The sequence below is a fragment of the Pseudomonas sp. GW821-FHT09E12 genome (assembly GCF_059416085.1).
Genome location: NZ_JBWKOM010000001.1, coordinates 332123 through 388344 on the forward strand (window position 1 = coordinate 332123; position 56222 = coordinate 388344).

At 65.6% G+C, this 56222-nt stretch carries 50 protein-coding genes (2 of these 50 running past the window's edge); 12 read left to right on the plus strand and 38 right to left on the minus strand.

Annotated elements, in window-relative coordinates; all coding sequences use genetic code 11:
* The 3 genes from AC07PQ_RS01675 to AC07PQ_RS01685 all read left to right on the plus strand — a co-directional run.
* A protein-coding gene (locus AC07PQ_RS01675; RefSeq protein ID WP_493184647.1) for an acyl-CoA thioesterase crosses the window boundary here: on the plus strand, positions 1 to 102 show its 3' end. Its footprint begins 342 nt before the window's first position; the window shows 102 of its 444 coding nt (coding positions 343-444); its start codon lies beyond the left edge, outside the window; its stop codon occupies positions 100 to 102.
* Positions 103 to 114: 12 nt separating this feature from the next.
* Positions 115 to 1401, plus strand: coding sequence for a cation:proton antiporter (locus tag AC07PQ_RS01680; protein ID WP_493184646.1), 1287 nt, complete (start codon positions 115 to 117; stop codon positions 1399 to 1401).
* Between the two features lie 124 nt (positions 1402 to 1525).
* Entirely contained in the window at positions 1526 to 2338 is an 813-nt protein-coding gene (locus AC07PQ_RS01685) for an enoyl-CoA hydratase/isomerase family protein (RefSeq protein WP_007923602.1), read from the plus strand.
* A gap of 127 nt (positions 2339 to 2465) precedes the next feature.
* On the opposite strand, the gene AC07PQ_RS01690 is transcribed toward AC07PQ_RS01685, so the two are convergent.
* Positions 2466 to 4061: a protein kinase domain-containing protein gene (locus tag AC07PQ_RS01690; RefSeq protein WP_493184645.1), complete on the minus strand. Its 1596-nt coding sequence runs from the start codon at positions 4059 to 4061 to the stop codon at positions 2466 to 2468.
* A gap of 343 nt (positions 4062 to 4404) precedes the next feature.
* Here AC07PQ_RS01690 and AC07PQ_RS01695 point away from each other — a divergent pair, with 343 nt between their 5' ends.
* Entirely contained in the window at positions 4405 to 5166 is a 762-nt protein-coding gene (locus AC07PQ_RS01695) for an alpha/beta hydrolase (RefSeq protein WP_493184644.1), read from the plus strand.
* A 29-nt stretch (positions 5167 to 5195) separates the two neighbouring features.
* On the opposite strand, the gene AC07PQ_RS01700 is transcribed toward AC07PQ_RS01695, so the two are convergent.
* The 3 genes from AC07PQ_RS01700 to AC07PQ_RS01710 all read right to left on the minus strand — a co-directional run bounded on the left by AC07PQ_RS01700 (position 5196) and on the right by AC07PQ_RS01710 (position 9896).
* Positions 5196 to 5411 (minus strand): DUF3079 domain-containing protein, encoded by a 216-nt coding sequence (locus AC07PQ_RS01700; protein ID WP_493184643.1) that lies wholly within the window; start codon positions 5409 to 5411, stop codon positions 5196 to 5198.
* Between the two features lie 132 nt (positions 5412 to 5543).
* Positions 5544 to 8687 carry an efflux RND transporter permease subunit gene (locus AC07PQ_RS01705; protein ID WP_493184642.1) on the minus strand — a complete coding sequence of 1048 codons (3144 nt, stop codon included), beginning with the start codon at positions 8685 to 8687 and terminating at the stop codon, positions 5544 to 5546.
* A gap of 12 nt (positions 8688 to 8699) precedes the next feature.
* Positions 8700 to 9896: an efflux RND transporter periplasmic adaptor subunit gene (locus AC07PQ_RS01710; protein ID WP_493184641.1), complete on the minus strand. Its 1197-nt coding sequence runs from the start codon at positions 9894 to 9896 to the stop codon at positions 8700 to 8702.
* Between the two features lie 96 nt (positions 9897 to 9992).
* Between AC07PQ_RS01710 and soxR the strand changes: the two genes are divergently transcribed.
* On the plus strand, positions 9993 to 10478 hold the full coding sequence (gene soxR, locus AC07PQ_RS01715; RefSeq protein WP_007923596.1) for a redox-sensitive transcriptional activator SoxR: 486 nt from the start codon (positions 9993 to 9995) through the stop codon (positions 10476 to 10478).
* 54 nt (positions 10479 to 10532) lie between these two features.
* On the opposite strand, the gene AC07PQ_RS01720 is transcribed toward soxR, so the two are convergent.
* The 11 genes from AC07PQ_RS01720 to AC07PQ_RS01770 all read right to left on the minus strand — a co-directional run bounded on the left by AC07PQ_RS01720 (position 10533) and on the right by AC07PQ_RS01770 (position 26163).
* Entirely contained in the window at positions 10533 to 11228 is a 696-nt protein-coding gene (locus tag AC07PQ_RS01720; protein ID WP_172963005.1) for an anaerobic ribonucleoside-triphosphate reductase activating protein, read from the minus strand.
* Positions 11225 to 11392: an anaerobic ribonucleoside-triphosphate reductase gene (gene nrdD, locus AC07PQ_RS01725; RefSeq protein ID WP_493184640.1), complete on the minus strand. Its 168-nt coding sequence runs from the start codon at positions 11390 to 11392 to the stop codon at positions 11225 to 11227. Before nrdD ends, AC07PQ_RS01720 begins: the two co-directional genes overlap by 4 nt.
* Before the next feature lie 32 nt (positions 11393 to 11424).
* Entirely contained in the window at positions 11425 to 13443 is a 2019-nt protein-coding gene (locus AC07PQ_RS01730; protein WP_493184639.1) for a ribonucleoside triphosphate reductase, read from the minus strand.
* Positions 13444 to 14688: 1245 nt separating this feature from the next.
* Complete coding sequence (gene moaA, locus AC07PQ_RS01735; RefSeq protein ID WP_493184638.1) at positions 14689 to 15681, minus strand: GTP 3',8-cyclase MoaA; 993 nt, start codon at positions 15679 to 15681, stop codon at positions 14689 to 14691.
* A 10-nt stretch (positions 15682 to 15691) separates the two neighbouring features.
* Positions 15692 to 16657 (minus strand): peptidylprolyl isomerase, encoded by a 966-nt coding sequence (locus AC07PQ_RS01740; protein ID WP_493184637.1) that lies wholly within the window; start codon positions 16655 to 16657, stop codon positions 15692 to 15694.
* Positions 16658 to 16667: 10 nt separating this feature from the next.
* Positions 16668 to 17348, minus strand: coding sequence for a respiratory nitrate reductase subunit gamma (gene narI / locus AC07PQ_RS01745; protein WP_493184636.1), 681 nt, complete (start codon positions 17346 to 17348; stop codon positions 16668 to 16670).
* Positions 17341 to 18096, minus strand: coding sequence for a nitrate reductase molybdenum cofactor assembly chaperone (gene narJ / locus AC07PQ_RS01750; protein WP_493184635.1), 756 nt, complete (start codon positions 18094 to 18096; stop codon positions 17341 to 17343). Before narJ ends, narI begins: the two co-directional genes overlap by 8 nt.
* 2 nt (positions 18097 to 18098) lie before the next feature.
* Positions 18099 to 19637 carry a nitrate reductase subunit beta gene (narH, locus tag AC07PQ_RS01755; protein ID WP_493184634.1) on the minus strand — a complete coding sequence of 513 codons (1539 nt, stop codon included), beginning with the start codon at positions 19635 to 19637 and terminating at the stop codon, positions 18099 to 18101.
* Between the two features lie 9 nt (positions 19638 to 19646).
* Positions 19647 to 23414: a nitrate reductase subunit alpha gene (locus AC07PQ_RS01760; protein ID WP_457276601.1), complete on the minus strand. Its 3768-nt coding sequence runs from the start codon at positions 23412 to 23414 to the stop codon at positions 19647 to 19649.
* A 69-nt stretch (positions 23415 to 23483) separates the two neighbouring features.
* Positions 23484 to 24881: a NarK family nitrate/nitrite MFS transporter gene (locus AC07PQ_RS01765; RefSeq protein ID WP_101338267.1), complete on the minus strand. Its 1398-nt coding sequence runs from the start codon at positions 24879 to 24881 to the stop codon at positions 23484 to 23486.
* Positions 24868 to 26163 carry an MFS transporter gene (locus tag AC07PQ_RS01770; protein WP_007928740.1) on the minus strand — a complete coding sequence of 432 codons (1296 nt, stop codon included), beginning with the start codon at positions 26161 to 26163 and terminating at the stop codon, positions 24868 to 24870. The genes AC07PQ_RS01765 and AC07PQ_RS01770 overlap by 14 nt, the downstream gene beginning before the upstream one ends.
* A gap of 313 nt (positions 26164 to 26476) precedes the next feature.
* Between AC07PQ_RS01770 and AC07PQ_RS01775 the strand changes: the two genes are divergently transcribed.
* The 3 genes from AC07PQ_RS01775 to AC07PQ_RS01785 all read left to right on the plus strand — a co-directional run bounded on the left by AC07PQ_RS01775 (position 26477) and on the right by AC07PQ_RS01785 (position 29726).
* The gene (locus tag AC07PQ_RS01775) at positions 26477 to 28291 is read left to right on the plus strand and encodes a HAMP domain-containing protein (protein ID WP_493184633.1); all 1815 of its coding nucleotides are present in this window, start codon (positions 26477 to 26479) and stop codon (positions 28289 to 28291) included.
* Positions 28288 to 28935 (plus strand): two-component system response regulator NarL, encoded by a 648-nt coding sequence (gene narL / locus AC07PQ_RS01780; RefSeq protein ID WP_007928738.1) that lies wholly within the window; start codon positions 28288 to 28290, stop codon positions 28933 to 28935. The genes AC07PQ_RS01775 and narL overlap by 4 nt, the downstream gene beginning before the upstream one ends.
* 113 nt (positions 28936 to 29048) lie before the next feature.
* Positions 29049 to 29726, plus strand: a complete 678-nt coding sequence (locus AC07PQ_RS01785; protein ID WP_493184632.1) for a Crp/Fnr family transcriptional regulator — start codon at positions 29049 to 29051, stop codon at positions 29724 to 29726.
* Positions 29727 to 29879: 153 nt separating this feature from the next.
* Here AC07PQ_RS01785 and ubiT read toward each other — a convergent pair whose 3' ends face one another.
* From ubiT to norR, 7 genes are all read right to left on the minus strand, one after another.
* Positions 29880 to 30362 (minus strand): ubiquinone anaerobic biosynthesis accessory factor UbiT, encoded by a 483-nt coding sequence (gene ubiT / locus AC07PQ_RS01790; RefSeq protein WP_087092108.1) that lies wholly within the window; start codon positions 30360 to 30362, stop codon positions 29880 to 29882.
* Positions 30356 to 31246, minus strand: a complete 891-nt coding sequence (locus AC07PQ_RS01795; RefSeq protein WP_053261555.1) for a U32 family peptidase — start codon at positions 31244 to 31246, stop codon at positions 30356 to 30358. Before AC07PQ_RS01795 ends, ubiT begins: the two co-directional genes overlap by 7 nt.
* A 10-nt stretch (positions 31247 to 31256) precedes the next feature.
* The gene (gene ubiU, locus AC07PQ_RS01800) at positions 31257 to 32252 is read right to left on the minus strand and encodes a ubiquinone anaerobic biosynthesis protein UbiU (protein WP_053261556.1); all 996 of its coding nucleotides are present in this window, start codon (positions 32250 to 32252) and stop codon (positions 31257 to 31259) included.
* A 110-nt stretch (positions 32253 to 32362) separates the two neighbouring features.
* Positions 32363 to 33598 carry a molybdopterin molybdotransferase MoeA gene (locus tag AC07PQ_RS01805; RefSeq protein ID WP_493184631.1) on the minus strand — a complete coding sequence of 412 codons (1236 nt, stop codon included), beginning with the start codon at positions 33596 to 33598 and terminating at the stop codon, positions 32363 to 32365.
* Positions 33595 to 34161: a molybdenum cofactor biosynthesis protein B gene (gene moaB / locus AC07PQ_RS01810; RefSeq protein WP_007927485.1), complete on the minus strand. Its 567-nt coding sequence runs from the start codon at positions 34159 to 34161 to the stop codon at positions 33595 to 33597. Before moaB ends, AC07PQ_RS01805 begins: the two co-directional genes overlap by 4 nt.
* 98 nt (positions 34162 to 34259) lie before the next feature.
* Positions 34260 to 34907 (minus strand): pyridoxamine 5'-phosphate oxidase, encoded by a 648-nt coding sequence (gene pdxH, locus AC07PQ_RS01815; RefSeq protein WP_493184630.1) that lies wholly within the window; start codon positions 34905 to 34907, stop codon positions 34260 to 34262.
* 307 nt (positions 34908 to 35214) lie between these two features.
* Entirely contained in the window at positions 35215 to 36741 is a 1527-nt protein-coding gene (norR, locus tag AC07PQ_RS01820) for a nitric oxide reductase transcriptional regulator NorR (RefSeq protein ID WP_053261607.1), read from the minus strand.
* Between the two features lie 152 nt (positions 36742 to 36893).
* On the opposite strand from norR, the gene ytfE reads away from it, so the two are divergent.
* Positions 36894 to 37610 (plus strand): iron-sulfur cluster repair protein YtfE, encoded by a 717-nt coding sequence (ytfE, locus tag AC07PQ_RS01825; protein ID WP_493184629.1) that lies wholly within the window; start codon positions 36894 to 36896, stop codon positions 37608 to 37610.
* Between the two features lie 41 nt (positions 37611 to 37651).
* On the opposite strand, the gene AC07PQ_RS01830 is transcribed toward ytfE, so the two are convergent.
* Positions 37652 to 38092: a hypothetical protein gene (locus tag AC07PQ_RS01830; protein WP_150051843.1), complete on the minus strand. Its 441-nt coding sequence runs from the start codon at positions 38090 to 38092 to the stop codon at positions 37652 to 37654.
* Positions 38093 to 38121: 29 nt separating this feature from the next.
* On the minus strand, positions 38122 to 39312 hold the full coding sequence (locus tag AC07PQ_RS01835; RefSeq protein WP_493184628.1) for an NnrS family protein: 1191 nt from the start codon (positions 39310 to 39312) through the stop codon (positions 38122 to 38124).
* A 572-nt stretch (positions 39313 to 39884) separates the two neighbouring features.
* Here AC07PQ_RS01835 and AC07PQ_RS01840 point away from each other — a divergent pair.
* Together AC07PQ_RS01840 and AC07PQ_RS01845 are read left to right on the plus strand one after the other, a co-directional pair.
* A complete protein-coding gene (locus tag AC07PQ_RS01840) occupies positions 39885 to 40568 on the plus strand; it encodes a Crp/Fnr family transcriptional regulator (protein ID WP_493184627.1) in 684 nt (227 codons plus the stop codon).
* Positions 40565 to 40759 carry a protein DnrP gene (locus tag AC07PQ_RS01845; RefSeq protein ID WP_493184626.1) on the plus strand — a complete coding sequence of 65 codons (195 nt, stop codon included), beginning with the start codon at positions 40565 to 40567 and terminating at the stop codon, positions 40757 to 40759. The genes AC07PQ_RS01840 and AC07PQ_RS01845 overlap by 4 nt, the downstream gene beginning before the upstream one ends.
* 319 nt (positions 40760 to 41078) lie before the next feature.
* Here the strand turns inward: AC07PQ_RS01845 and AC07PQ_RS01850 are convergent, their stop codons facing one another.
* The 11 genes from AC07PQ_RS01850 to AC07PQ_RS01900 form a co-directional block, all read right to left on the minus strand.
* Positions 41079 to 42914 carry a nitric oxide reductase activation protein NorD gene (locus AC07PQ_RS01850; RefSeq protein ID WP_493184625.1) on the minus strand — a complete coding sequence of 612 codons (1836 nt, stop codon included), beginning with the start codon at positions 42912 to 42914 and terminating at the stop codon, positions 41079 to 41081.
* A gap of 393 nt (positions 42915 to 43307) precedes the next feature.
* Positions 43308 to 44732: a cbb3-type cytochrome c oxidase subunit I gene (locus AC07PQ_RS01855; RefSeq protein ID WP_457276607.1), complete on the minus strand. Its 1425-nt coding sequence runs from the start codon at positions 44730 to 44732 to the stop codon at positions 43308 to 43310.
* A gap of 3 nt (positions 44733 to 44735) precedes the next feature.
* Complete coding sequence (locus tag AC07PQ_RS01860; protein ID WP_007929128.1) at positions 44736 to 45176, minus strand: c-type cytochrome; 441 nt, start codon at positions 45174 to 45176, stop codon at positions 44736 to 44738.
* A gap of 103 nt (positions 45177 to 45279) precedes the next feature.
* Positions 45280 to 45540, minus strand: coding sequence for a cytochrome C oxidase subunit IV family protein (locus AC07PQ_RS01865; RefSeq protein WP_493184624.1), 261 nt, complete (start codon positions 45538 to 45540; stop codon positions 45280 to 45282).
* Between the two features lie 10 nt (positions 45541 to 45550).
* The gene (locus AC07PQ_RS01870) at positions 45551 to 46150 is read right to left on the minus strand and encodes a cytochrome c oxidase subunit 3 (protein ID WP_493184623.1); all 600 of its coding nucleotides are present in this window, start codon (positions 46148 to 46150) and stop codon (positions 45551 to 45553) included.
* Positions 46134 to 46925 carry a CbbQ/NirQ/NorQ/GpvN family protein gene (locus AC07PQ_RS01875; RefSeq protein ID WP_053261570.1) on the minus strand — a complete coding sequence of 264 codons (792 nt, stop codon included), beginning with the start codon at positions 46923 to 46925 and terminating at the stop codon, positions 46134 to 46136. Before AC07PQ_RS01875 ends, AC07PQ_RS01870 begins: the two co-directional genes overlap by 17 nt.
* Before the next feature lie 142 nt (positions 46926 to 47067).
* The gene (locus AC07PQ_RS01880; RefSeq protein WP_493184622.1) at positions 47068 to 48426 is read right to left on the minus strand and encodes an oxygen-independent coproporphyrinogen III oxidase; all 1359 of its coding nucleotides are present in this window, start codon (positions 48424 to 48426) and stop codon (positions 47068 to 47070) included.
* Positions 48427 to 48518: 92 nt separating this feature from the next.
* On the minus strand, positions 48519 to 48962 hold the full coding sequence (locus tag AC07PQ_RS01885; protein WP_493184621.1) for a CopD family copper resistance protein: 444 nt from the start codon (positions 48960 to 48962) through the stop codon (positions 48519 to 48521).
* Between the two features lie 4 nt (positions 48963 to 48966).
* The gene (locus AC07PQ_RS01890) at positions 48967 to 49212 is read right to left on the minus strand and encodes a MoaD/ThiS family protein (protein WP_007929122.1); all 246 of its coding nucleotides are present in this window, start codon (positions 49210 to 49212) and stop codon (positions 48967 to 48969) included.
* Complete coding sequence (moaC, locus tag AC07PQ_RS01895) at positions 49209 to 49694, minus strand: cyclic pyranopterin monophosphate synthase MoaC (protein WP_007929119.1); 486 nt, start codon at positions 49692 to 49694, stop codon at positions 49209 to 49211. The genes AC07PQ_RS01890 and moaC overlap by 4 nt, the downstream gene beginning before the upstream one ends.
* 209 nt (positions 49695 to 49903) lie before the next feature.
* A complete protein-coding gene (locus AC07PQ_RS01900) occupies positions 49904 to 51256 on the minus strand; it encodes a hypothetical protein (protein ID WP_493184620.1) in 1353 nt (450 codons plus the stop codon).
* Positions 51257 to 51312: 56 nt separating this feature from the next.
* On the opposite strand from AC07PQ_RS01900, the gene AC07PQ_RS01905 reads away from it, so the two are divergent.
* Positions 51313 to 52965 carry a hypothetical protein gene (locus AC07PQ_RS01905; protein WP_493184619.1) on the plus strand — a complete coding sequence of 551 codons (1653 nt, stop codon included), beginning with the start codon at positions 51313 to 51315 and terminating at the stop codon, positions 52963 to 52965.
* Positions 52966 to 53432: 467 nt separating this feature from the next.
* On the opposite strand, the gene AC07PQ_RS01910 is transcribed toward AC07PQ_RS01905, so the two are convergent.
* The 3 genes from AC07PQ_RS01910 to AC07PQ_RS01920 form a co-directional block, all read right to left on the minus strand.
* On the minus strand, positions 53433 to 54098 hold the full coding sequence (locus AC07PQ_RS01910) for a DUF4225 domain-containing protein (RefSeq protein ID WP_493184618.1): 666 nt from the start codon (positions 54096 to 54098) through the stop codon (positions 53433 to 53435).
* Positions 54099 to 54133: 35 nt separating this feature from the next.
* The gene (locus tag AC07PQ_RS01915; RefSeq protein WP_007929110.1) at positions 54134 to 54628 is read right to left on the minus strand and encodes an Hcp family type VI secretion system effector; all 495 of its coding nucleotides are present in this window, start codon (positions 54626 to 54628) and stop codon (positions 54134 to 54136) included.
* A gap of 209 nt (positions 54629 to 54837) precedes the next feature.
* Positions 54838 to 56222: the 3' portion of a TonB-dependent siderophore receptor gene (locus AC07PQ_RS01920; protein ID WP_493184617.1), read on the minus strand. The gene runs 1096 nt beyond the window's last position; 1385 of the gene's 2481 nt are visible here — the last part of the coding sequence; the start codon falls outside the window, past its right edge — the gene reads right to left on this strand; the stop codon is at positions 54838 to 54840.

Sequence of the window (56222 nt, forward strand, 5' to 3'; positions counted from 1 at the left end):
CAGATCGATGCCCAGAGCCGGCGCTCGAAACCCTTTGGCGAAACGGCGCGGCGCCGCTTGGGCGCCCTGACCCCGGCCGCGGAGTCGTTCGCGGAAAAATAGGCGGAGGACGCCATGTCGACGCTACAGCAACTGTTCTCGGCCCTGCCGTTTTTCCAGCTGGCGGTGATCATCGTCGCCAGCCAGCTGTGCGGCGCGCTGCTGGCCCGCTGGGGGCAGTCGCGGGTGATCGGCGAAATCTGCGTGGGCATCCTGCTCGGTCCCTGCCTGCTGCTGGCCCTCGGCGCGCAGTGGCATGCCGCGGTCTTTCCGGCGGCCATCCGCCTGGGCATCGAGACCCTGGGCAATATCGGCCTGGTCCTGCTGATGTTCCAGATCGGCCTGCGCTTCGACAGCAATCACCTGGGCAACCAGAAGATCGGCTTCAGCGCCCTCTCGGTGGCCGCCGGCGGGGTGATCCTGGCCTTCGCCCTCGGGGCCATGGTCGGGCTGCTCTCCCACAGCGCCCTGGCGCCCGCCCAACCCCGGCTCGGCTATGTGCTGTTCTGCGGCATCGCGTTGTCGATCACCGCCCTGCCGGTGCTGGTGCGAATCATCAGCGACCTGGGGCTGGAGCACTCGCTGGCCGGAACCGTCGGCATCGCGGCCGCCGCCATCACCGACATCATTGGCTGGGTGCTGCTGACGGTCATCGTCGCCCTGTCCAGCAGCGACAGTTCGCTGTTCGGGGTGCTGCGCCAACTGAGCTTCATCGTCCTGTTCCTCGCCCTCGCCCGCTGGGGCCTGCGCCCGCTGCTGCACACCTTGTTTACCCGGCTGCTCGCGAGCCGCAGCGCGGCCCCCGCCGCCGATATGAGCATGGCGCTGATGCTGGCGACCGCCCTGCTGTGTGGCTGGATCACCACCCTGATCGGCCTGCACAGCGCCCTGGGCGGGCTGATCGCCGGCTGGCTGCTGCGCGAGCGGCGCCAGCACTGGCACCGCCACATGGAAGGCTTCGTCAACATCGCTCTGGTGCCCTTCTACTTCGCCGCCACCGGGCTGAAGATGGACCTCGGCGCCCTGGCGCCCCTCGATAGCTGGCTGTGGCTGCTGGCCTTCTTCGTCGCCGCGGTGCTGGGTAAAACCGCCGGCTGCTACCTCGCCGGACGCCTGGCCGGCCTGTCCGTGGAGGTCTCGCGCAGCGTCGCGATATTGATGAACACCCGTGGCCTGATCGAGATCATCGTGCTCTCCGTGGGCCTGGACATGGGGCTGATCTCCCAGAGCGCGTTCTTCCTGTTGCTGATGGTGGCCATCGCCACCACCCTGATGACCACCCCGCTGCTCCGGCGCCTGGCCAGGATCGAGGCCGTTCCATCCGCCCTGGCGAAAGGCGAGCTGCAGACTTCCGATCGCTAACCATCGGCCGACCGGGGAGACCGGGAAAACCCGCCGGCTACACTCGCAGGTTGTGCCTCGCCTGCGCCCGAAAGCCTGGCCGGGTACTGGATATCCCTCGCCAACCACAGGAGGTGCGGCGGCCATGGCCTTCACCGAAATCGACTACGAAACCCAGGGACCGATCAGGATCATCCGCTTCAACCGGCCGCAGAAACGCAATTGCATCGGCCCCACCACCCACCTGGAACTGATCGAGGCCTGGAGCCGTTTTCGCGACGATCCGCATGCCCTCGTGGCCATCATCACCGGTGCTGGCGACCAGGCCTTCTGTGCCGGCGGCGACCTCAAGGCGGCGCTCGACCTGGTGCCCACCACCCCGGACGAGATCGCCGCGCACAATCGCGGCGAGCGCCCCGGGATCATCGGCCCGAGCCGCTGGACGGATATCTACAAACCGGTGATCGCCGCGGTGAATGGCGTGGCCTACGCCGGCGGCCTGGAGTGGGCCTGCTTCGCCGATATGCGCATCGCCGAGGAACACGCCACCTTCGGCGTGACCTGCCGCCGCTGGAATATCGGCCTGGGCGATGGCGGCACCCAGCGCCTGCCACGCATCGTCGGCATGGGCCGGGCGCTGGAGTTGATCCTCACCGGCAAGGTGATCTGCGCCAGCGAGGCGCTGGCTATCGGCCTGGTCAACGAGGTCGTCGCCAAGGGCCGCTCGCTGGAGCGCGCGCTGGAACTGGCGCATCTTCTCTGCACCCTGCCCCAGCCCGCCATGCGCTCGGACAAGGAGGCGGTCATCCGCGGCTACGGCCAGCCCCTGGCCGAGGGCCTGCGCATCGAAGCCGAGTGCTTCAACCGCTCCATCCATGAGCCGGAAACCCAGGAAGGACTGCGCCGCTTCCGCGAGCGCGACCACCCGGACCTGCGCGACGACGCCAGCCAGTGGTGAAAGGCTTGCGTATCCATGATCGGTAGGCCTCCTAGGTGGATGCCTACCTTTCAGACGGGTTCTTGCAACAGGCTATTGAGACATAGCCTTTTTTGTCTCGGCCTCGGCTCCGCGTGCCCTGGTCACCTCAAAAGAGCCTGTTCCACAGGCGCTTGAGCGCACTCGGCTGTTCCGCCCGCTCGCCGGTCGATTGAGGTGCCGAGGGCCGCGGGGAAGGCGGCGCAGCGGACGGGCGCGGCGCTTGGCCACTGCGTTTGCGCTGCTCATGCTGGTCCCGGAGTGCGAGCAGTTCGGGGCTGTCCGGACGGGCTTCCAGGCCATGCTTGATATAGGCCCGCGCCAGGTCTTTATCGCCCTTGGCATACGCGCTTTCGCTCATCTCGGCGTAGAGCAGCGCCACCTGGTTCAACCCGGTCAGCGCCTGGGCGTTACTCGGCTCCAGGTCGAGTATCTGCCGGTAATAGAACACCGCGCTGTCATCCTCGGGCTCCAGCAGGTGTTCTTCGGCGATGCGCTGCTCGGCCAGTTGCCGGTAGCCGGCGATCCGCGCCGCGGCTACCCGTTGCAGTCCTTGCCGGGCCTGCGCGCTGGCTTCGTCGAGCTGCAAGGCCTGGTTGAAGAAATACTCGGCATTGTCCTGCGCCGGCTCGAACAGCTGGCCCGTCGCCAGGCGCTGTTCGCCACGTGCCAGCAGCTCGGCGATCTTGATCCGCTGCTGCAGGTACAGGCCAGTGCCGCTGGCAGCGCCGAGCAGCAGCAGGCTGCCGAGTGCCCACAGCGCCAGGCGCCTGTTCGGGCTGCGCCGGCGGGCGGGCTCAGGCTCGGCCTCGGCCTGGGGCGGCGCAGGATCGATCAGGGCCGGCACGAAGCGGGTAGATTCCAGCTCCACCTCGCTGGGCTCGTCCGGTTCGTCCGGTTGCTCTGGCTGGTCCAGCTCATCGAGTGCCTGCAGCAGCGCCCGGCAGTCGGCGAAGCGCTGGTTGGGGTCCTTCGCCAGCATCCGCTCGAGCAGCGCCTTGTACGGGCTGATGTGCGCCGGCAAGCTCGGCGCCGGCATCTGCACGTGGTTCATCACGGTCTGGGTATAGCTGGCACCGCGGAACGGATTGGTGCCGATGAGCATCTCCAGGAAGATCACGCCCAGGCTGTAGATGTCGGTGCGGATATCCAGCGGCTGGCACTGCGTCTGTTCCGGGCTGCTGTAGGCCGGGCTGCCGACCGCGATGCCGAGCCCGGTGAGCTCGCTGTCCATCTCCAGCGCCTTGGCGATGCCGAAATCGGTGATCACCACCGTGCCGTCGCTGCGGAAGAGGATGTTCGCCGGCTTGATATCACGGTGGATCAGGCCCTGCTCATGCACCACGGCGAGGCCGGTGGCGATCTGCCGGACGATATCCAGGGCGCGCCTCGACTCGAACACCTCGCCCTTGTGCCGGGCCAGGTCGCCGCCGCCGACAAACTCCATGGCCAGGTAGTAGCGGCCATCGGCCAGTCTGTTGATGTCGTGGATGGTGATGATCGAGGGGTGGTGCAACGAGGCGACGATATGCCCCTCGCGGATGAAACGCTTGCTGAACGCCTCGTCATTGGCGTTGAGCAGTACCTTCACCGCCACCTTGCGGTGCAGCGACTCCTGGGTTGCCAGGTAGACTTCGGCCATCCCGCCTTGGCCAAGCCGGCTATGCACGCTGTAGCCGGGTATCTCGGGTAATCGTTCGTCCATGAAAGAATCCGTGAGCAGCCACTGATTGGGGGATCGCCGATACTGTCGGGCCGGATGTCACCCGTCGGATCGGGTCTCTAATTAATATTAATAAGAGCGGGGAACTTTTCCGATAGTTCCCGGCTCGCCGTCTACCGCCGTCCTGGCGTTTTGCGCTGCGCCTGGCTGGGGACGATCCTTCTGGCGGTGAGCAATGCCACAAGCTTAGCGGAGCAGGCGCCGACGCCAACCCCGGGCGCCGGGTCGAGTGCGCAATGCCGGCATATGAGCCTATCCTGGGGCGCTGCAAACGACCGCCGGCGGTCGTTCAGCAGCGCTTCGTCGCCCAACGGAGGTGAGCCACATGTCACGAATGGTTTCGCTCCTGGCATTGCTCGGCGCCTTGTACCTGGCGCTCTGCGTCGCGGCGTGGGCGTTGCAGCGTTCGCTCATCTACTTCCCCCAGCCCCGCGCCATCGCCAGCCCCGCCACGCTGCTCAGGCTGCCGGTCACCGACGCCGAGGTGCTGGTTTCCGTGAGGCCCCACGACGGCCCGAAGGCGTTGCTCTACTTCGGTGGCAACGCCGAGGACGTGTCCCTCAACCTGCCGGAATTTACCCGGGCCTTTCCCGAGCATGCGCTCTACCTGCTGCACTACCGAGGCTATGGCGGCAGTTCCGGATCGCCCTCCGAGGCGGCCATCACGCGCGATGCCATGGCCTTGTTCGACAAGGTGCAAGCCGCCCACCCGCATATCGTGGTGGTCGGGCGCAGCCTCGGCGCGGCTGTCGCCGTGCGCCTGGCCAGCCAGCGTCCGGCATCGCGCCTGGTGCTGATCACGCCGTTCCACAGCCTGCAGGAGTTCGCCGCCAGCCAGTTTCCCTATCTTCCGGTGAGGTGGCTGCTGCGGGACAAGTTCGAATCCTGGAAATACGCACCGCGCATCGCCGTGCCGACTTTGCTGATCGCCGCCGAACACGACGAAGTCATCCCGCGTTCGAGCACCGAGACGCTCTATGCGCATTTCGCCCCCGGCGTCGCCAGGCTCGAGGTCGTCCCGGGCGCGGGGCACAATTCGATAGACGCGAGCCCGCGGTTCCTGGAACTGCTCCGCAGCGGGCTGTGAGCGCGCCGGCCTTCCGGCAAGGCGCCGGCTCAGGACCGCTCCTCGTCCAACGCCTTGTCCGACGCGATCGGCGGCTCGATGCCCCAGTCGCCGTGCAGGTACCAGTCGTCGCCGAGCATCTCGGCCGGGTGCATGGTGCGGTCCGCGCCATTGCCGCAGGCCAGGGCATTGGCCGCGCAGTAGCGGTCGCAGCCCCAGCAGATGCGTTCGGGGCGCTTGGGGCTGATGGGAAAATTCTTGGCCATGGCGTTCCCCGGGTGCGGGTGCAGGTGAGAGTGGGAATGGCTCCCAGGCTACGACGCCCACAGGGAAATGCCCTTGATCGGGGTCAAGAATGACAGGCCCGGGGCGCTCGTCTTGGCACCCCGGGCTGCCTGTTACGCCGTGACCGCCGGCGCGTAGCGCACCGCCAGCTTGCGCAAGGCGACGTAGAACACCGGGGTCAGGAACAGCCCGAACAGGGTCACCCCGAGCATGCCGGAGAACACCGCGACGCCGGTGGCGCGGCGAATCTCGCTGCCCGCGCCGCTACCGATCAGCAACGGCACGGAGCCGGCGATAAACGCCACCGAGGTCATGACGATCGGCCGCAGGCGCAAGCGGCAGGCCTCCAGCGCCGCCTCGATGATGCCCTTGCCCTGCAGCTCCAGCTCCCGGGCGAACTCGACGATCAGGATCGCGTTCTTGCAGGCCAGGCCCATCAGCACCACCAGCCCCACCTGGACGAAGACGTTGTTGTCGCCGCCGCTGAGCCACACCCCCGACAAGGCCGCGAGCATGCACACCGGCACGATCAGGATCACCGCCAGGGGCAGCGTCCAGCTCTCGTACAGGGCGGCGAGGACCAGGAACACCAGCATCACCGCCAGCGGGAACACCACCGCCGCGGCATGGCTCTGCGTGACCTGCTGGTAGCTCAGGTCGGTCCATTCCAGGGTGATGCCGCGGGGCAATACCCGAGCAGCGATCTCTTCCAGCTTGGCGATCACCTGGCCCGACGACAGCTGCTTGGGATCGGAGTCGCCGATCAGGTCGGCCGCCGGGTAGCCGTTGTAGCGCACCACCGGGTCGGGGCCATAGCTGGGCGTCACGGTGATCATCGCACCGAGCGGCACCATCTCGCCCCGGTCGTTGCGCACCCGCAGGCTGGTGATGTCCTCGGCGGTCTGCCGATAGGAACTGTCGGCCTGGGCCATGACCCGGTAGACCCGGCCGAACAGGTTGAAGTCATTGACGTAGACCGAGCCCAGGTAGGTCTGCAAGGTATTGAACACATCGCTCAACGACACCCCTTGCGCCTTGACCTTGACCCGGTCCACCTGCACCTCCAGCTGCGGGATGTTGGCCTGGTAGGAGCTGACCGGGTAAGTCATGCCCGGGGTCTGCGCCACCGCGGCCTGGAAGGCGCTCAAGGCATTCTGCAGGGCGCCGTAACCCAGGCCCGCGCGGTCTTCCAGGTACAGCGAATAGCCCGAACCGTTGCCCAGCCCCTGGATCGGCGGCGGCAACAGCGCATAGGCAAAACCTTCGTGGACCTGGGACAGCTTGGCGTTGAGTTCGGCATTGATCTCCACCGCGCCGCGCTGACGCTGGTCGAACGGCTTGAGGATCACGTAAGCGGCCATGACATTCGGCGTGTTGACCGATTGCAAGGCATTCAGGCCGCTGAAGGCCGGCACGGTCTCCACGCCCTCCACCGAGAGTGCCGTCTCGATCAGTTCGCTGGTCACCGCATCGGTGCGGGCCAGGGACGCGCCTTCCGGCAGCTTGGCGCCGGCGAACAGGTAGAGTTTGTCCTGGGTCGGGATAAACCCGCCCGGCACCAGGTTGAACAGCCAGGCCGTGCCGATCAGCAGCAAAGCGTAGAGGAAGAACACCGAGCCGCGCCGCCCCAGGGAGTAGGACACCAGGCCGTGATAACCGTCGGAGCGGCGTTTGAACATCCGATTGAAGGCGCGGAAAAAGCCCCCGAACACCTTCTGGATGCCGCGCTCCAGCCAGTCCTGCGGCGCGCCGTGGGGCCTGAACAGCTTGGCCGCCAGGGCCGGCGACAGGGTCAGGGAGTTGATCGCCGAGATCACCGTGGAAATCGCGATGGTCACCGCGAACTGCTTGTAGAACTGGCCGGTGACGCCGGAGAGAAAGGCCATGGGAATGAACACCGCGCACAGCACCAGGGCGATGGCGATGATCGGCCCGGACACCTCCTTCATCGCCCGGTGCGCGGCCTCCCGCGGGTCATAGCCCTTCTCGATGAAACGCTCGACGTTTTCCACCACCACAATCGCGTCGTCGACCACGATGCCGATGGCCAGCACCAGCCCGAACAGGGTCAGGGTGTTGATCGAATACCCCAGCAAATACAGCCAGGCGAAGGTGCCGATCACCGACACCGGCACCGCGATCAGCGGGATGATCGAGGCGCGCCAGGTCTGCAGGAACAGGATCACCACCAGCACCACCAGCACCACCGCTTCCATCAGGGTGTGCTGCACCGCGCTGATGGATTCCCGGACGAACACCGTCGGGTCCCACACCGCCTTGTAGGCCACGCCTTCGGGGAAACGCTGGGACAACTCGTCAAGCTTGCCGTAGACCGCCTCGGCGACCTGCAAGGCGTTGGCCCCCGGCGAGAGGAAAATCCCCACCGTCGCCTGGTTGCGGTCGTCCAGGCGCGCGCGCAGGGTATAGTCGCCCGCGCCGAGCTCGACCCGCGCCACGTCCGACAGCTTCACCAACTGCCCGTCCGCCCCGCTCTTGAGGACGATATCGGCAAACTCCTGCTCGCTGCGCAAGCGCCCGCGCACGCTGATCGACACCAGGAAGTCGGCGCCCTGGGGCGAAGGCTCGGCGCCCAGCTGGCCGGCCGAGACCTGCACGTTCTGCTCGCGGATCGCGTTCACCACGTCGGCCGCGATCAGTCCCCGGGCCGACAGGCTGTTGGGGTCCATCCAGATGCGCATCGCGTAGTCGCCCGAACCGTAGACCCCGACATCGCCGATCCCGGACAACCGCGACAGCTCGTCCTTGACGTGCAGGGTCAGGTAATTGCGCAGATACAGCGAGTCGTAGCTGTTGTCCGGGGACAGCAGGCTGACGTACATCAGCGGCGTCGGCGATTGCTTCTGGGTGGTCACGCCATACTGCCGCACCTCTTCCGGCAGCCGCGACAGCGCCTGGCTCACGCGGTTCTGCACGCGCACCGCGGCGGTGTCCGGATCGACGCCGGGGACGAACGTGATACTCAGCGCCAGGCTACCGTTGGAGCCGGTGACCGACTTCATGTACATGATCCCTTCGACGCCGTTGATCGCCTCTTCCAGGGGCACCGCGACCGACTCAGCGATCTCCTTGGGGTTCGCCCCCGGATAGGTGGCGCGCACCACCACGCTGGTCGGCACCACCTCGGGGTATTCCCCCGACGGCAGCACCGGGATGGCAATCAGGCCGAGGGCGAAAATGATGATCGACAGCACGATGGCGAAGATCGGTCGGTCGATGAAAAACTTGGAAAAATCCATGGCCGCTCTTCCTTATTTCGCCAAGGGTGTCTGGGGCGCGGCGGTTGAGGCCTGCTGCGTCGGCGCGGCGATTTCCCTGGGTTCCACCGCCATGCCCGGGTAGAAGATCTTCTGCGCCCCGTTCAGCACCACCCGATCACCGGCGGCCAGCCCGGCGCTGATCACCCGCAGGCCATCAAGCTGGCGGCCCAGGGTCACGTCCTTGCGCAGGGCCTGGTTTTGCGGGCCGATGACGTACACGTATTTGCGGTCCTGGTCGGTTTGCACCGCGCGGTCGTCGATCAGCACCGCCCGGGTCTCGCTGCCGCCTTCGAGACGCACCCGGGCGAACAGGCCCGCGGTCAGCCGGCGGTCGGGGTTGGGCAGCACCGCGCGCACACGGATGGTGCCGGTGGCCGGGTCGACCTGGTTATCCAGGAAGTCCACGGTGCCGGTCAGGGGGAAGGTCCCGACATCGTTGGCCAGGCCGACCCGCACGGTATTGCTCACCCCCGGGCGCTGGCCCTTGCCCAGCAGCTCGGTGTAGCGCAGCAGGCTCTGCTCATCGGCGTCGAAATAGACGTACATCGGGTCCTGGGAAACGATGCTGGTCAGCACGCTCTGGTCGGCCTGGGCCAGGTTGCCGAGGGTCAGCATGGCCCGGCCGACACGCCCGGAAAACGGCGCGCGGACCTGGGTGAAGTCGAGGTTGAGCTGGGCCGTGGCCACCTCGGCGACGGCCGCGTTCACATCCGCCACGCCCTGGGCCAGGGAGGCGCTACGAATGTCGCCCTCCTCCCGCGACAGCGCCGACTGCTTGACCAGGGCCTGGCCGCGGCGGTCCTGCTCGGTGGCCAGACGCACCGTGGCGCGGGCCCGGGCCAGCCGGGCCTGGGCGCTGGCCAGCGCCTCGCGGTAAGGGCGCGGATCGATGACGAACAGGGTCTGGCCCTTTTCCACCTCGTCGCCCTCGCGAAACGCCACCCGGTCGACATAACCGCTGACCCGTGGCCGCAGGTCGACCGCGTCGATCGCGCTGATACGGCCATTGAACAGGTCCCACTCACGCACCGCCTGCACGCTCACGGTCGTCACCTCGACCACCGGCGCCGCGGCGGCGACCGGCTCGCCCTTTTCGTTACAGCCGCCCAGCGCCAAGAGGAGGCACAACGCGCCCAATCGATGGGTTGAAGAACAGCCTCGACCGACTACTCGGCGAATTCGATTCATGAACGTGGACTCCCGCTGCACCAGAGATATTGATTTATAGGCAGACGGAATATAAAAGTTAAAGTTAACTTTAAGTAAAGCCCCTTCGGAGGCCCCATGAAAAAGCCCAGCGAACCGCTGCTGACCATCACCGAAGTGGCCCGGCGCAGTGGCGTCATGGCTTCGGCACTGCGTTTCTACGAGACCCGCGGGTTGCTCCACTCGATCCGCGTGGGCAGCGGCCACCGCCGCTACCCGCGCTCGATCCTCAGGCGGGTCGCCTATATCGTGTTCGCCCAGCGCATCGGTTTCTCGCTGGATGAAATCATCCAGCAACTGACCGGCCTACCCATCAACACCGCCCCGGCGGGCGCGGACTGGCGGCGCCTGACCGCCACCTGGAAAACCCGGGTGCAGCAACGCATCGCCGAACTCGAACGGCTGAACATGAGCCTGGAGGAATGCATAGGTTGCGGCTGCATGTCGATGGAACACTGCCAGCTCAACAACCCCGAGGACATCTACTCGCGCAACGGCTGCGGCGCCCGGCGCTGGCTGGGGGACCAGAAAATCGCAATCCCCGGCGAACCGCAGGCCGATTGATCGAGGGGGCCGCCTGCCCTCCCCGGCGGCGACCGTTCGATCCGCGCCAGCGCCTCAGCCGCGCAGCACGAACACTGGGAACATCTCACGCAGGTGCTGCCACAGGTCCGGCACCAGCACCTGTTGCGGCGTGCTCGGCAATTGCGGGTCGAGCATGCGCGCGGTGCGCACCATCTGCACCGCGAAGCGCTTGACCCCCAGGGCTTGCAGGCGCTGGCCGAGGAGCAGCAGGCGGGCCGGCTGCAACAGGTGCCAGTGCACGGTGGTGCGGCATTCGTAGTCGACGCCGCTGGCCAGCAGCAGCTCCAGGCTGCGCCAGTTGGCCTTGCCGCTGCCCGGCACGCCAGTAATCATCGGGCCGTCTTCGGCCAGGGCCTTGACGTCGAAGCCGACCCAATCGGCGCCGGCCACCGCCCGGGCAAAGGCCGCCGGCTTGATGCCGGCGCTGTGCAGGCCGATGCGGAAACCCATGGCGCGCACTTCATCCATCGCCGCCGGCAAACCGTCCTGCAGGGTCGGCTCGCCGCCACTGAACACCACCGCGTCCAGCAGGTCCTGGCGGCGTTGCAGGAAACTCAGGACCCGGCACCAGTCCAGCTCCTCGCTGCCGCGCGGCGGGATCAGTTGCGGGTTGTGGCAGTAGCGGCAACGCCAGGCGCAGCCCTGGCAGAACAGCACGCAGGCGAGCAGCCCCGGGTAGTCGAGAGTGGTCAGGGGCACCATGCCTCCGACCCGCATCTTTCGGCTCATTGGCAACCGGCCACGGTGGCCTGTTCGGTGAAGTGCACGCGCTCGCGGTGCTCGGACTGTTTACCCGGGTTGAAGGCCGAGACCGGGCGGTGATAACCCATCACCCGGGTCCAGACTTCGCAGCGCTGGCGTTGCGCCTGGGGCAATGTGGATTGTGCGTTCATGGTGGAACTCCTTGCAGTTGGGGGAAGACAGGTCAGTGCGCGGTGGCCATGCCCGTGGCCTGGGCCTGCAGCAGGGCTTCGTCGCACTTGGGGCAGAACTCGTGCTCGCCGTCGAGGTAGCCGTGCACCGGGCAGATGGAAAAGGTCGGGGTCACCGTCAGGTACGGCAGGCGGAAGCGCCCCAGGGCCTTGCGCACCAGCTGCTTGCAGGCCGCGGTCGAGGAAATCCGCTCGGCCATGTACAGGTGCAGCACGGTGCCGCCGGTGTATTTGCATTGCAGTTCGTCCTGCAGCTCCAGCGCCTCGAACGGATCGTCGGTATGCCCCACCGGCAACTGCGAGGAGTTGGTGTAGTACGGGGCCTCGCGGCTGCCGGCCTGGAGAATGCCGGGGTAACGCTTGAGGTCTTCCTTGGCGAAGCGGTAGGTGGTGCCTTCGGCCGGGGTCGCCTCGAGGTTGTAGAGATGGCCGGTTTCCTCCTGGAAGCGCACCAGGGTCGCGCGCGCATGGTCCAGCAGCCTGAGGGCGAACTGGCGCCCCTGTTCGGTGTGCATGCCCTGCTCGTCGCCGCTGAAGTTGCGCAGCATTTCGTGCAGGCCATTGAGGCCGATGGTCGAGAAGTGATTGCGCAGCGTGCCCAGGTAACGCTGGGTGTAGGGGTACAGGCCGGCGTCCATGTGGTGCTGGATCACCTTGCGCTTGACCTCCAGGCTCTCCATCGCCAGTTCCATCAGCGCGTCCAGGCGTTGCAGCAGGCCGCTGGTATTGCCCTTGAACACATGGCCCAGGCGCGCGCAGTTGAGCGTCACCACGCCGAGCGAGCCGGTCTGCTCCGCCGAGCCGAACAGGCCGCCGCCGCGCTTGAGCAGCTCGCGCACGTCCAGTTGCAGGCGGCAGCACATGGAGCGCACCTGGTTGGGCTGCATGTCCGAATTGAGGAAGTTCTGGAAATACGGCAGCCCGTAGCGGGCGGTCATCTCGAACAGACGGTCGGCGTTCTCGCTGTCCCAGGGAAAATCATGGGTGATGTTGTAGGTCGGGATCGGAAAGGTGAACACCCGGCCCTTGGCGTCGCCGGCCTGCATCACTTCGATATAGGCGCGGTTGAGCAGGTCCATTTCCGCTTGCAGCTCGCCGTAGGCAAAGGGCATTTCCTCGCCGCCGATCACCGGGACCTGCTCGCGCAGATCCTCCGGGCAGACCCAGTCGAAGGTCAGGTTGGTAAAGGGGGTCTGGGTACCCCAGCGCGACGGCACGTTGAGGTTGTAGATGAACTCCTGGATCGCCTGGCGCACCTGCGGGTAGCTCAGGCGGTCCTTGCGCACATAGGGCGCCAGATAAGTGTCGAAGGAACTGAAGGCCTGGGCCCCGGCCCATTCGTTCTGCAGGGTACCGAGGAAATTCACCATCTGCCCCAGGGCGCTGCTCAGGTGCTTGGGCGGCCCGGCCTCGACCCGCCCCGGCACGCCATTGAGACCTTCATGCAACAGGGTACGCAGGGACCAGCCGGCACAGTAACCGGCGAGCATGTCGAGGTCGTGGATATGCAGGTCGGCCTCGCGGTGGGCGCGGCCGATGGCTTCACTGTAGACCTCATCCAGCCAGTAGTTGGCGGTGACCTTGCCGGACACGTTGAGCACCAGCCCGCCCAGGGAATAACCCTGGTTGGCGTTGGCCTGCACCCGCCAGTCCTCTCGGTCGAGGTACTCGTTCATCGAGGCCGCCACTTCGACCAGGGTCTTGCGGTCGCGACGCAGGCGCCCGTGCTGTTCGCGGTAGACGATGTAGGCGCGCATGGCCAAGAAGAATCCGGCGTCCATCAGCACCCGCTCGACCCGGTCCTGGATCTGCTCCACATGCAGCCGCGCATGCCCCTCAAGGTGGGCCAGCACCGCCTTGAGTAAGCCCTCGGCCTCGACTTCGGCGTACTCGCCGCTGGCCTTGCCGGCGGCGATCAACGCCTGGCGGATCTTGTCCGCATCGAAGGCAACCCGGCTGCCATCGCGTTTGTGCAGGCGGTTGTTGCCCACCCTGATCAGCGTGCTGTGCATTTGACCTCCGCATACTACATATAGATGTTTTTAATTCTTAAAACACAAGATGCAGTGAGATTACGGAGTGGCGGTTGGGTTGCCATTGATCGTGATCAAGTATTTTTTGGTTTGTGTACATATCCATTTTTTGGGTAACGGCGACTTAGGGTTCCGCCCTTACGGCGGCTCACTTTTGAAGAGCGCAAAAGTAAGCAAAACGCTCTTGCCCCACCACTCGGTGCCTCGCTAAGGCTCGGCATGCCCGAACGAAGGCATTGATCCGTGGGCCGCCGCAATGGGCCATCCATGGCCCAGTGCGGCTAACCCGGCATCCCTGCCGGGTTACCCACGGCTCAATGCCTGCGCTCGGCCATCGTGGTTAACGGGGCGCTCAGATCAAAAGCAAAAGCAAGACGGCGGCCTGCCGGCCGGCCTGGCTGAGAACGTGGGCTCTGTAGCCGCTGCCGAGCGCAGCGAGGCTGCGATCGAGGCCGAAGGACTCGCCAGGCGGGCACCGCATATCCCCAGATCCTGCGAGGTGTCAGGTTTCGCGGCCCTGCGGGCCGATCGCAGCCTCGCTGCGCTCGGCAGCGGCTACACAAAGCATGTCCGGCAGAAGAGCTGTAGCGTGGCGATGGCCTGTGGCGGCGTGCCCCCGGAGCAATACCTGCGTTCGACCAGCGCAGTTAACGGGGTGCTCAGATCAAAAGCAGGACGGCGGCCTGCCGACCGGCCTGAGAACGCATTCCCTGTAGCCGCTGCCGAGCGCAGCGAGGCTGCGATCGAGGCCGAAGGACTCGTCAGGCAGGCACCGCATTTCCCCAGATCCTGCGAGGTGTCAGGGTTAGCGGCCCTGCGGGCCGATCGCAGCCTCGCTGCGCTCGGCAGCGGCTACACAAAGCATGTCCGGCAGAAGAGCCGTAGTGTGGCAAAAACAGCAAGCTTCGCCCGGCGAAGGCTTTGTTTTGGCTCTGGCTCTGGCTTTTGATCTTGATCTCTGACGCCCCGTTAACCACGCTGGCCGAACGGAGGTATTACGGAGCGGGTAAACCGGCAGGGATTCCGGTTTAGCCGCCCCGGGCCATGGATGGCCCGTGGCGGCGGCCCGCTCCGTAATGCCTGCGTTCGGGCACACCGAGCCTCAGCGAGGTGCCGAGTGGTGGGGCAAAGCGTTTTGCTTACTTTTGCGCTCTTCAAAAGTAAGCCGCCGTAAGGGCGGAACCCTAAGCCGCCGTTACCGCAGCAACGGATATCCCCCCAATCTCACCCCCCACTCATATTCATAAACCGCACCACCTGCACCGTCCCCTGCGGACTAAAATCATGCCGCAACGGCTTGCGCCGCAAAGCCTGCTGCAAGGCATCGATCAGCGGCTGGTCGTCCAGCGGATAACGCCGCAGCAGGCCACGCAGATCCAGGGCATCGTCCTGCCCCAGGCACAGCAACAGCTTGCCTTCGACGGTCATGCGTACCCGGTTGCAGCTGCCACAAAAGTTGTGGCTGTTGGGCGAGATAAAACCAATGCGTGTCTGCGGATGGCGCTCCAGGCGCACGTAACGCGCCGGCCCGCCGCTGTTCTCGGCGCTGTCGAGCAAGGCATGGCGGCTGGCGATCAGCGCCCGTACCTCGTCGCTGGAACAGAAGGATTCGCCCCGGGAACGGCCGACGTCGCCCAGGGGCATTTCCTCGATAAAGCTGATATCGATGCGCTGCTCGATGGCGTACCGCACCAGTTGCGGTACTTCCTCGAAGTTGCGGCCCTTCATCACCACGCAGTTGAGCTTGACCCGCTCGAACCCCGCCCCGCGCGCCACCTCGATACCGCGCAGCACCTGGTCGAGATCGCCGTTGCGGGTGATGGCGCGAAACTTCTGCCCGTCCAGGCTATCGAGGCTGATGTTCATCCGCTTGACCCCGGCTTCCGCCAGCGGCCGGGCCAGGCGCTCCAGCTGCGAGCCGTTGCTGGTCATCACCAGTTCGCGCAGCCCTGGCAAGGCGGCGATGTTGCGGCACAGATCAACGATGCCCGGGCGAATCAGCGGCTCGCCGCCGGTGAGGCGGATCTTGCGCACGCCCTGGCCGACGAACAGCGCCGCCAACCGCTGCAACTCTTCCAGGGTCAGCACCTGCTGGCGCGGCAGGAAGGTCATGTTCTTCGCCATGCAATACACGCAGCGAAAATCGCAACGGTCGGTCACCGACATCCGCAGATAGTCGATCTGCCGCCCGAAGCCGTCCTGCATCACATTGCTCATGGCCTTCCCCTTACTGCACCAGCGGCGAGTCGGCGCCTTGCAGATGAATGCCCCGGATGTCCGCGGCCCCGACCAGGGTTTGCAGGTACTGCACCACGGCCTTTTGCCAGACGCCCTGTTGCAACTGGTTGCGGATCACCAAAGCCACTGCCTCATAGGGCAAGGCCTGGCCCTCGACCCGCTGATCGACGCAGACCACATGCCAGCCATAACGGCTTTCCAGCGGCTTGGCCGCCAGCCCCGTCGGCAGGCTGAACAGCTGGCGCTCCAGTTCCGGCACGGTCTGGCCCTTGCTGATCTGCCCCAGGGAACCGCCCTGGGCCTTCGACGGGCAGGCCGAATACTTCAGCGCCAGTGCAGCGAAACTGTCGGGCTGTTCGTCCAGGCGTTGCAGCAAAATCTCCGCCTGGACCTGGGCCGTGCTGCGCGCCCCGGCATCGTCCGGCGCGCATTCGAGCAGGATGTGCCGCACCGCCAGCAACGGCGCGCTGTGAAAACGCCCGCGGTTGTTGTCGTAGTAACGCCAGCACGCCGCCTCGTCGCACTCCGGCACCTGCACCTCGCGTTCGAGCAGCAAGCGGGTGGCAGCCTCCTCTTGGTTCTCGCCGGCGCCAATCTGCAACGTCAGGCCGAGTTCGGCGATGCGCTGCTGCAACAGCTCGCGGATCACCAGGGCCCTGGCCGCCAGGTACACCGCCTCCTCGCGGCTGGCCGCCGGGTGATATTGCAGCTCCTGGGCCAGCGCCTGCGGGGTGATCGACACCTGGTTGACACTGATGATCGGCCACTCCTGCTCACTGCTGGCGATCAGTTGCACAGGCGCCTCGTCCGCGGCCACGGGCTCATGCCCCGGCGGCGTGAACGCCTGCACGCCCACCTCCACTTCACTCTCTGGCACCAGCGTTTCCTCGCGGGCCGAAGACCCGCAACCGCCGCTGCCGCCGTTACCGCCGCCACATCCACATCCACCTGACATGACTGCCTCCTCAGATTTTCTGCCGAACGATTTGATAACGCCGCCCCAGGTACCAGACCGGCGCGCTGACCATGTGCACCAGGCGGGTAAAGGGGAATAGCACGAACAGGGTCAGGCCGAGGAACACGTGCAACTTGTAGGTCAGGCCGACCGGGGCGATAGCCGCCGCCGCGTCCATGGGCCGCAACATCACCGTGTTCTGCGCCCAGTCGGCAAGCATCACCATCACCGAGCCGTCCATATGGGCGGTGGAGGCGACTATGGTCAAAAGGCCGAGCAGCAACTGCGCCAGCAGCACCAGCAGGATCAGGATGTCCGAAGGGCTGGAGGTGGCGCGCACCCGCGGGTCGGTGAGACGGCGCTTGATCAGCATCAGCAAACCGACCAGGCACAGCAGGCCGAAGAAGCCGCCGGAGACCATCGCCAGCAACTGCTTGTGCTCGGTGCTGATCACATGGTGATAGACCGAGGCCGGGGTCAGCAGGCCGACAAAGTGCCCGGCCAGCACGAACAGCACGCCGACATGGAACAGGTTGCTGGCCACGCGCATGCCACGCTTGTCGAGCATCTGGCTGGAACCGGCCTTCCAGCTGTACTGCGACAGGTCGAAGCGTGCCCAGCTACCCAGCAGGCAGATCGCCAGGGCGACATAGGGATAGATCCCGAACACCAACAGATTCCACTTAGACATTGCCCACCTCCCCGGCCGGCGCGGCGGCCAGCCCCTGATGCTGAAAATCCACCCAGTGCAGCGGTACCGCGCTTTCCTCCCGGGCCTTGCCCGGCGCGCTTGGCATGGCGCTGCAACGCTCCTGCTGCTCGGCCTTGAGAAAGTCCACCGCCTCCTCTTCCCAGATCTTGTCCAGGGCCTCAAGGGAGTCGTCGCGCGGCTCGGCCGCCACCTGTTCGCGCAGGTCGGCCACCGCCTGGTGCGGCTCCGCGCCAGCGATTTGCAGCAAGGCGCGCAAGCAACTGGCATAGGCGCTCTCGCGTTCCTCCAGGCGCGCCGCGAGCAGGGCCAGCAAGTGCGCGACATCGGCCAGGCCCTCGCGGGCCTCGAGATCGTCGCGGGTGGAAAGGAACTCCAGGTACAGCGGGATGTAGTCCGGCAGCTCCTTGATACCGATGGCAAAGCCCGCGGCTTCATACTGGGCGAGCATGTCGACCATGGCCTGGCCGCGGTCGCGGGACTCGCCGTGCACATGCTCGAACAACAGCAACGACAGCGAGCGGCCACGACCGAACAGCGCGCCGTAGTGCTCCTGGCCATCCATCAGGTCGTTGGTGCAGAGCAGCTCCAGCAGCTCGAACAGCGCGCCGCGCTGCTTCGGGCTGATTTCCCGGGCCTGGATGATCGCCTGCTCCAGTTCGTCGCGGCCCTCGACCAGGGTTGCGCTCGGGTAGTCGAGCAGCAGCGAAATCACTTTCAGGATGCGCATGCTCATTCCTCCCACAGTTGCACGGTTTTCAGGACGTCGCGGCGGTTGGCCTTCTTCGCCCCGAACATGTTGGTGTCGGAGCTGCCGCTGCAGCCACTGCCGAAACTGAAGCCGCAACCGGAACGCTCGGCGAAGGCATCGCTCATGGCTTCCTCGCGGTGCGCGCTGGGCACCACGTAGCGGTCTTCGTAGTTGGCGATGGCCAGGTAGCGGTACATCTCCTCGACCTGGCTCACGCTCAGGCCGACCTCCTCCAGCACTTGCAGGTCCTGCACGCCTTCGACCTGCTCGGCGCGCTTGTAGGCACGCATCGCCAGCAGGCGCTTGAGGGCGCGCTTGACCGGTTTTTCGTCGCCCGCGGTCAGTAGGTTGGCCAGGTAACGCAGGGGGATGCGCAGGCTGTCGACATCCGGGATCACCCCGTTCATGCCCACGGTGCCGGCGGCCGCGGCGTTCTGGATCGGCGACAGCGGCGGCACGTACCAGACCATCGGCAAGGTGCGGTATTCCGGGTGCAGCGGCAGCGCCAGCTTCCAGTCCACCGCCATCTTGTACACCGGCGAACGCTGCGCGGCGTCGATCACCGACTGCGGCACCCCGTCTTCCTGGGCCTGGCGGATCACTGCCGGGTCATGCGGATCGAGAAAGATTTCCAGCTGCTTCTCGTACAGGTCCTGCTCGCTGGCGGTGCTCGCCACCTCGGCGATGCGGTCGGCGTCATACAGCAGCACGCCGAGGTAGCGGATGCGCCCGACACAGGTCTCGGCGCACACGGTGGGCATGCCTGCCTCGATCCGTGGGTAGCAGAAGATGCACTTCTCCGACTTGCCGCTCTTCCAGTTGAAATAGATCTTCTTGTACGGGCAGCCGCTGATGCACATGCGCCAGCCGCGGCACTTCTCCTGGTCGATCAGGACGATGCCGTCCTCCTCGCGCTTGTAGATCGCCCCGCTCGGGCAGGACGCCGCGCACGCCGGGTTCAGGCAGTGCTCGCACAGACGCGGCAGGTACATCATGAAAGTGTTTTCGTACTCGCCGTAGATGTCCGCCTGGATCTGGTCGAAGTTCCGGTCCTTGCGCCGCTTGGCGAACTCGCTGCCGAGGATCTCCTCCCAGTTCGGCCCCCACTCGATCTTTTCCATGCGCTTGCCGGACACCACCGAACGCGGCCGCGCGGTCGGCTGGTGGTCGCCCAGGGGCGCGGTGTGCAGGTGCTGGTAATCGAAGTCGAACGGCTCGTAGTAGTCGTCGAGGCTCGGTAAGTCGGGGTTGGCGAAGATGTTCGCCAGCACCCGGAACTTGCCGCCGATGCGCGGGTTGATCGAGCCGTTGGCGTTGCGCACCCAGCCGCCCTTCCACTTGTCCTGGTTTTCCCATTCTTTCGGGTAGCCGATCCCGGGCTTGGTCTCGACGTTGTTGAACCAGGCGTATTCCATGCCTTCGCGGCTGGTCCAGACGTTCTTGCAGGTGATCGAGCAGGTATGGCAGCCGATGCATTTGTCCAGGTTCAGGACCATGCCGATTTGTGAACGAATCTTCATGACAACTCCTCAATCCATCTCGGTCGGCAGGGGGCGTGGCAGCTCATCGCCGTCCGAGCCATCGAGCCAGTCGACGCGGGCCATCTTGCGCACCACGACGAACTCGTCGCGGTTGCAACCGACCGTGCCGTAATAGTTGAAACCGTAGGCCTGCTGGGCATAGCCGCCGATCATGTGGGTCGGCTTGAGCACCACCCGGGTGACCGAGTTGTGGTGGCCGCCACGGGTCTTGGTGGTCTCGGAGCCGGGCACGTTCACGATCCGTTCCTGGGCGTGGTACATCATCACCATGCCTTCCTTGACCCGCTGGCTGACCACCGCCCGGGCGGTCGCCGCGCCGTTGGCGTTGAAGCATTCGATCCAGTCGTTGTCCTCGATACCGGCGCGCTTCGCGTCGATTTCCGAGAGCCAGACAATCGGCCCGCCACGGCTCAGGGTGAGCATCAGCAGGTTGTCGCTGTAGGTGCTGTGGATGCCCCATTTCTGGTGCGGGGTGATCCAGTTGAGGACGATTTCCGGGTGGCCATTGGTGCGCTTGCCCTTCACCGCCTCGATGGTCCGGGTGTTGACCGGCGGCCGGTAGCTCATCAGTTGTTCGCCGAACGCCTGCATCCACGGGTGGTCCTGGTAGAACTGCTGGCGGCCGGTGATGGTGCGCCACGGGATGTTCTCGTGGACGTTGGTGTAGCCGGCGTTGTAGCTGACGTGATCGTCCTCCAGGCCCGACCAGGTGGGGCTGGAAATGATCTTGCGCGGCTGCGCCTGGATATCGCGGAAGCGGATCGCCTCGTGGGCCTTGGACAGCGCCAGGTGGCTGTGGTCGATGCCGGTGAACTCGGACAGCGCGGCCCAGGCCTTGACCGCCACATGGCCGTTGGTTTCCGGGGCCAGGGACAGGATCACCTCGGCGGCGTCGATCGCCGTGTCGATCTTCGGCCGGCCCTGGCTGATGCCCGCCGCGCCCTCGCGGTAATTCAGCTCGCCGAGGAATTTCACCTCCTCCTCGGTGTTCCAGTTGATGCCCTTGCCGCCGTTGCCGAGTTTTTCCAGCAGCGGCCCGAGGGAGGTGAATTGCTTGTAGATGTTCGGGTAGTCGCGCTCCACCACTTGCAGGTTCGGCGCGTTCTTGCCCGGCTGCGGGGCCACGCCCGCGGTTTTCCAGTCGGTGCCGCCGAACGGCTGGGCCAGCTCGCCGACGCTGTCATGCATCAGCGGCACGGTGACCAGGTCCTGCTCCACGCCCAGGTGCCCCACCGCCATGCTGGAGAACGCCTTGGCGATGCCCTTGTAGATCTCCCAGTCGGAACGCGATTCCCAGGCCGGGTCGATGGCCGCCGACAGCGGGTGGATGAAGGGATGCATGTCCGAGGTGTTCATGTCGTCCTTCTCGTACCAGGTCGCGGTCGGCAGGACGATGTCGGAATACACGCAGGTCGAGGACATGCGGAAGTCCAGGGTGGTGACCAGGTCGAGCTTGCCGATCGCGCCCTGGTCCACCCATTCGGCTTCCTGCGGCTTGCAGTCGCCGACCTGGCCGATGTCCTCGTTCATCACCCCGTTACGGGTGCCGAGCAGGTACTTGAGCATGTACTCGTGGCCCTTGCCCGAGGAGCCCAGGAGGTTGGAACGCCAGATGAACATGTTGCGCGGGAAGTTCTGCGGGCTGTCCGGCTGTTCGCAGGCGAAACGCAGCGAACCCTCATGCAACGACTTGACCACATAGTCCTTGGGCGTCATGCCGAGTGCTGCGGCGTCGCGGCAGATGTGCAGCGGGTTACTGTTGAGCTGCGGCGCGCTGGGCAGCCAGCCGGCGCGTTCGGCGCGGATGTTGTAGTCCAGGGCGTGCTCGGGGAACTGGCTCTTGTCGGCCAGCGGCGAGAGCACGTCGTGCATGCTCATCTTCTCGTGGCGCCATTGCGAGCTGTGGGCGTAGAAGAAGCTGGTGCCGTTCATCTGCCGTGGCGGCCGGCTCCAGTCCAGGCCGAACGCCAGGGGCAGCCAGCCGCATTGCGGGCGGAGTTTTTCCTGGCCGACATAGTGGGCCCAGCCGCCACCGGTCTGGCCGACGCAACCGCAGAGCATGAGCATGTTGATCAGCCCGCGGTAGTTCATGTCCATGTGGTACCAGTGGTTCATCGCCGCACCGACAATGATCATCGAGCGGCCACGGGTCTTGTCGGCGTTGTCGGCGAACTCGCGGGCGATCTGGATGGCTTTCTCGCGGCTGACGCCGGTGATCTGCTCCTGCCAGGCCGGGGTGCCGGGCACGCTGGCGTCGTCGTAGTCCTTGGCCACATTGGCGCCGCCCAGGCCACGGTCGATGGCCAGGTTGGCCGCCGACAGGTCGAACACCGTGGCCACCTTGACCTGGCTGCCGTCGGCCAGGGTCAGGCTGCGCACCGGCACGCGGCGGTATTGCACGGCGTCGCCGGCCACATGCTGGAAGTGCTCCTGGATTTCCCCGGCGAAATACGGGAAGGCCACTTCGGCGACATCGCCACCGATCAGGCTCAGGCTCAGGTCGATCTCACGCCCCGCGCCGCCTTCCCGGGCGAGGATGTTCCACTTGCCCTGCTCGCCCCAGCGGTAGCCGATGGAGCCCTGGGGCGACACCAGCTCGCCGCTGGCGTCGATGGCGATGGTCTTCCATTGCGGGTTGTTGTCCTGGCCGAGGTTGCCGGCCAGGTCCGAGGCGCGCAGGAAGCGGTCCGGCTGGTAGCCGGCCCCCGGCGCGGTGCCGAGCATCGGCTTGAGCAGCACCAGCACCGGCAGGTCGGTGTAGCGCTTGGCGTAGTCGGTGAAATAGGCGCTCGGGCGGTCGAGGTGGAACTCCTTGAAGATCACATGGTTGAAGGCCTGGGCCAGCGCCGCGTCGGTGCCCTGCTTGGGGTTGAGCCAAAGGTCGGTGAGCTTGGCCACTTCCGAATAGTCCGGGGTGATGGCCACGGTCTTGGTGCCCTTGTAGCGCACCTCGGTGAAGAAGTGCGCGTCGGGGGTACGGGTCTGCGGGACGTTGGAACCCCAGGCGATGATGTAGTTGGAGTTGTACCAGTCGGCCGATTCCGGCACGTCGGTCTGCTCGCCCCAGACCATCGGCGAGGCCGGTGGCAGGTCGCAGTACCAGTCGTAGAAGCTCAGGCAGGCGCCGCCGATCAGCGACAGGTAACGGGCGCCGGCAGCGTAGCTGACCATCGACATGGCCGGGATCGGCGAGAAACCGACGACCCGGTCGGGGCCGTACTGCTTGATGGTGTAGACGTTGGCCGCGGCGATGATCTCGTTGACCTCATCCCAGCTGGAACGGATGAAGCCGCCCATGCCGCGCTTGCTCTTGTACGACTCGGCCTTGGCCGGGTCCTCGACGATGCTCGCCCAGGCCTCCACCGGCGCCATAGTCTGCCGCGCCTGGCGCCACAGCTTGAGCAGCGGCTTGCGGATCTTCGGGTACTTCAGGCGGTTGGCGCTGTAGATGTACCAGCTGTAGCTGGCGCCCCGCGGACAGCCGCGCGGCTCGTGGTTGGGCAGGTCGTTGCGGGTGCGCGGGTAGTCGGTCTGCTGGGTTTCCCAGGTGATCAGGCCGTTCTTCACATAGATCTTCCACGAGCAGGAACCGGTGCAGTTGACCCCGTGGGTGGAGCGCACGATCTTGTCGTACTGCCAGCGCGAGCGGTAGACGTTTTCCCAGTCGCGGGACTCCTTGCGGGTTTCCCCGTGGCCCTCGGCGAACTCGCTTTGCTTGCGGTTGAAAAACCGCAGTTGATCCAACAAATGACTCATGGTGCTTTCCTCTCAGGCTTGCCGCGGGGTTCTATGCCCCGACCGGGCAAGGTTTGGATTCGGGTCGTGTCAGCAGGGAGTCGCCGCGCCTTTGCGCGCGTACCACCACCAGGTCACCACGATGCAGCTCAGGTAAAAGCCGACGAACATGTAGAAGGCCATCTCCGGGCCGCCGGTCTGGGCCATGGAAGTGCCGAAGGATTTGGGGATGAAGAACGCGCCGAAGGCGCCCATGGCCGAGCTGAAACCGAGCACCGCGGCCGACTCCTTGCCGGCGTTCTTTTGCGCCTGCTCGCGCACCGCGGCGCTTTGCCCGGCGGCGGCCTTTTCGTGCAGGGTGCGGAAGATCACCGGGATCATGCGGAAGGTGGAGCCGTTGCCGATGCCGGTGGTGATGAACAGCAGCATGAACAGGCCGAGGAAGCCGTAGAAGTTGCCGCCGGCGCCGTTATGCGGAAGAAAGTGCAAGACCCCGAAGACCATCACGATCATCGCCACGAAGTTCCACAAGGTCACCCGGGCACCGCCCAGCTTGTCCGCCAGCCAGCCGCCCAGCGGCCGCACCAGGGCGCCCACCAGCGGGCCGAGGAAGGCGAACTTCAGCGCCACCACGTCCGGGAACGCGGTCTTGATCAGCATTGGAAAAGCCGCCGAGAAGCCGATGAACGAACCGAAGGTCGCCAGGTACAGCCAGCACATCAGCCAGTTGTGCTTGCGCTTGAAGATCACCGCCTGCTCGCTGAACGAAGCCTTGGCGCTGGACAGGTCATTCATGCCGAACCAGGCCAGCAGGGTCACCGCGATAATGAACGGCACCCAGACAAACCCGGCGTTCTGCAGCCACAGCTGGCTGCCGTCGGCCAGTACCTGGGGTTGCCCGCCGAGCCAGCCGAACAGGCCGAAGGTGATCACCAGCGGCACGCAGAACTGCATCACCGACACCCCGAGGTTGCCCAGCCCGGCATTCAGGCCCAGGGCCGTGCCCTGCTGCGACTTGGGGTAGAAGAAGCTGATATTGGACATGCTCGAGGCAAAGTTGCCGCCACCGAAACCGCAAAGCAGCGCGATCAGCACGAACACGCTGTAGGGGGTGTTCGGGTCCTGCACGGCAAAGCCCATCCACAGCGACGGCAGCAGCAACGAGGCGGTGCTCAGGGCGGTCCAGCGGCGGCCGCCGAAGATCGGCACCATGAACGAATAGAACACCCGCAAGGTGGCGCCGGACAGCCCCGGCAACGCCGCCAGCCAGAACAGCTGGTCGGTGCTGAAGCTGAAGCCGATGGCGTTCAGGCGCACGATCACCGTGCTCCAGACCATCCACACGGCAAAGGCCAAGAGCAGCGCGGGAATCGAGATCCACAGGTTGCGGGTCGCCGTCTGCTTGCCGCTGCGCCCCCAGAAAGCGGGGTCTTCCGGGCGCCAGTCATGAATCAACGGGCCTGAATCGGGCTTATCAAGAACCGACATGTTCTTCTCCTTGGGCAATGCTGGAAAACGGGGACGAGGTGGCCGGCGGCTGTTTGCCCAGCAGCGGGCGCTTGCGGATTTCGCTGAAGTACATCCAGGTGAGCGACACCCAGACCACGCCGTACATCAACATGAAGCAGGAAGAGCGCACGCCGGTGAGGTCCACCAGGGCGCCGAACAGGATTGGCAGGACGAAGCCGCCCAGGCCGCCGGCCAAGCCGACGATGCCGGACACCGCACCCATGTTCTGTGGGTAGTCGTTGGCGATGTACTTGAACACCGAGGCCTTGCCGAAGGCGAAGGCGATGCCCATGACGAACAGCAGCACGGTGAACAACGCAGGATTCAGGCCGATGTGGAAATCCAGGGCGCCGTCGACGGTGCGCACTTGCAGCTGGGTCTGCGGGTAGGACAGCAGGAACAGGCAGATCCAGCTGACCCAGAGCACCCACCAGGTCACGCTCTGGGCGCCCCAGCGGTCCGACATCCAGCCGCCGACGGCGCGCAGCACCCCACCCGGCAGCGAGAAACAGGCGGCCAGCAGCGCCGCGCTCTGCAGGCTGAAACCGTATTCCTGCACGTAGTACTGGGTCATCCACAGCGCCAGGGCCACGTAGCCGCCGAAGACGATCGAGTAGTACTGGCAGTAGCGCCACACCGCCGGGTCCTTCAACGCGCCCAACTGCTCGCGCAGGGTGGCGCCAGAGGCGCTGCGATGGGCCTTGTTGTCGGCGCTGAGAAACCAGAACAGCAGCGCGGTGATAAACAGGATGGCGCTGAAGGTTTTCGGCACCAGCTGCCAGCTGCCGGCGGCGATCAGCGCCGGGGCGAGAAACTTGGTCAGCGCGGCACCGGCGTTACCGGCGCCGAAGATGCCCATGGCGAAACCCTGGTTGTCCTGGTCGAACCACTTGGCGACGTAGGCGATGCCCACCGAAAACGAACCGCCGGCCAGGCCGACGAACAGGCCCAGGACCAGGAACTGCCAGTAGGCCGTGGCGTGGCTGATCAGGTACAGCGGCAACACGCAGCACAGCATCAGCAGGAAGAACACGCTGCGTCCGCCAAAGCGGTCGGTCAGCAGGCCCAGCGGCAGGCGTGCCAGCGAACCGGTGAGCACCGGGGTGGCGGCCAGCAGGCCGAACTGGGTTTCGTTGAGCGCAAGCAGCGCCTTGATCGGCACACCGAGCACCGCGAACATCATCCAGACCATGAAGCACACGGTGAAGGCCAGCGTACTCATGCCCAGCACCAGGCCTTGTCGTACACGCGGTTGGGTCATCTCGCTCTCCAGTCAGTCATTCATGGCCGCAGACTAGAGAGGCGAACCCGGTAAAAACTTGACCCGGGTCAAGGAAGCCCGGGGCCTCATGGGCCTATGCTTGCGCCGCCTACCTCCAACGAGGTAGTGCCGAAAAACCTCTGAACCCTTTGTTTATCAGGCTCTTGCCTTGGCTCCACGAGGCGGTTGCACGGATCCGATGAACAACAACTCTTTAGAGGTAGAGCGCCAGGGACCGGCTGCAAAACCATCGCCAGTCGTCCCTGGAGCCTGCTATGTCCGCCCTTCCCCCGTTCACATCCGGCCCGCGCCCTTGATCCGCTGGCTGCGCAGTTCCCTGCCCGCCCGCGCCGGCCTGGCGGTGATCCTGATCGCCGTGCTGGCGCTGGCCAGTTCCCTGAGCGCCGGGCTGATCGCCTGGTTCAGCCAGGGCGACGCGGCGGCCATCAACACCGCGGGCTCGGTGCGCATGGAGACCTACCACCTGAGCTGGAAGCTGGCCGCGGGCGCCAGCGCCGAAGAGATCGAGCAGATCCGCCAGAGCCTGCAACAGCGCCTCGACAGCCAGTCGCTCAGGGCGGTGCTGGAAGACGGCGCCGACCCCGAGCTGGTGGACAGCTACCGGCAGATCCAGCAACGCTGGAACGCTGAGTTGCAGCCAGCCCTGGAACAACGCGATGCCGCCGCGTTCCAGGCCCTGGCCCTGCCCTTCGTCGAACAGCTGAACCAGTTCGTCAGCCTGCTGCAACGCCAGAGCGAACATAAGCAGACCTGGCAACAGTTGATCCAGGGCGCGGCGCTGTTCACCACCCTGTTCGTCCTGCTGCTGGGCCTGTACGAACTGCAATACGGCGTGGTCACGCCCTTGCAGGAACTGGTGGAAGCCACCCAGCGCTTTCGCCGTGGCGACTTCCAGGTGCGGGTCAACCACCAGTCCCGGGACGAACTGGGCCAACTGGCCACCAGCTTCAACGCCATGGCCGAGACCATCGAGCAATCCCACCGCACCCTGGAAACCCTGGTGCGGCAAAAGACCCACAACCTGCAACAGGCCAACGCCGCCCTGGAGCTGCTGTACCAGAGCAGCCGCAGCCTGGCCACGCGGCTGGCCAACGCCGAAGGCCTGGACGAACTGATCCGGCGCTTCCAGCAGCGCCTGCCGGGGTTGCGCCTGTCGCTGTGCCTGCAAGGCCAGTTGCAGGCCCCGGCACAGCAGTTGATCGCCCTGCATGGCGCCGACAGCCGAGAGGTCTGCGCGGTCAGCGATTGCGCCAGCTGCCAACGGCAGCAGCCGATCGCCCGGCAGCGTTTCAGCATCAGCAACCAGGGCAGCGAACTGGGCGAGCTCAAGGCGCACTTCGTCGACGGCCATGCCCCGCAAGCCTGGGAAACCGAACTGATCCAGGCCCTGGCCAACCTGATCGGCACCTCGCTGTCGCTCAAGCGCCAGCGCGAACAGGACCATCGCCTGCTGCTGTTCGAAGAGCGCGCGATCATCGCCCGCGAGCTGCACGACTCCCTGGCCCAGGCCCTGTCCTACATGAAGCTGCAGGTCAGCCGCATGCAGACCCTGATGCGCCGTGGCGAACCGCTGAGCACCCTGGAGAACGTCACCGCCGAACTGCGCGAGGGGGTGAACAATGCCTACCGCCAGCTGCGCGAACTGTTGACCACCTTTCGCTTGCAGATCCACGACGCCGGGCTGGTGCGCGAGCTTGAGGCGACCACCGAGGAGTTCTCGCGCCGCGGCGATTTCCAGGTGCATGTGCAACTCGACAGCCTGGCTTTCGAGCTGTCGGCCAGCGAGCAGATCCACCTGCTGCAGATCACCCGCGAGGCGCTCTCCAACTGCCTGCGCCACGCCCACGCGGAGAATGTCTGGCTGCAACTGCGCCAGCATGGCGAAACCCTGCGCCTGTCGATCGAGGACGATGGCCGCGGCTTCAGCGGCGACCACGACAACAGTGGCAACCAGCGCGAACACCACGGCCTGAACATCATGGATGAGCGGGCCCGCAGCCTGCATGGCCAGTTGCAGATTTCTTCCAGGACGCCCCAGGGCACCCTGGTGCAGATGGAATTCCGTCCGGAGTTTCTCGCCGTCCCCACACAAGGTAGCGCCGCATGAACCCATCCCCCACCTACCGGATCCTGCTGGTCGACGACCATCCGATGATGCGTCGCGGCATCCGCCAGATGCTCGAACTGGAAGACGACCTGCAGATCGTCGGCGAAGCCAGCCACGGCGAAGAAGCCCTGGGCCTGATCGAACCCTTGCAGCCCGACCTGGTGCTGCTCGACAACAACATGCCGCAACTCAACGGCATCGAGACCCTGCGCCGCCTGCGGGCCATGGACTACCGCGGCAAGGTGCTGCTGTTCACCGTGTCCGACGCCGAGGACGACATTCGCGACGCCCTGCGCCTGGACGCCGACGGCTACCTGCTCAAGGACATGGAGCCCGAGTTGCTGATCCAGTACCTGCGCGATGCCCTGAGCGGCGCCCTGGTGATCAGCCCGGGGCTGACCCGGGTCATGGCCCAGGCCCTGCGTTCGCCGCCGCGCCAGCCGGAGGTCGAGCTGACCGAGCGCGAGCGCCAGGTGCTGCGCACCATCGCCAGCGGCTACAGCAACAAGGTCATCGGCCACAAGCTGGGTATCACCGAAGGCACGGTCAAGGTCCATGTGAAGAACCTGCTGCACAAGCTCGGCCTGCGCTCGCGGGTCGAGGCCGCCGTGTGGGCCATGGAACACCTGCGCAACGCCGGCTGAGCCGCGCTTAGCCCCTCCTGCCCCTTTGGCCCCCTGCCCCTTTGGAGGTACGCCGGTGGAGGCATAGGCCCTGGCAGCCGCGCGCTCTACCATGGCCGGCAGCGGAGGTACTCATGCTGACCCACCCTTCCATCGTGCTGTTGTTGCGTCGCCATCATCTGTTCAGCCAGTTGCCGGACAAGGTCTTCGAGGAGGTCTGTGCCCGGGCCATGCTCAGGCGCCTGCCCAGCCACAACACCCTGATGCACCAGGGCGCCCCGGCCAAGCGCTTTTTCCTGCTGGTCAGCGGCCAGGTCAAGCTGTATCGCATCACCGGCGAAGGCCAGGAGAACCTGGTGGAAATCATCCAGCCCGGGCAGACCTTCGCCGAGGCCCTGCTGTTCAGCCAGGCGCGCTTCTACCCGGTGAACGCCACTGCGCTGAAAGACAGCGTGCTGGTCAGCATCGACGGCAACCATTACCGCCACGCCCTGGAGGACCAGCCGCAGGTGTGCCTGGCGATCCTGGCGAGCATGAGCGTGCACCTGCACCAGCGCCTCAAGGATATCGACACCCTGACCCTGGGCAGCGCCAGCCGGCGGGTGGTGAATTTCCTGTTGCAGGAGCGCGACCCGCACAGCGGCGAGGTGGTGCTGCAAGTGTCCAAGCGCCTGGTGGCCTCCAAGCTGGGGATCCAGCCGGAGACCTTCTCGCGCATCCTCCATCGGTTGGTGGAAAGCGGCCTGATCGCCATGGAGCGGCGCACTATCCAGATCCCCGGCGCCGAGGAGCTGGCCGCCTACCAGGGCTGAGCGGCAGCAGGCCCGCCCCTATTCCCTGTAGGAGCGAGCTTGCTCGCGATGGCGGCGTCCCAGGCATACTGCGGCGCCAGAATCGCCAGCAAGCTGGCTCCTACAGAAGCTGACCTGCCGGCGGTGCATCCTGGCACTGACAAGCCGACGCCTTCAGCCTGCGGCCAACCCCTTGCCCGCCCGTTCCAGATTGCGCCACAGCCAGACCGGCAATACGTCCGGATCGAGGCTGTCGATCAGGTTTTTCAGGGTCAGGCCCAGCTCGGTATCGCCCTCGATCACCAGGCGCCGGCGGAAGAACAAGGTGTCCGGGTCTTCCTGACGGCTGGCCAGCAGCAGGAACTCGCGCCAGTTGCCGCTGATGGTCACGTCGGCCCGGGCGCGTTCGGCAATGCGCAGGCCGTCGCGGTCGCGGGTCAGGTACCAGGCCAGGCCCAGGTCGGGAATCCGCAGGCACAGCCATCGCCGGCGCAGCAGGTCGAATTCGCCGGCGCGCAGCGGCTCGGCCAAACAGCGGTTGAGCCCCTGCTGCAAGGCCAGGCGCTGCACGCCGAACGGCACCCGCCGCAGCAATGGCAGCAGCCGGTCGGCGCTGCGCAGCAGCCAGTCCTTGCGTTTGGATTTGCCACTCAGCACAGGCCCACCTCCTCGACGCGCAACATCCCGGCCTGGCCATGCCAATAACCGTTGCAGCCCTCGACGAACAGCGGTGGCGTCGCACCCTGGCGCACCCGCTGATAGGCCTCGATCACCTCGCCCATGCCCTGGGCCCGCGGGCTCAGGCGCAGCAGGTCGGCGCCGCAGGCCACCAGCCCGGCATAGTCCGCCAGCAGATTGGTGACCTCGGCGGACAGGGTCTGGATGCCATTGAGGGTGAACAGCGCCTGGCCTTCCTGGCTGCTCAGCGCCAGGCCGTCGGGGTACTGGATGCAGCAGAACTGGCAGTCGTCCTTGGGCCGGTCCTGGGCCCGGGCGGTGAAGCAGCGCGCGGAATACGCCAACGGCAGATGCCCATAGGCGAAGACTTCGACCTCGGGCAACGCCTGGCCCAGCTCGCGCACCTGCTCCAGCACCGCGCGGATCAGCGCCGCCGAACACTCCACCGGCGGCACCCAGCGGATCATCCCGCAGCCCTGCAACTGGGCCAGGGCGTGGCCGTTGTACAGGTTCAGCGCCGGGCCACCGACGAAGGGCAATTTGCGCTCGGCGAGGAACTGCACCGCGCCCATGTCGTTGGCCTCCACCAGCAGCTCGCCGTTGTCGCACAGGCGCCGCAGGCTCGACAGCTCCGAGGCGGCTTCGATCAGGGTCAGGCTGGAGAGCACGATCTGCGCCGACGTGCAGCCCTGCAGTTCGCGCCCCAGGCCCAGCCACTGGTCCAGGGACAGCGCCCGGCGTTTCGAACACACGGTTTCCCCCAGGTAAATCACATCCAGGGGCAAGGCCGACATCTCGGCATAAAAACGCCCCAATTGCTCCTTGTCCCAGTAGAACAGGACGGGGCCCAGGCTGAGCTTCATCGCGAATTCCTCATTGCCATGATCGATGGTAGGCACCCAGGGTGGTCTGGCTGCCCTCGGACAGGCCGGCCAGCACCTGGCGCCACTGGTCCTTGACCGTGAAACTGGCGGGCGCGGCGCGATGGGCATCCAGCGCCGCGCGCCAGACCCGGGTGACCTGCTCGACATAGGCCGGGCTGCGCTGGCGGCCTTCGATCTTCACCGCCTCGACGCCGATCGCCGCCAGCTCCGGCAGCAGGTCCAGGGTGTCGAGGCTGGTGGGTTCCTCCAGGGCATGGAAGCGCTTGCCCTCCACCAGGAAGCGGCCCTTGCACAGGGTCGGGTAGCCGGCTGGCTCGTCGGCTTGATAGCGGTCGATCAGCACTTCGCTGAGGCGCGCGCTCAAGCCTTCGGCGTCCTCGCTCCAGCGCACCGCCTTGGCCGGCGAGCAGACGCCGCACAGGTTCGGCGACTCGCCGGTGATGTAGGAAGACAGGTGGCAACGCCCTTCGGCCATGATGCACAGGCTGCCAAAGGCGAATACTTCGATCGGCACCGTGCTGCTGGCCGCCACCTGGCGCACCTGGGCCAGGGACAGCACCCTCGGCAGGACGGCGCGGCGGATGTTGTAGTGCTGGGCGTAGAACGCCAGGGCGCTGGCATTGGTCGCCGAGCCCTGTACCGAGAGGTGCAGGTTCAATTGCGGATGGCGCTGGCTGGCATAGGCCAGGACGCCCGGATCGGCGGCGATCAGCGCGTCGACCCCATGCTCGGCGGCGCGGTCCACCGCCCGTTGCCAGCGCGCCCAGCCCTGGGGCTGGGGGTAGGTGTTGACCGCCACATAGAGTTTGCGTTGGTGCTGGCGAATATGCGCGACCGCCGCGTCGAACTGCTTGTCGTCCATGTTCAGGCCGGCGAAATGCCGGGCGTTGGTGTCGTCGCGAAAGCCGACGTAGACGGCATCGGCGCCTTGGCGCACCGCCGCTTTAAGCGCAGGCAGGTTGCCTGCGGGGCAGACCAGTTGCATGGGGGTTCCTCATCAAAGAACGCGCCGGAGCGACGCGTGCGCAGCGATCGGAAATGCGCTGCCAGTCTAGCCAGACCGACAGCCACGGCCTTGACCGCAATCAATTGCCGTCACTGCATCAGTTCGGCGAACGACAGGAACGGCACCGGATCGCCCGGACGTACCAAGCGCTCGCCTTCCACCAGCGCCAGGCCCTCGGCCCAGCAGGCGGCGGCGAGCATCGCCGAGCTTTGCTGCGGGTGCGGTTGCACACGAACCTGGGCATCGTCGCCGGGCACCAGGCGGGCGCGCAGGTACTGGCGCCGGCGGTTGCGCTGCAACCACTCGAAGCCCGCCGGCAACGCCATGGGCCGCGGCAGCACATCCGTCACGCCCTGGGCCCGCAGCAGGAACGGGCGCACCACCACCAGCGCGGTCACCAGCGCCGCCGAGGGGTTGCCCGGCAGGCCGAGCCACGGCTTGCCGGCCACTGCGCCAAAGGCCAGGGGCTTGCCCGGCTGGATCGCCAGGCGCCAGAAATCCACATGGCCCAGCTCCTCAATGGCCTGCTTGAGGTGGTCTTCCTCGCCGACCGACACCCCGCCCGAGGTCAGCAGCAGGTCGCACTCCGACGAGGCCAGGCTCAAGGCGTGGCGGCTGGCCGCCAGCTCGTCGGCCATCACCCCGTAGTCGTGCACCTCCACGCCCCAGCCGCGCAGCAACGCCGACAGGCAATAGCGATTGCTGTTGTAGATCTGCCCCGGCGCCAGGGGCTGGCCGGGTTCGCGCAGCTCGTCGCCACTGCTCAGCAGGCACACGCGCAACGGCCGATAGACCTCGACCCGGGCGATCCCGGCCGCCGCCAGCAAGCCCTGCTCCTGGGCTCGCAGGCGCTTGCCGGCCTTGAGCAACAGATCGCCGCGGGCGACCTCCTCGCCCTGCTGGCGCACGTGAGCGCCGACAGTCGCCGGCGGCAACCAGACTTGCCCGCCCTCGACCCGGCAGTTCTCCTGGGGCACCACCGTATCGGCCCCCGGCGGCAAGGGCGCGCCGGTGAAGATGCGCACCGCCTGCCCCGCCGCCAAGGGAGTCTCCCCCGCTTGCCCGGCGGCGATCCGTCCCCCCAGGGTCAGGCGGCCACCGGCGGGCGGCAGGTCGGCGGCGCGCAACGCGTAGCCGTCCATGGCGCTGTTGTCCCAGCCGGGCAGGTCCAGCGGCGAATGAAGGTCCGCCGCCAGCACCCGGCCCAGGGCCTGCTCCAGGGCGATGATCTGGGTCGTCGGTGGTGGCGGCGCCTGGTCCAGCAGATGGGCGATGGCCTGGTCCACCGGGATCAGTTGGCCGCTGTCGCAGCCACAGCCGGTCACGACCGCGCCCCACAGGCCTCGATGTTCTGTGGCGGTCCCTCATGGGTCTGCGGCTTGAGGTGGGGGGCGAAATTGCACGGACCGGTGCGGCTGTCCAGCTGTGGGCGCAGGATCATGTTCCAGGCGGTGCGGCAGGCCCCCGGCGAGCCCGGCACGCACACCACCAGCACGCCGTTGCTGACCCCGGCCAGGGCCCGCGACTGCAGGCTGGACATGCCGATTTCTTCCACCGACACCTGGCGGAACAGCTCGCCGAAACCTTCCACATGCTTGTCCAGCAGCGGCATTACTGCCTGGGGCGTGTTGTCCCGCGCGGTGAATCCGGTGCCGCCGGTCATCAGCACCACCTGCACCTGGGGGTCGGCGATCCAGCGCGAGACGCTGGCGCGGATCTGGTAGATGTCGTCCGGCACCAGACCACGATCGACCAGCACATGGCCGGCGCTCTGCAACAGGTCGCAGAGGGTCTGGCCCGAGGTGTCGGTTTCCAGGGTGCGCGTATCGCTGATGGTCAGCACGGCAATGTTCAGGGGTTGAAACGTGCGTTGCGCCAGATGGGCCATATCCAAGCCTTCCCGTGAATTGAGATTGGCCCCAGCCTGAACCGAATCCGCCGACGAACCTATTCCTCCAAGGAGGTACCTCGACGGGACGACGACCCTCAGGGCGCCAGCCGGCCGTGGCGCCACACGCCCTGGTGCAGGCGGTAGTCGAGGCGGTCATGCAGACGGTCGCTGCGCCCCTGCCAGAACTCCAGGCGTTGCGGGCGCAGGCAGTAGCCGCCCCAGTGTTCGGGGCGCGGCAGCGACTGGCCGTCGAAACGGCTGGTGGTGCTGGCCAGCAGGGATTCCAGTTGCAGCCGGTTGGCCAAGGGCTGGCTTTGCGGCGAGGCCCAGGCACCGAGGCGACTGGCCAGGGAGCGCGAATCGAAATACACATCCGACAGCCGCGGCGCTAACCGCGATACCCATCCTTCGATGCGCACCTGACGCTCCAGGGCCGGCCAGAAGAAGGTCATGGCGGCCCGGGGATTGGCCGCCAGCTCCAGGCCCTTGGCGCTCTGGTAGTGGCCGAAGAAGGTGAAACCTTCATCGCTCAGGCCCTTGAGCAACAGCACCCGACAATGGGGCTGGCCCTGTTCGTCGACCGTGGCCAGGCACATGCTGTTGGCCTCCACCGGCGCCTGCTCGGTGTCGCGGGCCTGTTGCAGCCACTGGCGGAACAGCGGCAGCGGATCGTCCGGCGCGGCCTCGTCGGCCAGGCCATCGCGGCAATAGTTACGGCGCATCTGGGCCAGGGAAAGCGGCATGAGGGTGATCTCCGTTGGGGTTTGCCGCAGTCTGCGAGGAGCCGCCTGGCATGACCTTGATCGCCATCAACGTCAGTTGCCGATCCCTATCTTCTGTAGCAACTGCGCCGCCCCCTCCAAGACACCCATGTTCCGTAGCCGCTACCGAGCCTGCGAGGCTGCGATCGAGGTGGGCCAGCAGTTGCTTCTGTAGGAGCAGCCGGTCGACGCTCGATTGCTCGCGATGAACCTGAGGACGACGCGGGGTGTCAGGTTATGCGCGTCATCGTTGACGACCATCGCAAGCAATCGAACGTCGGCCGGCCTGCTATTTGAGCCGCAGGCGCCGGGCCAGTTTGTGCAGGTTGCTCGGGTCGACCTCCAGCAGCCGGGCGGCGCGGGCCCAGTTGTTGCGACAGCGGCTCAGGGCCTGGTGAATCTTCTGCCGCTGGTACTCGTCGACGGCTTCGCTCAGGGGCTGGAACGGCCCGTCGTCGGCCGCCGGCGGCGACTGTTCGAGCGGCTCCGCGCCCTTCAGCGTGCTGTCGAGATCGAGGACTTCCGGCTCCAGGGTCAAAATCAGGTTGCGACTGCCGCCACGGCTGAGCTGCTTGAGGGCGGCGCGGCTGATCACGTGTTCCAGCTCGCGCACATTGCCCGGCCAGGGGTACGCCAGCAGCGCCCGTTCAGCCGCCGGCGACAGGCGCAGGCCGCGCAGGCCGAGACGGCTGCGGTTCAACTCGAGGAAATGCCCGGCCAGCAGCAACACGTCGGAGCCGCGTTCGCGCAGCGGCGGGATCGGCACCGGGTACACCGAAAGCCGGTGGTACAGGTCGGCGCGAAACAGCCCGTCGCGAATGCTGTCCGGCAGGTGGCGGTTGGTCGCGGCGATGATGCGCACATCCACATGCAGCGGCTTGTCCGCCCCCAGGCGCTGGATCTCGCCGTTCTGCAGGGTACGCAGCAATTTGGCCTGCACGCTCAGCGGCAGCTCGCCGACCTCGTCGAGAAACAGCGTGCCGCCGTTGGCCGCGTCGAAGCGCCCGGCGCGGTCGCTGGTGGCGCCGGAGAAGGCGCCCTTGACGTGACCGAACAGCTCGCTCTCGGCCAGGGATTCCGGCAGCGCCGCGCAGTTGACCTGCACCAGCGGCTTGTGGGCGCGCCGGGACAGGCGATGCAGGCGCCGGGCGAACAGCTCCTTGCCAACCCCGGTCTCGCCCAGCAGCAACACCGGCAGCTCGGAATCGGCGAGCACGTCCAGCTCGTTGAGCAACTGATGCAGGACTTCGCTCTGGCCGAGGATCTCGCCCTCCTCCACCGGCCCGCGAGCATCCTGCGGCTCGCTGCGCGACAGGCGCAGGCTGCGGTTTTCCTGTTCCAGGCGGGTGACCCGCAGCGCCGCCTCGATCTGCAGGCTGCAGCGCTTGAGCTCGTCCCGCGCCCGGCGATCGAAGGTCCCGGGCCGCAGCGCGTCGAGGGTGATGGCGCCCCAGACCCGCCCTTCCACATACAGGCTCACGCCCATGCAGTCGTGCACCGCCAGCGGCCCGCTGTCCGGGTGGTCGAGCAGCCCGTCATAAGGGTCCGGCAGGCGGCTGTCGGGCTCGAACCAGGTGGGCTCGCGGGACGCCATGATCGCCGCCAGGCGCGGGTGCTGGGCGATCACGAAGCGCCGCCCGAGGGCTTCATGCACCAGGCCGACGGTGGCCAGCGGCCGCAGGCTGTCGTCGTCCAGGCGCAGCAGGCCCACGGCCCCGGCCTTGAAGTATTCACGCAGGGTCTGCACCAGACGCTGCAACCGCACGGCATTGGGCAACTCGACAATCAGGTCGGCCGCCAGACTTTCACGCAACATGGTAGTCATCACCCTTTCTGGTGGTTCCGACCCCGAGATTTCAGGGTCATCCGCACCACGACAAAAAATCAGTCCATTACTTTCAATAAGTTACAGCTGGCATGGCGGATGCAACGGCCCAGGGGAACCGTTGCCACAACAAGGAAAACCTGATGAACCCGACACTGCTGGAACGACCCGGTCTTACCCAACAAGACGCTTCGCAGCCCAACCTCCTGGCGCAAAGCCTCGGCCAGCTGGCCTGCGACATCCCCGGCGCCAGCCGGGTGTTTCATGAGTTCAACCTGGACTTCTGCTGCGGCGGGCAGAAAACCCTGCGCGACGCCGCCCTCGGCAAAGGCCTCGACCCCGTGCAGATCGCCGAGGCCCTGCACCTGCTGCAAGACAGCGACGCCCGGCGGCACGACTGGCGCGATGAACCGAGCGAGGCGCTGATCGCCCATATCCTCACCCGCTACCACGCCCGCCACCGCGAACAGCTGCCGGAACTGATCCGCCTGGCCTGCCGTGTGGAGCAAGTCCACGGCGCCCGCGACACCTGCCCCAACGGCCTGGCCGATCACCTGCGGGACATGCAGCAGGAACTCGAAGGCCACATGCTCAAGGAAGAACAGGTGCTGTTCCCGATGCTGCAACAGGGCCTGGGCCGCCGGGCGGCGCCGCCGATCCATGTGCTGCGCCTGGAGCACGAGCAACATGGCGAGGCCCTGGAAAAACTGCTGGTGCTGACCGACCACATCACCCCGCCCGCCGACGCCTGCAACACCTGGCGCGCGCTGTACCGCGGGTTGAGCGAATTTCGCGACGACCTGATGCAGCACATCCATCTGGAAAACAACGTGCTGTTCGCCAACGCCCTGAACGCTTGACCCCCGCCCCTGCGTGCCAGCCCGGTGGCTGGCACGTTCATTCAGCCATGCCAATAGAACATCGCCTTGGCCAGGACCACGATCAGCAGCATGTGCCCCAGCACGCTGCGGCGGATCCAGCAGGCGCGGCCGGCGCTCAGCCGCGACGTTTTCAACCAGTACGCCAGCAGCAGGTAATGGCCGATGATGCTCAGGGCCAGGGCGATCTTCAGGCTCAACAGGCTGGCGAAACTGCTGCTCAAGGGCTGGCTCAAGGCCCCGCGATGCTGCCAGGCCAGGCCGATACCGGCGCCGTACAACAGCAGCACCACGCCATGCAGGACCTTGCGCGAACGCACCGCGATGGCCTGGTCCGCCGCCACCTGGGCGTCCGTCGCCAGTTGCCGGCGCGCCGTGTGCCAGATGCACACCTCGAAGAACAGCGTGCCGATAAAGCCGATGGCCGCCAGCAGGTGGATAACCACTAACCAGGGATAAATCATTGCCCTTCTCCTTGCTCCGCATTCAGGGCTCAGCCCGGGTGCCCGTCGACCCGCGCCCGCAGCAGCATCGGCCCGTAGCGCCAGACGTACAGGGCAAAGGCCAGGGCCCAGCACAGGCCCGCCAGCCACAACGCCGCCACCGGCAACCAGAGCACCAGCAGCACCCGGCTGAGGCAGGCCAGATTGAGCAGGATGAACGCCAGGGTCATGCCCGCTGGCGGCTCCAGCGGCCGCCCGGTATGGCCCAGGCTGACCCGGGCGATCATCGCCAGGATCAGCCCGGCCATGGCGCCGACGGTCAGGCCGTGCACGGCCAGGCTGGGGTTCAGCGGCGCGCCGAAATGCCACAGCGCCATGCCCAGGCACGCCAGCGCCAGCCAGCCGTAGGCCAGGTGCAGCGACCACAGCAGTGGCACGCGCCACAGCCCGCGGTCCTGCCAGCGCCACAACCGCAGCAGATGCGCGGCCGCCAGCAGCAGGAACAGCGCGCCAACCCAGGTATTGGCGATAAGCGCCGGCCCGGCGGCATACAGCAGCGCCACCAGGGCCGAGCCCGCCAGCAGCAGATAATCGAGCCATGGCCAGGGCGTCACGGCCGCGACCCGACCGAGGCCGCGCTGGGTGAAAAACGGAATCACCCGCCCGCCGATCAGGCTCATCATCGCCGCCACCAGCCACAGGCCGCTCAGCACGCCCTGGCGCTGCCAGCCTTCGTGGCCTTGCAGCAGGCCGGCCACCGACAGGCCGTCCGCTGCGGCGAGCAACAGCAGCACCAGGACAATCGGGTAGTTGCGCTGCTGGCGCACCTTCCACAGCATGCGGCCCATCAACCCGGCCAGCGCCAGGGGAAACCCCAGTTCCAGCACCGCCAGCAGCGGCCAGGGCGCGCTGCCCAGCCAGGCCAGGCGCGCGGCCAGCCAGAGCAAGGCCAGGGCCGCCAGCGGCTTGCCGCTCAGGCCCGGCTGGCCGGTCCAGGTCTGCGCCGCGGTCAGCAGGAAGCCGGCGATGATCGCCAGGCCGAAACCGAACAGCAATTCGTGGCGGTGCCAGCCCAGCCAGCCTCCCGCCGGTTGCCAGTCGCCCAGGGCGCCCTGCAGCGCCGCCAGCCACAGCGGCACCACCAGCAGCGCCAGGACACAACCGGCGAGGAAAAACGGCCGGAAGGCCAGGCGTAACAGCGGCACGATTGCCATCGCCGCACGACGCTCAAGTACTTGCATCAAGCCCACTCCTTTACCCAGCGTGCGACCCGGCGACGGTCGACACGCGGCGAATGAAATCCCCGGCCATCATCGGCCATTGGCGCGCCCTTGCCGTTGTCGCAAATCAAGCTTGCCCGGGATGCGGCGGGCTGTTGTGCCCGCCGTCCTGTCTGGCAGTGCAAGGGCCGTGCCCCGGGGCCCGATCACCACCAGGAACGGCCATAAGCCGGCGGGCCGGGGTTGCGGCCGGCGCGGTGCCGGGGCTCGCCTTACAGCGCGAGGGTCAAAATGACCATTCGCTAGTCATTTACACCCGAAATCGCCAGGTCTTTTTGACCATGCAGCCGCAGATCCCCCGCCTACAGGGGCCCTGGCGCCTGGCCCGGGTCTTGCTGAACACAGGGCACCCAAATCCCTCCCAAATGACCGGAGCCACCATGAATACCGCCGGAGCCACCCTGAAAAAGACCCTCCAGCCACTGACGTGGTTTGTCGTCCTGGGCGCGATCCTGGCCCTCGCCAGCCGCGTCGCCCTGGGCCTCGTCTGAACCACGGCAGCACCTTTCCCCCAGCCATAAGGATGAATATTCATGGTGCTACATCGCGTGCATCACCAGATCCTGCGCAGCCATCACCTGTTCGAGCCCCTGAACGAGGAACAGCTGGACGAGCTGATGGCGGCCAGCCAGTTGCTCAGCCTCGACAAGGGCGACCCGCTGTTCCGCCAGGGCGAGCCGGCCGAAGCTTTCTATTTCGTGATCGCCGGCGCGGTGAAGGTCTACCGCCTGACGCCGGATGGGCAGGAAAAAGTGCTCGAGGTCATCGGCCCGCGCCAGACCTTCGCCGAGGCGATGATGCTGATGGACACGCCGGACTATGTGGCCTGCGCCGAAGCCATCGGCCCGACCCAGCTCTATCGGCTGTCCAACGACACCTACCTGCGCCTGCTGCAAAGCAACAGCCGCCTGACCTTCGCCCTGCTCGGCAAGCTCTGCGTGCGCCTGCACCAGCGGGTCGACGAGATCGAAACCCTGTCGCTGAAGAACGCCACCCACAGGGTGGTGCGTTATCTGCTGACGCAACTGATGCAGCTGCAACCGGTGGAGCGCCGGTTCGAGCTGCCGATGGCCAAGCAGTTGATCGCCGGCCACCTGGCGATCCAGCCGGAGACCTTCTCGCGGATCATCCGGCGCCTGATCGATGAAAAGATCATCAGCCAGGACGGCCGCCAGATCGTCATTCTCGACCGTCCGCGGCTGGAGCAATTCGAATGAGCGCCGGGCCGGTCTGCCTGTATTGCCAAGGCCCCAACCCGCCCGGGCAAGCCTCCTGCCGCCATTGCGGCATGCCCCTTCCCGCTACTGCGGTGCACACCGAACAACGGCGGCTGCGGCGCTTTACCGGGTTCTGCATCGGCCTGACGCTGTTCTGCGTGGCGATGTTCTTCTGGTTGCCGCGTTCCTAGCGGACGCTTTTGCCTGAAACACCGTTGCGGCCGCTACGTCGGAATGCCGCCCATACCGATCGCAGCCTCGCTAACGCTCGACAGCGGCTACAGGTCTGGAGTCGTGCGCGGTCCTGTAGCCGCTGCCGAGCCTGCGAGGCTGCGATCGAGGACGCAGTCCTCGCAAAACCTATGCGCGAGATTTACCTGAAATAACGCGTTGCCTGATTGGCATTCCGACGCAGTCCTCGCAAGGCCTGCACATCTGGTTTGCCTGGAACATTGAACCCTTCCCCCTCGCCTGCCCTGGCCGGCGAAGGTGTCCCAGGCGGCGGGCGCCTCAAGGCTGGGTCAGTTGCCGATACAACTGCGGCAGACGCAGCGGCAGTTGCTCGGGCCGGCGGATCAGGGTGTAGCCATTGACGCCGAACAGGTACGGCAGGTAAGCCGCGGCCTCGCGGTCGATGGTGATGCAGAACGGTGTCAGCCCCTGGCGCCGCGCTTCCAGTACCGCCTCGCGGGTGTCCTCGACGCCATAACGGCCTTCGTAGAGGTCCAGGTCGTTGGGCTTGCCGTCGGTCAATAACAGCAACAGCTTGCGCTGGCGCTTGCAGTTGCCGAGCAGGCGCGTGGCCTGGCGAATCGCCGCGCCCATGCGCGTGTAGAAACCCGGCTTGAGCCCCAGGATGCGCCCGCGGGTATGGTCGTCGTAACGCTGGTCGAAGGCCTTGAGTTCCTGCATGCGCACCTGCTGGCGGCGCAACGAGGAAAATCCGTACAGGGCAAAGTCATCACCGAGGCCAGCCAGGGTTTCGCCGAACAGCAGCAGGCTGTCGCGGATCACCTCGATCACCCGGTGCTCGTCGTTGAGGTGGGCGTCGGTGGACATCGAGACATCGGCCAGCAACAGGCACGCCAGGTCGCGCCGGGTCTGGCGCTGCTCCATGAACAGGCCGCGCTCGGCACAGGCGCCATGGGCGCGCTCGACGTGAAAATCCAGCCAGGCCTGCAGGTCCAGTTCCGAACCCTGGGGCTGCTGGCGCAACCATTGGCGCTCGTTGCGCAACTGCTGGAACTGCCGCCACAACAACTGCGCCGACGGTTTCAGACGCAACGGCAGCGGCTGCGCCTGGCAATCGCGCGGCACCAGCATCTGCAGGTTGACGAAGTGCTCTTGCAGGCGGCCCTTGCGGTAGTCCCATTCCGGCAGGTGGATGCCCTCGCCCAGGGGAATGTCGTCGACGTCGGTCGGCGGCAGGTCGAGGTGCAGCTTGAGGCCGCCGCCCTTGCGCAGGCGGGTGCGCGACAGGGTCAGCTCATCCAGGTCGGCGGCGACCCGGGCGGCGTCCGGGTCTTGGCTGTCGTCGGCCCAGCGGTCGAGGTCCACATGCTCGGTCCAGCTGAACAGGTTCTCCAGGCGCACGATCAGCAGGCCGCCGTCGCGGCTGTGGTCCTCGACCCGGCTGGCGCGCTTGCGCCCGCCCGCCTGCTCGCCGGCAGCGGTGGCCAGGTCCTCCGCCGAGTCCTCCAGATCGGCGGTCAGCGGGCTGGCCAGGTGCAGCGGCGGGTACAGCCACAGCGGCACGGGCCAGGCCGCGCGCTCACTGCGGGGAAACTCGGCGACACTGCCGGGCTCGCGCAGGGCCTGGCACAGGGCCCGTTCCAGCGCAGCTTCGGGGCGGCTCAGCGAGGTTGGATCGGGGCGCAGTTGCAGGTGCGCCTCCACCAGCCGCCGGTAGCGCTCACGCAGCGCCGGGTAGCGTTGCAGCAGGCGCCGGATCCAGCGCTGATTGTCCCGGCCCCAATGGCGCATCGGCCCGGACTGCGCCGCCAGCAAGGCCAGCCAGCGATACAGCTCCTCGTTCAACGCCGCCTCGGGGAACACCGCGAGGCTGGCCGGCAGGCGCAGGTTGTCGGTGTCGCACCAGGCCAGGGGCGTTTGCCGGCAGGTGCCGGCGATCTGCTGCAACAGGCTGCGGCGCAACAGCAGGTCGCGCTCGCTGGCCGCCTCGACGCCGCGGCCGGCGCCGCCCATGGCCCGCAACAGCAGGGCCAGGGAACGTTGGCGCGGCGCCAGCTCGATTCGCGCCTCGGGAAAGTCCACGCTGGCGCGACGGGTGATGAAACGATGCCAGACACTGCCGACCCACTCTTCCAGTTCCAGGGTAAAGGCCATGGAGCCTCCTTTTTCGAATGCAGGAAAACGGTGCGCTGTAGTCGCTGCCGAGCCTGCGAGGCTGCGATCGAGGTGGGCGGCATTCCGACGTAGTCCTCGCAAAACCTGCGCGCGCGGTTTGCCGGAAAGACCGCATGGCCCGGCTTGCGGCCGCTGCGCAGCCGATCGCAGCCTCGCTGCGCTCGACAGCGGCTACATAGACCGTCGTCGTGCGTTGTTCTGTAGCCGCTGCCGAGCCTGCGAGGCTGCGTTCGAGGACGTAGTCCTCGCAAAACCTGTGCACGCGGTTTGCCGGAAAGACCGCATGGCCCTGTTTGCGGCCGCTGCGTCGGAATGCCGCCCAAACCGATCGCAGCCTCGCTGCGCTCGGCAGCGGCTACAGGCGGCTACATATCAAGGGGTCACAGAGGTGGCGACGCGCAAGGCGGCGCGGCCGCGCTGGCGGAAGCTCAGCAGGTAGCACAGCAGCCCGGCGAAGAACCCCAGCCCGCTGATCAGGCGTGCCCAGAACAGCCCATTGAGATGCTCCACCGTGGCCATGAACGGCATCGCCGTGCCGTCCTCGGCCCAGCGTTGCAGCAGCACCTGGACCACGCCGGCGGCGGTGAGCAACAGGGTGATCATCACCATCGACAGGGTCATCAGCCAGAAGCCCCAGACTTCCAGGGTCTGCGAACGCTCGTCCGCCGCTTCGCCGAGCCCGCGCAGGCGCGGCATGGCGTAGCTGATCAGGGTCATGACGATCATCGCGTAGGCGCCGTAGAACGCCAGGTGGCCGTGGGCCGCGGTCAGTTGCGTGCCATGGGTGTAGTAGTTGACCGGCGCCAGGGTATGCAGGAAACCCCAGACCCCGGCACCGAAGAACGCGGTCACCGTGGTGCCCTTGGCCCACAGCGTGGCGGCGCGGTTGGGGTGCTGGCGGCGGCGGTTCTTCACCAGGCTGAAGGCGAAGATCACCATGGCCAGGAACGGCAGCGGCTCCAGGGCCGAGAAGATCGAGCCGACCCACAGCCAGACCTCGGGCGCGCCGATCCAGAAGAAGTGGTGGCCGGTGCCGATGATCCCACTGATCAGCGCCATGGCGATGATCACGTAGAGCCATTTCTCCACCACTTCGCGGTCCACGCCGGTGACCTTGATCAGCACGAAGGCCAGCATCGCGCCCATGATCAGCTCCCACACACCCTCCACCCACAGGTGCACCACCCACCACCAGTAGAACTTGTCGCGGGCCAGGTTGGCCGGGTTGTAGAAGGAGAACAGGAAGAACACCGCGAGGCCGATCAGCCCGGTCATCATCACCATGCTGACGGTGGTCTTGCGGCCTTTGAGCAGGGTCATGCCGATGTTGTAGAGAAAGCCCAGGCACACCAGCACTATGCCCATCTTGGTGATGGTCGGCTGCTCGAGGAACTCGCGGCCCATGGTCGGCAGCAGCTCGTTGTGGGTCAGCCGGGCCAGGCCCGCGTAGGGCACCAGCAGGTAGCCGAGGATGGTCAGCACGCCGGCGGCGGCGAACACCCAGAACAGCAGCAGCGCCAGTTTCGGGCTGTGCAGTTCGCGGTCGGCCTCTTCCGGGATCAGGTAGTAGGCCGCGCCCATGAAGCCGAACAGCAGCCAGACGATCAGCAGGTTGGTGTGGACCATGCGCGCCACGTTGAAGGGAATGATCGGGAACAGGAAATCGCCGATCACGTATTGCAGGCCCATGATCAAACCGAACAGCACCTGGCCGAGGAACAGCATCAGGGCAAACACGAAGTAGGGTTTGGCCACGGCCTGCGAGGCGAATTTCAGGTGTGGATTGGCAAGACGCATCGTTCAGCCCTCCTTGTTTGGCGGCCAGCCATTGGTATTGATCTTCGAACTCCACTTGAGGAATTCGGCGATGTCGTCGACCTCCTGCGGGCTCAGGTTGAATTGCGGCATGGCCCGGCGTCCGGGTACGCCCAGGGGTTGCATCTTCATCCAGGCTTGCAGGAAGGGCTTGAAGCCCTCCTCGCCGCCGCGACGCTGGAACACGTTGCCCAGCTCCGGCGCGAAGTAGGCGCCCTCGCCCAGCAGCGTGTGGCAGCCGATGCAGTTGTTCTGTTCCCAGACCGTCTTGCCGCGCACCACCGCCGCGCTCAACAGCGCGTCGTTGCTGCGTACGGGAAAGGTCTGCTCCGTGTGATAGGTCAAGGCCAGGAAGATCAGGAAGAAGAACACGCTTCCCCCGAAATAGATGTTCCTGGCCATGCCTTTGGTGAAGTTCTGCGACATGCTCGCTTCCTCTTGGCTTGGCCCGGCCATGATAGGAAGCGCGGGGCGTAAACCTGCTTGATGGCAATCAAGAAACGCCGATGGTTTTACTCGGGTATTGCCTTTACAGACTGAGGATCAGCCCCAGCAGCAAGGCCAACGCCAGCGGCCAGCCGAGCAGCAGCCAGCGCCACAGGCGCGGCCCGTGGCGCAGCTCCATGAAGCCGTCGGCGATCAGCCAGGCCTTGGCCACCGCCAGCAGCAGGATCAGCAGCGCCAACCCGCGCGGCGCGCCCGGCCCCAGCCAACTGCCCAGCCACACCGTGCCGACGCTGAGACCGACCAGGGCGACCCAACAGCTCAACAGGAACCTGCCAGCGGACATGCGCACCTCGTCAATCCAGAACGTAGACCAGCGGAAACAGCAGCACCCAGACCAGATCGACCATGTGCCAGTAGAGCACCCCGGATTCGAAACCCGAGCAGTTGTCGGCGCCATAGCGGCCTCTCAGGCAACGCTGCGCCAGCCAGGCGAAAATCAGCATGCCCGGCAGCACATGGAGGAAATGAAAACCGCTGAGGATCCAGTACAGGGTAAAGAAGGTGTTGTGCTCCAGCCCCAAGCCCAGGCCCAGCAGGTGCCGGAACTCGCCGAGCTTGAGCAGCAGGTAGACCGTGGCCACCAGCAAGGCCGCCAGCAGCAGCGCCGCGCCCTGGCGTGGCCGCGCCCGACGCACCCGTTCCTGGGCCAGCGCCGCCAGCAGCCCGGCGCTGAGCAGGCTCAGGGTCATGGCCAGGCCGCTGGAGCTGTCGAGCAGTTGGCGGCTTTCGGCGAACAGCTGTGGCTTGAGCCGCTGGGTCACCGCGAACGCGAGGATCAGGATGGCGAACACCGACAGCTCGGCGAGGATGAACAACCACATCGCCAGGTCCCCCGGCAGGTGGCGCCGCGAGGCCTCGGTGGCTGCCGCGGCGGAGTCAGCCGAAGTGCACATCGACCACGTCCATCAGCGCCGCCACCGTCACCGGGTCGTCGCTCAGGGGTTCGGCCAGGCACGCCAGGCAGGCTTCGCGCGGCGGCATGCCGGCGCCGATCATGCGCGCGGTGAAAATCAACAGCCGGGTGGACGCCACCTCCTCCAGGTCATGCTGCTCCAGGCGGCGCAGGGCCTGCCCCAGCCCGACGATCTGCCGCGCCAGCGCAGCATCCACTTGCGCCTCGCGCTGGACGATGCGTTCCTCCTCGGCCGGCGGCGGATAGTCGAAGCGCATCGCCACGAAGCGCTGGCGGGTGCTGGGTTTCATGCCCTTGAGCAGGTTCTGGTAGCCGGGGTTATAGGACACCACCAGCATGAAGGACGACGGCGCCCGCAACACTTCGCCGGTGCGTTCAAGGAACAGCTCGCGGCGGTCATCGGCCAGGGGGTGCAGGACCACCACCGTGTCCTGGCGCGCCTCGACCACTTCGTCGAGGTAACAGATGCCGCCCTCGCGCACCGCCCGGGTCAGCGGCCCGTCCTGCCACCAGGTGCCCTGGGCGCCGATCAGATGGCGGCCGATCAGGTCGGCGGCGCTGAGGTCGTCGTGGCAGGCCACGGTGTGCAGCGGCAGGTTCAGGCGGTGTGCCATGTGCTGGACAAACCGGGTCTTGCCGCAGCCCGTGGGGCCTTTGATCAGCACCGGCATGCCGTGCCGCCAGGCCTGTTCGAACAGCGCCTGTTCATTGTTCAAGGGTTGATAGAAGGGTTCGCAAGCCGTTCCGAGATCCATGGGCTACCTGATTCACAGCGGGGTTCGGGGACCACGCTAAGGCGCCACGCAAGGGAGCGGCAAGCGAACCGGCGGGCAAACTTGATCGCCGTCAAGCGTGCCGCGCCGGGCTGCGCTCAGGCCTCGAAATCAGCGCCTGCAATCAACGCTCGCAATCGGGCTCGACGCACTCGCAACCAGAGGCTTGCCCCTGGCTGTCCAGGTCCTCCTGGAACAGCTGGCAGATGCTGTCCACCTCCAGCCGGCCGGCGGGCAAGATGCTGATAAAGCGCTCCGAAAGCTCCACCAGGCCGTTCCAGCTCAGCTGTTGCAGGCGCAGCCAGGCGGACGCGAAGTACTGGCGGAAGATCAGCCCGTAGCGGCTTTCGATGGCCAGGATATCCAGCTCCAGGTCACACGCCAGGCGCTCCATGACCAGCTGCCGGACCTGGTCGCCGGCCTCGCAGCGCCAGCCGCGACGGGTCGCCAGCTGGCCCAGGTCCAGCTGTTGCAGATAGTCGTCGAGCCGCTCGCTGTTCTGCGTATACAGCTCGTCGAACTGGCTGATGGCGCCCAGGCCGAAGCCCACATGGTCGCAGTAGCCGTGGCAGGTAAACCCCTGGCAGTTGCGGCGCAGCCGGCCGCGCTCCTGGGCCATCATCAGGTCGTCGTCGGGGCGCACGAACTGGCCCAGGCCGATGTACTGGTAACCCGCCGCCAGCAGGCGCTCGAAGCAGATGCGCCGCATCGTCTCCTTGGCCTCCTGGCTGCAGGCGGCCGCGGGGCACTCCTGGCTCTGGCGCCGGTAGCGCAACGGTGGCTGGGCATAGTCGAACACCTGCAGGCGATCGGGCTCCAGCTCGATCAGGGTGCCCAGCTTCAAGGCGAAGCTCGCAGGGGTCTGCCAGGCATGGCCATACCCCAGGTCGACATTCACCGAGCGATAGCCAAAGGTCCGCGCCGCATCGATCAGCGAATGGATGAGCGCCGGGTTCTGGTAGCAGGCCACCGACAACTGGCTGTCGCTGCCGATATCCGGCACCCCGATATTGACCTGATTGAACCCCTGGTCACGCAGCAGGCCCATGGTCGCCCAGTCGGTGTGGTGCAGGTCGACGTCGATGCTGTAGTCGCCGCAATCGTGTTCGAGGAAGTGAAAGCGCTGGCGCAGGTGCTGCATCAAGCGTTGCAGCTGCGCCGCCTCCGGGGTGCCGCCACCCAGGTGGAACTGCTCGATACGCTGCTCCGGCGCGAGGTGGCAGCCCACCAGGTCGATCTCGCGTTCCAGCCGCCGCAGGTAGCTTGCGCCAGCGTCCACCGGCGTGCCCGCCAGGCGCGGCGGGAACTGCACGTTCAAGGACAGCGGCCGGCGCTTCTGCCGGCTGTTGCGCAATGCCCGCAGCAGGTCCAGGGAGCCGATGCCGCCGTGAAAGCGGCGGGTGTCGACATGGCAGTTGGGGTCGAGCACGCCTTGATCGCGTCGAACGACCGGCTCGCTGCGGTGCGGGAGTAGATCGGGCATGACTGGGCTCCATGGCTGGCGGTGGAGGGCCAGTGTCCGGCGTTAACGCCCGGGGCTCCTTGACTTGCATCAAGCGTGGGGTCGGCGCCGACCTACCAGTTCAGGTAGAACATGCCCTTGGCCAGCAGCACGATCAGCAGCATATGGCCGAACAGGCTGTGATGGATAAAGCGCGAATAGCGGGCATTCATGCGCCCGCTCCGGAACAGCAGCATGGCCACCAGGAAATGCCCGAGCACGCTGGCGGCCAGCAGGATCTTGAGCAGCAGCAAGGTGCCGAACGACGACGCCAAGGGCGCTGCCAGCACCGGCAGGTAACGCGCCCAGACCATGCCCAGCCCGGCACCGAACAGCACCAGCAGCACCCAGGGCATCAGCTGGCGGGCACGCCGGGCGATGCCCTGTTCGAGCAGCACCATAAGCTTGGCCGGCAGTTGCTGGCGGATGTGTTCCAGGAACAGCACCTCGAAGAACACCGTGCCGATGAAGACCAGCGCGGCGAACAGGTGCAAGGTGAGCAGCAGCGGATAGATCATCGCTTCAGCCTCCGGTCACCGTCGGGAAAAACGCCACCTCGTCGCCGTCGTCCAGCGCCTCGTCGAGCCCGCACAGGTCCTGGTTGCGGGCACACATCAGGCTCGGTTCGTCCAGCACCCGCCAGATACCGCAGCGGCTCGCCAGGTGCCGGCGCAGGTGCTCGAGGCAGGCGAAATCGCCTTCGACCACCTCGCTCGCGCAGCCCAGGGTTTCCCGGTAGCGGGAGAAATACTGCACCTGCAGCCTCATGCCGACGGCGCCTGGTAATCGCCACTCTTGCCCCCGGACTTGCGCAACAGCCGGATCGATTCGATATGCATGCCGCGGTCCACCGCCTTGCACATGTCGTACAGCGTCAGGGCGGCGACGCTGGCGGCGGTCAGCGCCTCCATCTCGACCCCGGTCTGCCCGGCCAGCTTGCAGCGCGAAACGATGCGCACGCGATGCTCATCCTCGAGGCTCAACTCGACCACCACGCTGCTCAGCAGCAACGGATGACAGAGCGGGATCAGCTCGCTGGTGCGCTTGGCCGCCTGGATGCCGGCGATGCGCGCTACCGCGAACACATCGCCCTTGGGATGCCCACCGCCGACGATCAGCCGCGCGGTCTCGGCGCGCATATGCACCCAGGCCTCGGCCACCGCCTCGCGAAAGCTCACAGGTTTATCGGTGACATCGACCATGCGCGCACGGCCGAGGGAATCGAGGTGGGTCAGTACCGCGTCGTTCATGGACAAGAAGCCTTGTGGTTTCGACTAAGGATGCGATGGGCTAGGACCAGACGGAATCGCCCCGGCCTCGCACGTTGCCGCGAGACTACCGCCCCACCCCGCTGGCGCGGTTGACGTCAATCAAGAAAGCCACAAGTCCCCGAGAGGGTCGTCATCACCCCATTCACTGTATAAGGCCTAAAGAGCGACCGCACCCATGATCCGCCGCTTCAATCGCGATAACCCGCAAGCCGCAGGTAGCGTTCGCCTTCCGATTGCAGCTGCGCATCGCTCGCCGCCAACTGGGCCTGAGCTTCGGCCAGGTTTTTCCGGCAACCATTCCAGCGGCAATCCGGCAGCTGTTTGCTCAGTGAATTGGACGACACATTCGCGGCGCTCGCCTCCAATCGCTCGCCATTGCTCCAATCCATCCGCCACTCGGTGTCGGGCAAGTGCTCGGCACCGTTGCCGTAATGCAATTGCCCGCGGTAGCGCATCAGCTTGCCTGCAAAGAACAGCCAGGTTTCGCGCTTGACCGCTACCTGCCCCTCGATCGCCCGCTCGGCGCCCGCTTCGGCCAGCAGCTCCACCTGCGCGAGGGGACCGCTTTGGGTCAGATGCAACCACACGCCCTTGGGCGCGTTGTAGTGCTTCAAGCCGTACCAGCGCGGTGTGCTATCCGGCATCACGACGGTGCTGATGCGTTCCTTGGCACTATACGAATAGAGTCGCCTGGGAAACTGATTGAGCTTGACGGCAGCCGGCACGCGGCCGGTCCTGGCCCAGTCCGGCGATGCCTCAAGCCGCTCCTGCAGGTCCAGGCTCAAGTGCCCCGGCCATGCCAGCTGTCGCACGCTGCCGTCCGGCGCCTTCAGGTTGGCACGCAGGGTCGTCACCGCCATAGGATCGCCAGGGTGGCTATCTCCCCCTGGCGTTCTGACGGCGAGATCCACCATCTGATAATCGGGTACATCCTGCTTCGGGAAGACCAGCGCAATACTCAGGGGTTGCTTGCGTCGCTTGGAGAACCCCCGCCGTGCCTCCCACGACAAATCGCGGGCCCAGCTTGTAAACAAGGGCTCGCGCCACAGCGCCTCCGCCGGTGCGCGCAATTCGGCATGGCTGAAGCTGTAATGCTCGGCAGGTGTTTCGGGCAACTCGAAGCGCAGCTTCAGCGGCTGCCCCGCACTGCCCTGCAACACCTGTGCGCGAACCGTCACTTGGCGCCGCACCGGCAAGCGTTCCATCTCGAAACGAGGCGCCGGGACACAGACGGTACCGACCATGCAGGTGAACAGCTGCAAGCTGGGCCGCGTCTTCTGCGTCTTGCCCTTGCTACCGATAGAGGGGAAGTAATAGGCAACGAGCTCAGCCCCCGTCCATACTTGCGGCCACAATCGCGCCTGGGTCGACTCATCGAGGTAGGCAATGGAGCTGTCGGCCAGTTCGACCTCCAATGACAGCGACGCCGCCTGCAGGGGTACAACAGATGAGGCCACCAGCAATGCAGCGGTCGCGATGGCGCGCCGCAGGGTCGTTCTGCTAGCCGGATTGGCGAAAAACAGGATTGTTTGAATGAGCATTCTCCCTCCATGGAAATGAAACGACACATCGATACAGCACCCCTCAGGGAGCAGCAATGACCAGCATCATGGACCCCACCTTGCGCGGAACCGGCAGGATCAGCGGCGCGTTCTTCAACCCGGCGGGGGATATCGCCGCGGTGGTCTCGGAGTTTGCATTGCTGGTCAATCCGCCCGCGCGCGCGGCCTATGGCGGCACCGGCTTGCGTTATCGGCTCGGCCTGTACCGACGTGGCGAGCCGGTGCCGTTCGCCATCTTCGACGAACTGTGCCTGCCGATCAACGATGTGGGTTTCCACCCCACCCTGCCCCGCATCGTGATCGGCGCCGGCCGCTATGACGGCGGCTACCTGTTCGAAGGCGAGCTGGCGGTGTGGAACTGGCAGACCGGCCAGAGCCGTCGCCCTTTTGCCGATATCCCCGAAGTGGCGCGCTGCCGCTACGACGCCAGCGGCGAGCGGATCGAAGCCTGGGTGCGGCCATGGAACGAAGAATGGGACGGGCTGGACGACAGCGACTGGTCGGTGATCCTCGACACCCTGTTCCTGGTTCAGGCCGATGACAGCGAAGCGACCTGGGCGACCAGGACGCCGCCAGTGCTGGAACTGGACCCGGCCGCGACCGTCGCTGCCTCGGGCCTTGCCGCGGATGACCAACGCCCACCAGCCATGCGCCTGGCCCATTGGCTGGGTCTGCCCGAGCTGGAATGCCGGGGCGCGATCCGCGATATCGCCTGGCTCGGCCCGGACCGCCTGGGAGTCACCCACGACGGCTGCCTGCTGGATATCTACGGCACGGACGGCAGCCGGCTCGCCCACCATGGCGGTTCGGGCTACGGCGCCGAGATCCTGCGCGGGGCCGGCGTGCATGTGCACGGGGTGCAGGTGCAGGACGGGCCCGAGGCCTATCGCCGCGATTCCCGCTTGTATGCCCTGACAGACAACGGCCTGGTCCTGGTACAGGAATACGACGATGAATACACCTTTTCGGCAGCCAGCGACGGCCGCCTGCTGGGGCGGCGCAACCGATTGAGAAGCCCCGGTTCGAAGGCCGTCGATCTGCTGCTGGACCCCGCTCGCGACAACGTGCAGCCCGTCGATATCGGCCACTACGACTGCTTCAACCATTACATCGGCATCAGCGGCGCGCCCCATCTGTTCGCACTGCAGGGCACGCCGGCCAGTTCCCACGAACACAAGTACCTGTGCATCGTCCAACCCGACGGCACGCTGCAAAGGCTCTGGCCGCTGCTCAAGCAGGACGGCACCCGGGCCAGCCACGCCATGGAATGCCGCGGCGCTTATGTGGCGGATACCCTGGGCGCGAGCGTGGTCATCGCCGGCCAGCACTACAACCCTTCGGTCGGCGATACGTACCAGGGCTTCATCTACCGCCGGCACCTGGAGCGCGGCCAGGAACTGTGGCGGCATCCCACGCCGGCCTCGCCCAGCGCGATCGTCCACCTGCCCGAAGCCGGCCTGGTGGCGGCGGCTTTCCTGGACGGAACGCTCATGCTGATCGATGCCCGCAGCGGGCAGCTACGGCTGAACGCCAAGGCGCGGATCGACGGCTTGCCGACCCTCATCCACGCCATGGACGCCCACGCCGGGCAACTGGCGCTGGGCACCGTGGATGGCCGGATTGCCGTGAAGTCGGTCGCTGATCTGCTAGGCGCCAATGACATCCGGGGATGGGTAGAGATCGGCTGAGTCACGCCTCTCTCCAGGCCTGCACGCCCAGGTAAAAACCGATTCTCTGGGCGCGGCAGGCCGAGGTTGTCAGATCAGGACAGTGCTTCTTCACAGTACCGAAAGAGCTCGCCCAAGGTGAATTGCGGCCACTGCGTAATCCAGAAATCATTTATTCGCATGCGCTTACTTTTGTGAAAACCACACCTTGACTTTTCGTTTAACCGGGAGCGCAAACAGATGAATAAATATGCAAGAAAAAGCAATCCACCCAATAAATGGATGCTCTGAAATTATCTCGGGCCGATGCCCCAAGAACAGAAAGTCATCATTCTGAAGAATGTCCATGTAAGGCACGACAAAAAGACCATTGAGCACCAAACAGAAATAAAACCTGGCGTAATTCAAATCGCAGCTAGAGAGGCGCACCTTCAGAAAGTAGGCAACACTAATGCCGCAAGCGGCCAAAACAGGAAAAACCCACAAAATCATTTCCCGGACTCTCGGTACACCTGCTTTCCTGTCTGGAAGTCGGTATATATTTCAAAACCCATCGCGCCCGCCCCCATGTTTTTATAGGATCGTACATAGTCTGCTCTGACGTATCTAAACAAGCGCCAGGCATCTGGTTTTAATACAAATCGACCAAGAGCATATGTAGACAGCCCTAAGTCGGCCGAACCATAGACCATATTTCCTTCGCGGGCCCCGTAACCGACTGCCTTGGCTGCAGCTTGATACCCCTTCCTGACTGGGCCTTCTGTATCAATGCGGTCCTCTAAAAGATTACGCCCGTTTTCATAAACGTTATTTGCTCCATGGGCCATCATCGGCACACCCGCCACAAGACACAGCGTCCCGGCCGAGCCGTAGCAGATCCCTGCGCCTGTTACAATTTGCATTGCCCCAGCGATGGTACCTGCACCTTTCTTGGCTATTTCCCAGGACTGACTCAGCAAACTGCTCTGTTCGTTTTTTATATCCGCCAGACCCTGTTCAGGACTTTTTTTGCCTTGTGCTACATCACTAACAATGCTGCTTGCGTAATAAGAAACCTCACGATTGAACTGCAAACGCAAAGTGCCATTTTTAATGTGTCGCGCACCTAGCGTGCAGGCTTGATTCGCCAGGTTTCCTGCGGCCTTGCTTACCATCCAATAATCACAACTGCCTGGCGTGCAACTCTCCCTTAAAGGTCCCACTCGTTACTCCCCCACGAGCTATGTCCGCTGGTTCCTGCTACGTGATGCGTCCAAGTAATATCGCGATAGCGAATCGCAAGATGTTCTTGAGGCTCAGCGTCGTTCTGCAAAATAATGTGAGGCATCTCAACGGTCAGGTCGGCAATAATTCCACCGCTAATTTCTACCGTGTAAAATTTTTCCTGATAACCAAATGAAGAAATTCGGTAAAAACTAATTGAACAGGCTATTTCCTCTCTGCTTGAGAGCGCTTGAGCAAGTAAGGGAGATGACTTGTCAATATTTTTTGTGACGGTAATTGGTCTGTGTGTTGGCTTATTGATATTGCCAATATTGACCATGTTGTGGCTGTAAGACAGCACCATGATTTCGTCGGTATGCGCCGCCTGGCATTTGTTGCCGATGGAGTCCTGGGTTGAGCAGCCCGCAGAAATCAGTCCTTGGGCCTTGCCGGTTATGGTCATGTAACCGTGATTAGCCATACGTGCCCCTCCTTTTAGTCAGCTGGCCATCCTATTGAAAGAAGTTACAGGCGTGTTGTAGGGAATTTCCGAAAATTGTGCAGTCCCCAGCAACCGGTCGCCGATCTGCTGGCAGCTGGCAATACCCAGGGATGGGTGGAAATCGGCTGAGTCGGCCGCAGACAAAAACGCCACTCCCGGGAGTGGCGTTTTTTTATTGCCTGAGCGACTTAGAACTGCGCTTTGAGGGTCATGGTGAAGTTGCGTGGATCGCCGTAGTAGTTGCCGAAGCTTTCGATGCCGATGGTGGAGTAGTAGCGCTTGTCGAACAGGTTGTTGCCGTTGAGCGCCAGCGACCAGGTGTCGTCGATGCGGTAGCCGATACGGCCGTTCCACACCGCGTAGCCGGCCTGGGTGATTTTTTCGTTGGTGACCTGCGAGACCCGGAAGTTGTCACTTTGCGCGTTGACCCCGGCGCCGATGCTGAAGCGCTCGAACGCGCCATCGAGGGCATAGTCGCCCCACAGGCGCAGCATATGGCGCGGCACATAGCTGTTGAACGCGGCGCCATTGAGCCCGCTGTCGATGTCGTCCAGGGTCTTGGTCTGGGTATAGGTGTAGCCGGCCAGCAGTTGCAGGCGCTCGATGACCTCGCCGCTGATTTCGGCTTCGAAGCCCTGGGCGCGGACCTTGCCGGAGTTCAGGTAGCAGTAGCCGTCCGATGACGCACAGCTGGAGTTGTAGTCAGTCTGCGCCTGGTCCTTCTGCACGGTCTGGAACAGGTTGAAGGCGCTGTTCAGGCGCCCGTCGAACCATTCGCCCTTGATCCCCAGCTCGTAACTTTCCCCCACCAGCGGCTTAAGCGCCGAGCCGCTTTCCGAGCGGAGGTTGCCCTGGGGCGTGAAGATCTCCGCGTAGCTGGCATAGGCGGTCAGGTTATCGTTGAGGTCCAGCAACAGGCCGGCAAAGGGCGTGACCTGCCCGGTCTCGGTGCTTCTGGCGTGCTCCGAAGTGCCCGAGTTGAGGAACACCGAATCGCTTTTCGAGCGGTACCAGCTGACCCGGCCGCCGACGACGAAGGTCAGGGGCTCCGCCAGATTGAGCCGCAGGGTCGAGTACAGGCCACGCTGTTCGGTGACGGTCTTCACCGGGCCACCGCGGGTCGAGTTCTCGATGAAGTAACTGTCGTCCGGTTTCGGGATATGCCGGTCCGGATTGAACACGTTCTGCTGCTGCGGCAGGAAGGCCACCGAGAAGAAATCGTCCTTGTCCGCGCGACTGCCGTTGACCCCCACCACCAGCTCATGCTGCAGGCCGAACGCGTTGAACTTGCCATCCAGGTAGGCATCGAGGCCGTAATCGACCTGGTCGTAGTCGTACAGGCTGCCGAGCATGCCGGTGGTGTCGACGCCGGGGGTCACCGCGCCGGAAGCGAAGGCGTATTTGATGTCCTGGGTGTTCTTGGTGTAGACGCCGGCGACCTTCAGCGCCCAGTCGTCGTTGAGCTGGTGCTTGAGGTCGCCGAACACCGTGGTGCGCTTGCTGCGCCAGGTGTTCCAGGACGGGTCGAGGCAGGTCGAGCGACTGAGTTTCAGGTCGCTGCCGTCCTTGTAGC

What these genes read in the sequence shown, in the direction of transcription:
- ubiU (WP_053261556.1), bottom strand. Translation starts at nt 32,252, where the DNA reads ATGCAACTGGTCTGCCCCGCAGGCAACCTGCCTGCGCTTAAAGCGGCG.
- AC07PQ_RS01830 (WP_150051843.1), bottom strand. Translation starts at nt 38,092, where the DNA reads ATGATTTATCCCTGGTTAGTGGTTATCCACCTGCTGGCGGCCATCGGC.
- AC07PQ_RS01875 (WP_053261570.1), bottom strand. Translation starts at nt 46,925, where the DNA reads ATGGATCTCGGAACGGCTTGCGAACCCTTCTATCAACCCTTGAACAAT.
- narI (WP_493184636.1), bottom strand. Translation starts at nt 17,348, where the DNA reads ATGTCTAAGTGGAATCTGTTGGTGTTCGGGATCTATCCCTATGTCGCC.
- AC07PQ_RS01685 (WP_007923602.1), top strand. Translation starts at nt 1,526, where the DNA reads ATGGCCTTCACCGAAATCGACTACGAAACCCAGGGACCGATCAGGATC.
- AC07PQ_RS01720 (WP_172963005.1), bottom strand. Translation starts at nt 11,228, where the DNA reads ATGAGCCGAAAGATGCGGGTCGGAGGCATGGTGCCCCTGACCACTCTC.
- AC07PQ_RS01890 (WP_007929122.1), bottom strand. Translation starts at nt 49,212, where the DNA reads ATGAGGCTGCAGGTGCAGTATTTCTCCCGCTACCGGGAAACCCTGGGC.
- AC07PQ_RS01740 (WP_493184637.1), bottom strand. Translation starts at nt 16,657, where the DNA reads ATGTCAGGTGGATGTGGATGTGGCGGCGGTAACGGCGGCAGCGGCGGT.
- AC07PQ_RS01795 (WP_053261555.1), bottom strand. Translation starts at nt 31,246, where the DNA reads ATGAAGCTCAGCCTGGGCCCCGTCCTGTTCTACTGGGACAAGGAGCAA.
- narJ (WP_493184635.1), bottom strand. Translation starts at nt 18,096, where the DNA reads ATGCGCATCCTGAAAGTGATTTCGCTGCTGCTCGACTACCCGAGCGCA.
- pdxH (WP_493184630.1), bottom strand. Translation starts at nt 34,907, where the DNA reads ATGCCGCTTTCCCTGGCCCAGATGCGCCGTAACTATTGCCGCGATGGC.
- narH (WP_493184634.1), bottom strand. Translation starts at nt 19,637, where the DNA reads ATGAAGATTCGTTCACAAATCGGCATGGTCCTGAACCTGGACAAATGC.
- AC07PQ_RS01840 (WP_493184627.1), top strand. Translation starts at nt 39,885, where the DNA reads ATGGTGCTACATCGCGTGCATCACCAGATCCTGCGCAGCCATCACCTG.
- AC07PQ_RS01915 (WP_007929110.1), bottom strand. Translation starts at nt 54,628, where the DNA reads ATGGCTAATCACGGTTACATGACCATAACCGGCAAGGCCCAAGGACTG.
- AC07PQ_RS01885 (WP_493184621.1), bottom strand. Translation starts at nt 48,962, where the DNA reads ATGATCTATCCGCTGCTGCTCACCTTGCACCTGTTCGCCGCGCTGGTC.
- AC07PQ_RS01705 (WP_493184642.1), bottom strand. Translation starts at nt 8,687, where the DNA reads ATGGATTTTTCCAAGTTTTTCATCGACCGACCGATCTTCGCCATCGTG.
- AC07PQ_RS01845 (WP_493184626.1), top strand. Translation starts at nt 40,565, where the DNA reads ATGAGCGCCGGGCCGGTCTGCCTGTATTGCCAAGGCCCCAACCCGCCC.
- AC07PQ_RS01785 (WP_493184632.1), top strand. Translation starts at nt 29,049, where the DNA reads ATGCTGACCCACCCTTCCATCGTGCTGTTGTTGCGTCGCCATCATCTG.
- AC07PQ_RS01730 (WP_493184639.1), bottom strand. Translation starts at nt 13,443, where the DNA reads ATGCACAGCACGCTGATCAGGGTGGGCAACAACCGCCTGCACAAACGC.
- moaA (WP_493184638.1), bottom strand. Translation starts at nt 15,681, where the DNA reads ATGAGCAATGTGATGCAGGACGGCTTCGGGCGGCAGATCGACTATCTG.
- AC07PQ_RS01905 (WP_493184619.1), top strand. Translation starts at nt 51,313, where the DNA reads ATGACCAGCATCATGGACCCCACCTTGCGCGGAACCGGCAGGATCAGC.
- AC07PQ_RS01690 (WP_493184645.1), bottom strand. Translation starts at nt 4,061, where the DNA reads ATGGACGAACGATTACCCGAGATACCCGGCTACAGCGTGCATAGCCGG.
- moaB (WP_007927485.1), bottom strand. Translation starts at nt 34,161, where the DNA reads ATGGCCCATCTGGCGCAACGCACGTTTCAACCCCTGAACATTGCCGTG.
- narL (WP_007928738.1), top strand. Translation starts at nt 28,288, where the DNA reads ATGAACCCATCCCCCACCTACCGGATCCTGCTGGTCGACGACCATCCG.
- AC07PQ_RS01695 (WP_493184644.1), top strand. Translation starts at nt 4,405, where the DNA reads ATGTCACGAATGGTTTCGCTCCTGGCATTGCTCGGCGCCTTGTACCTG.
- AC07PQ_RS01850 (WP_493184625.1), bottom strand. Translation starts at nt 42,914, where the DNA reads ATGGCCTTTACCCTGGAACTGGAAGAGTGGGTCGGCAGTGTCTGGCAT.
- AC07PQ_RS01765 (WP_101338267.1), bottom strand. Translation starts at nt 24,881, where the DNA reads ATGTCGGTTCTTGATAAGCCCGATTCAGGCCCGTTGATTCATGACTGG.
- nrdD (WP_493184640.1), bottom strand. Translation starts at nt 11,392, where the DNA reads ATGAACGCACAATCCACATTGCCCCAGGCGCAACGCCAGCGCTGCGAA.
- AC07PQ_RS01880 (WP_493184622.1), bottom strand. Translation starts at nt 48,426, where the DNA reads ATGCCCGATCTACTCCCGCACCGCAGCGAGCCGGTCGTTCGACGCGAT.
- soxR (WP_007923596.1), top strand. Translation starts at nt 9,993, where the DNA reads ATGAAAAAGCCCAGCGAACCGCTGCTGACCATCACCGAAGTGGCCCGG.
- AC07PQ_RS01680 (WP_493184646.1), top strand. Translation starts at nt 115, where the DNA reads ATGTCGACGCTACAGCAACTGTTCTCGGCCCTGCCGTTTTTCCAGCTG.
- AC07PQ_RS01855 (WP_457276607.1), bottom strand. Translation starts at nt 44,732, where the DNA reads ATGCGTCTTGCCAATCCACACCTGAAATTCGCCTCGCAGGCCGTGGCC.
- AC07PQ_RS01860 (WP_007929128.1), bottom strand. Translation starts at nt 45,176, where the DNA reads ATGTCGCAGAACTTCACCAAAGGCATGGCCAGGAACATCTATTTCGGG.
- AC07PQ_RS01835 (WP_493184628.1), bottom strand. Translation starts at nt 39,312, where the DNA reads ATGCAAGTACTTGAGCGTCGTGCGGCGATGGCAATCGTGCCGCTGTTA.
- AC07PQ_RS01865 (WP_493184624.1), bottom strand. Translation starts at nt 45,540, where the DNA reads ATGTCCGCTGGCAGGTTCCTGTTGAGCTGTTGGGTCGCCCTGGTCGGT.
- AC07PQ_RS01760 (WP_457276601.1), bottom strand. Translation starts at nt 23,414, where the DNA reads ATGAGTCATTTGTTGGATCAACTGCGGTTTTTCAACCGCAAGCAAAGC.
- norR (WP_053261607.1), bottom strand. Translation starts at nt 36,741, where the DNA reads ATGTTGCGTGAAAGTCTGGCGGCCGACCTGATTGTCGAGTTGCCCAAT.
- AC07PQ_RS01710 (WP_493184641.1), bottom strand. Translation starts at nt 9,896, where the DNA reads ATGAATCGAATTCGCCGAGTAGTCGGTCGAGGCTGTTCTTCAACCCAT.
- AC07PQ_RS01910 (WP_493184618.1), bottom strand. Translation starts at nt 54,098, where the DNA reads ATGGTAAGCAAGGCCGCAGGAAACCTGGCGAATCAAGCCTGCACGCTA.
- ytfE (WP_493184629.1), top strand. Translation starts at nt 36,894, where the DNA reads ATGAACCCGACACTGCTGGAACGACCCGGTCTTACCCAACAAGACGCT.
- AC07PQ_RS01700 (WP_493184643.1), bottom strand. Translation starts at nt 5,411, where the DNA reads ATGGCCAAGAATTTTCCCATCAGCCCCAAGCGCCCCGAACGCATCTGC.
- AC07PQ_RS01900 (WP_493184620.1), bottom strand. Translation starts at nt 51,256, where the DNA reads ATGCTCATTCAAACAATCCTGTTTTTCGCCAATCCGGCTAGCAGAACG.
- moaC (WP_007929119.1), bottom strand. Translation starts at nt 49,694, where the DNA reads ATGAACGACGCGGTACTGACCCACCTCGATTCCCTCGGCCGTGCGCGC.
- AC07PQ_RS01870 (WP_493184623.1), bottom strand. Translation starts at nt 46,150, where the DNA reads ATGTGCACTTCGGCTGACTCCGCCGCGGCAGCCACCGAGGCCTCGCGG.
- AC07PQ_RS01770 (WP_007928740.1), bottom strand. Translation starts at nt 26,163, where the DNA reads ATGACCCAACCGCGTGTACGACAAGGCCTGGTGCTGGGCATGAGTACG.